Here is a 57,671-nt window from a genome sequence, read left to right as displayed (position 1 = left end):
TATGTGGATATAATGCATAATTTTGAAAAACCATTGAAATATCTCTATCTTTCGGAGAAACATCATTGACTAATCTATCACCAATATATAATTCTCCACCACTTATATCTTCCAATCCTGCAATCATTCTTAAAGTTGTTGATTTACCACACCCTGATGGACCAACTAAAACAACAAATTCCCCTTCATCAATTTTTAAATTCAAATCCTTTACAACGGTTACATTGCCGGGATAAGTTTTTACTATATTTTTAAATAGAATATCAGCCATTAAAAAACCTCCTAAAATAACGCTTAATTGTTAACTTTTTTAGTTTAACGTTAATCTTAACAATATAAATATACCATTCTTTTTTAATTCTTACAAGAATAAAAAAATAAATAAGATTTAATTAATTTTTAATTAAATCTTATTTATTTGAATCCAACTTTCTATTTTTCAAAGTTTAATTTATCTGAATTTGTCACATTCCAAGGGTCTTTTAATTCACTATCAAAGGTAACATTTTTAAATGAACTATTGGTTAAATAATCTATTTTTGCTTCCTTAGTATTATTAAATGATACATTTTCAAAATGAATATCAGTATGACACATATCCTTTAAACCCAACACAAATATTGCATTACTTTTTGCTCCATCCACACTGCAATTAATAATATTAATATTTTTGAATTGTGGCAAATCCTGAGCTGGCTTAAAAGCCCCTGTTGCAGTGCTATTACTATAGTTAGATGTAAATATAAATGGTTCTCCTTCTCCATCAGTAATATTTTTTAATGCTGAGTCTCTAAATATAATATCTTTTGCGCCTCCACCTGTTCCTGGTGATGATTTACAACGTAATCCAGAACCTGTACCATTCATAACATTATCTTCTGCCAAAATATTTTCTATCCAAGCTGCTGTATTACTACCAGCCACAATTGCACCATGCCCACGACCAAAATAGTTATCAAATACCCAAACATCAGTTACAGGCTTACGATTTTTTTCTGCATCTGCACCTTTTCCCGCTGTAAAATTCACACAGTCATCTCCTGTATCAAAAACACAATTTAATACTGTTAATCCTTTGGAATCAAAATCTATTCCATCTGAATTATTGCAATCAAAAGTTTTAATTAGTGCACCATTTAATACCACATTACTACAGCTATTACTTCCAATTGTATGTTGACTTGGATTAACAAATGAAAGTCCATCTCCATAATAAACATTATTTATATTGCTTATTGATATTAAATTAGATCTTCTACTGTAAGCTTCTGTGTCTGAAAGCCCCTTAATTTTCGCTGCTTTATATTGCTTAGCTGCAAGGATACCATTTTCTTCAACCGTTTTTATACTACTTTTTAGTGAATTAGGAAAATTAGTTGTTTTTTCTGGTTCACCTTGTTTCCACCCATTCCCATCTATTACTCCACTACCTACAATTTTTAGATTGGAACTATTACTACCTATAGCATTAATAAGTGCACTACTTTTACCTGTTCCACTTTTTATATAATCTTCTGGATTTTCAGAGCCTAAAAGCTTTCCATCAACTTGAAAAATAATATCACCTTTTAGCCAAATAGCTCCAGATTTAAATACTTTTCCGGCTGGAATTAAAACTTTACCATCTGAAGTACAGGCATCTATAGCTTTTTGAATTGCATTTGTATCTAAAGTTTTTCCATCACCAACAGCTCCATATTTGGTAACATCAAATATCTCTGGTGTTTTTGTTGTAGTTTGAATCACTTGATTACTATCTTGTGATTCCTTGCCATTTTTATCAACCGCCCTAACTGTAAAAGTATATGAAGTATTTGGATTAAGACCAGAAACTACATAATTATGCATACTTATGTTTACTGCTGATTTGTTGCTTGAATCTTTATAGAAATTATCTATAAAGGGTTTAGCTTTTGAATTTTTATTATCATTTGAGTTACCTACAAGTTTTCCATTCATATATATATTGTAATTTTTTATATTGTTATAATTTTCAGGTTTGTGCCAAGCCAAGGTAATACTATTATCATCATAAGCTAAAATTGGAACAGATAAATCTTGCGGTGCTAATACATCAGTTGCTGCTACGCCGTTGTTTTTTGATAAAATTAACCCTATAAATATTACTGCGATTACTCCAAAGACTATTACTGAAGTTATAGCTACCTTCTTTCTCATTACTTGCGCCTCTTTTCATACTTAACTATAAAATAATTCACATGATCTTTTTGTTAACATATTCTAACTAATTGCATTATATCCTGTTAAAATGTCAAACGCATGTCATACCAAACGACGCCTCCATGTGTTGATTCTGAAATTCCTTCATTTTCAAAACCAAATTTTTCGTAATAATGAATCAATTTTTCTTTACAAGTAAGTACCAATCCAGTGCGTCCTTGAGTTTTGGCATCAGCAATAACTCTAGTTATTATTTTTTCTGCACAACCTAACCTACGATATTCTGGTATAGTATTTACACCAAAAATCATTTGCCATTCACCCTTTTCATTATGTAAATTAGCATTTTCAAACATCTCATCACATAATTTTCTCTTATCTGTGACCATTCCATTTACAAAACCAACTAGCTTTCCATCATCCTCTAATAGCCAAAAATGGTTAGGATAAATTGTTAATCTATTCTTGAAATCACTTTCTGAAGCTGCTTCTGCTACTGGGAAACACAATGATTCAACAGCAGTGATTGCTTGTATATCTTCTATGGTTGCAATTCTTATCTCCATTTTCATTAGCTCCTTTTATTTATTAGAATTATTTTTCTTCAACGTTTTTTCTAAATCTGAAATATAAACTGCTTGTTGTTTTTTCAAATATATTCCTACAAAAGGTTTCATAATCCACTTTTTAGTTAACACATTCTCTGTAAAATTTATCTCTGTCCTATTATCATCTATCTTTGAAAATAATCCTACCCAATGACCATGCATATTATTATTATCCATATCAAACTCATAACGCGTCATAGGTTCAAACTTAGTTATTGTAAAAGTTGTAGCATATCCTTCTTTTGTATACTCCACAAATTTTTTTTCTGCTTCCAAAACCTCAATTTTTCTTAAATCACTCCTCCATGAATAATTATCAAGAGAAGTTACTACCTCCCATACAGTTTTTATACCCTCGTTTAAAATTAGTTTTATATTTGCACTTGCCATTTTATCCCACCTTCAATATGACATTTCATTATTATTATAACTTATTTATACCCATAATAATGTAATCATTCAATCATTTTCTGTTTTTAAATTACTAAATTACATTGGTTTTCACATTAAAATACCTTTATAAATAACAATAACAAATATTTTGTTTACCAATTTATCCATGTTAAGCAGATAAAAAAGAGCTAAGAGAAATTTTAAATCCTCTTAACTCTTCTTATATAAATAAATTTATTCTATCTATAATTTTTCACAACCATTAGCTGATTAACAAATTTAAACTTTAAATTTATTTACTTCCACAAGCATTGCATTAGTCATGCTATTAAGCATTTGTGCTGCTGATGCAACCTCTTCCGTTGAAGCATTCATTTCTTCTGAAGACGCTGAAATTTCTTGAGAAGATGCTGAAACTTCAACTGAAATTGAAGATAAACCATCTATTTTATTTAAAATTGTGTTCTTATCTTTTTCTATATTTTCAGCTGATTTTTTAACAACATCAATTTTAGGAATTACTTCATCTACTGCTTCAATTATCTTTTTAAATGATATTACTGAATTTTCTATAACATCAACTTGATTCATCAATTCATTATCCATAGTAACAGAATCTTGGACAATAACGTCTGTATCTTTAGATATTCCACTTATTAACTTACTTATACTTTCAGATGACTCTTTTGATTGTTCTGCAAGTTGTCTGATTTCATCTGCAACTACTGCAAAGCCCTTACCAGATTCACCTGCTCTCGCTGCCTCAATTGCTGCATTTAATGCTAATAAATTTGTTTGATCAGCCACTTCGTTTATCAGATTAGTGATTTCATTTATTTTATTTACATTCCTACCAAGTTCAGTAATCTTACTATAAAATGTTTTGAATGAATTACTTACATTTGTTACTGATTGATTTAATCCATTCATTTCATTACTACTATCCCCCGCCATCACGCTTATCTCTCTAGAATTCGAATCTACAATCTGTATTTCTTTAACCATTCCAGACAACTTCTTGCTAAACTCACTAAGAATTTCTGTTATATATATTAATTCTTCTGATTGATTGCTCGTACCTGTAGCAATTTCAGATATTGCTCCTGTAACATTTTCTGATACATTTGCTATTTCTTCTGAGATAGAAGATAAATTTTCTGACTGTAAGTTAATGTTTGATGAATTATCCTTAACTTGCTTTATCATTATCCCTAACGATTCTTGCATCATTTTCATTGAAGCAGTCATTTCTCCAATTTCATCTTTTTGATTCAAATATTTAATTGGAACTTCCTCAATCAAGTTTCCCTCTGACAATACCTTCAAATGCTTTGAAGTTAATTTAACACCTTTAGATATATTATTTGAAATTAAGTATATAATGCAACCTCCAATTAATATAAATATTATTGAAGATATTGCAACTGAAATCTTCAAACCAGATAATTCTGATAACACTTCAGTTTCTGTTACTATAACACCTACAGACCATTCAGTTCCAGAAACTGGTGCATATCCTACATATTTATCTACTCCACCAAAACTATATTTACCTATTCCTGTCTCACCTGCACCCATTTTAACTTCAATATCTGCTATTGCTTGTAATTTCGGATCTTTTTTTGCTTCATCTATTGGATTATATAAATTGGTAACTTTATCTTTATCAGTACTTGCAATATTTACTCCATCTTTTCTAATCATAAATGCATAGCCAGTTTGTCCAATTTTAAGTTGATTGGTTAATTCACTTAAATAATTTCCATCTCTTGTTTCTATTAAAACACCTACAATTTTATCATTATATTTAACAGGAACTGCATACACAACTACAACTTGTTTATTAGCATCTTTACTTACTATCGGATCTGATACATTATCCTTACCTGCTAATGCATTTTTTAAGTATACTCTGTCTTTAACATTAACAATTGTTCCATCTGGTTTTTTAATGTCTCCATTTGCTTCTACAAATTCTAATCTAATACTTCCAATTCTTTTACCTTCATTTGAAAGAATTGGCATCTTACTTTCTGTTGCTATATTAGGATCACTTATTTCTGGTTTAGCTGCAATAGCCTCCAATGTTTTTAACTGCCCTTCAAGTCTTCCAGAAACATTACTTGCAGTTTGTTCTGCAATTTTAGGCAATGTCTTCCCTAAATTCGATTTTAATGCATTCGATGAATTGATAAATGAAATTATACCTAATCCTATGCATATAATTGCTAACATTAATCCCAAAAACACTATTAATTTTGTTTTAATACTTTTCATAAATTTCCCCCTATCACTATTTAAGTATAAAGTAGTTCTTATAATCATTCTCTTTACTTAATTTTCGTTTTTTATTATTAAAAGTTTATATGTATCATCTATCTTTCTATATAAAATAAAAAAATCGCAGGCGACTGTGGAGCCGTAGATTTTTAATATTAAGTTCCGTATTGTGCTTCGCACTCTTTTTATAGGTGCGCATCTGCCTTTTCGAACGCATGTGAGAAAAATCTGCACCTTAGAAAAAGCAGCTATGCTGCATACGAGAACATTTTATGCAGGCGAATATGATTTATTTTTTTATTCTTTTAAAATATTAAACCTAGTTGATTAGTCTGTTTCAAAAGTTATCCACAGATTCTCCAATAATATAATTTCCTAAAGAATAAAAAAGTGCCCATATAATTATAGGCACCAAAATAAAGCTTAAAATTTGTATAAATACATTTTGGCAACCTGACAATCATAGAAAATTAAATTTTCCTTAGACTCATAGCTTTGCGGCCCTACCTTTCAGTAAGTGTGCTATTAACATTATATTTTTATTATTTTATACTATTATGTAAAATATTAAGAACTGTACGTAAATCAGCAACTCCTATTTGACCAGGTGCTGAAGCTTTTTTGGCAGCTCCAAAAGTTAATGCTGAACCAAATACTTCACCTGCTAAACGGCTTATAACCCCAGTACCTGCCATAGACATTGTAATAATTGGCCCCTCAGCATAATTTTCAACCATTTCATTTGTAGCTGAAAGTAAAACTAACACGTCGTTTTTATTTTGAGGCATTACTGCAATTTTAGGTAAATCAGCTCCTAATTCTTGCATTTTTCTCAAACGTAACACAATTTCTTCTTGAACTGGAGTCTTAAAGAAATCATGATTTGACATTACAACTTTAACTTCAGAATCATGTGCATAAGCAACTATATCTTTAACAATTTCATCTCCTGTAAAAAGTTCTACATCGATTAAGTCAACTAATCTAGTAGCTGCAATTTCTTTGTTCAATTTTGCATAATAATTTGTAGATACTTCTTTTTCTCCACCTTCCTTTTTGCTACGGAATGTGAATAATATTGGTGTATTTGAAAGTAGCTTTCTTAAACTAACAAGTAATTCTTTAACTCTTTCTATGTCTTCTACATTTTCATAATAATCAACACGCCATTCAACAACATCTAAACTGATATCCTTTAAAGCTTCAACTTCTTCAATAAGTTCTTCCTTTGTCCTTCCAACGATTGGAACGCAAATTTTAGGAGTTCCTTCACCAAGTACAACATTTCTAACTTTTACTGTTTTTTTCATAGCTATCCCCCTACTGTTTTAAAAAAATATATTATGAATATTATTGCTTTATTTTTAAATTATGTACAATATTATAATAATTATTAATCTCAGAAATAGCTTCTAATACAACAAACTTTAAAATTGTCATACTAGAAGCTGCATTATTTTTTTAACATACTTTCAATATTATTTGATATTTAAGAATTCTTTCATATGTTCAATAGGCATTTCTTTTCCTGTGAAAAGTTTAAATGCTTCTGCTCCTTGATATAACATCATACCATCACCATTAATCCATTTACAACCTACTTTATCAGCTGTTTCTAATAATTTAGTTACGTGTGGCATATAAACTGTATCTGCTACGAATAAATCAGGACGTAAGTATGTTTCATCTGGAATTACCATTTGACCTTCTAATGGCTTCATACCAACACCTGTAGCATTTACAAAAAGATAACTTGATTCAATTTCACTTCTTAAAGCATCAGTATCAGCTAAGTCAAATAATTTAACTTTACAGTTTGTTTTTTCAGTTAACTTTTTAACTGTTTCTTCTGCTCTTGCCCAGAATTTATCTTTAATATTAAAGATAGATATTTCAGCTACACCATCTAAAGCAGCTTGAACTTGAATTGCTGTTGCAGCACCACCAGCTCCTGCTATAGTCATTTTTTTACCAATCACATCAATACCACTATCTTTTAATGAAGTCATAAATCCAACTCCATCTGTTATATGTCCAGTTAAAACACCATCATCATTTACAACAGTGTTAACTGCACCTGCAAGCTCTGCTGCTGGAGAAATCTTATCTAAATATTTGTGAATAACAGTCTTATTAGGCATTGATACATTAGATCCACGAGCTTTTAATGCCTTTAATCCTTTTACTGCATCTTCTAGTTCATCGTTTCCAACTTCAAAAGCAAGGTATGCATAATCTAGTCCTAAATATGAAAAAGCCTCATTGTGCATTGTTGGTGATTTAGTATGCTTTATTGGCGTTGCAATTAACCCTATTAATGTAGTATATCCTGTAATACGTCTTTCCATTTATCATCTCTCCTTAATATTTAAATAATATATATTTATTAAAATTTTTATTTGTTAATTTTCCTACAATTATATGATATGTCTATTTCTAATAATATTCCAATTAATTCTTCTCTTATTATCAATAGAAATGTTCTATAGATAAATTACTAAAAATCTAGATTGCTAAACATAACCTTAATTAATCTGGAATCACAATACGTTTAGGTTTTCCGATAATAAATATGTATGAAAAAGCACCTAATCCACCCATTGCAGAAACAAAAACCAATGCAGATGCATACGATCCTGTTGCAGCAATTAGATAACCAACTATAGCAGGAGATAAAGCCCCTCCCATATTAGATACAAAATTAAAAACTGAACCACATAATCCTACTAATTGCTTAGGCATTATCTCAGATAATAAGGCCCAAGAAATAGTTGATGCCATACCTTGACCAAAGAAAGCTATGCACATAAATATGATAACAATTGTAATATCATTAGTATAATTAGCAGCCATAATAACAGCAGATAATAGCAAACCGATAATAACTGGAAGTTTACGTGATATTCCTATTCCATATTCTTTAGAAATCATCCAATCTGACCATCTTCCAGCAAACAAAACTCCAGCAATTGCTGCCATATATGGTAAAGCTCCATAAATCCCCATCTTTAACATAGTCATATGTTTTTCAGCAACAAGATAAGATGGAAACCATGTCATGAAAAAGAATAATATAGCAGTATTACAAAATCCACCTATATACATTCCCCATAACTGACGGCTTGTAAAAAGATACTTTACCTGTTTCCAATTAACTTTATTTTTTTCTGCAATAGTATCTGAAAGACCACCGCCTTCTTTAATAAGGTCAATCTCTGCTTGATTAACACCTTTTGATTTACCTGGATCATTGTAGCAAATCAACCAGAAAAATGTGAATATAATTCCAATTAAACCAGTAGCTACAAATATAGATTTCCATCCGAATGTTACTAAAAGCCATGTTAAAATAGGAGTACATAATGCGAGTCCTACATATTCAGCTCCTGTGTAAGCACCAATTGCTAAACCACGTTCCCTAGATGGAAACCATGCAGTAACAATACGGCTATTTGCTGGAAAAGCTGGCGCCTCAAATATTCCAAGTCCAAGACGGCAAGCAATCATACTAGCAAAGTTATAAGTAAGAGACATGGCTCCTGTAAATGCAGACCATCCAAAAAGTGCAATCCCATACACTACTCTTGGTCCTAACCGTTCAAGAAACCAACCACATGGAATTTGCATGCATGTATATGACCAACTCATAGCAGAAAATATTAATCCCATTTTTGCAGCGTCAAATCCCATATCGCTTGATATAAATGGAGCAGCTACTGAAATATTAGCTCTATCTAGATAATTAATAAAAGTTATTATACAAACCAAAAATAATACAAACCATCGTCTTTTTGTAGGTTTTTCTTTTACTCTACTTACATTTGTTTGACTCATCGTTGTCCCTCCAATTTTAATTATATTATAGCATTGTTATATAACTTATTTTATTACATTATTCAGCAATTTTACACAAATATTTTATATATACTCATATTTTCACATTAGGTACATCACAATGATTTACTTTAAACCTTTATGCAGAGATAGTATAAAATTTAACATTCAATATTACATAATAACCATCATATTTACTCCACATTTAAGTAGCTTATATAAATATGATGGTTTTGTATATTTAATTAAATATATTGTTTCAACAAGTTATAGACTTTTTTATAATTTAATTTATTCCTTCTTTTGCATATTGTCTATTTACATACAATGCAAGTACTATACCAACTACTGTAATTATTGCATTAAATAGAAGTACATATTTAGGTCCTTCTACACCACCTGATTTTGAAATGTAACTTGCAGCATTTAAGATAACATAGTTTGCTACACTAGACGCAATCATAACAATAGATGTAATTTTTCCTTTGTTTGTAGGGAACATAGAGTTTGCTGTCGATACAGCTAACTGAAGTACACCACCTGCTGCTGAATATCCAATTACAAATCCACCAATTAGACAAATTCCAGGTGTTTGCACAAAGTATATAATCATTAACATAATTGCAGAAATTGCTGGATAAAGAACAAGTACTCTAACTGGTTTAATAAATTTCTTTACAAGAACTGCTGTTACTAATACAGCAACCATTGATCCTAATGCATAATAAGTTTGAATTTGACTTGGATTAGCTAGACCATATAACTTACCTAATTCTTGATTACAGTTTAACCATAGTTGAAAAGTAGATGTACATGTAAATCCGATACAAATTACTGCTATACTTGTTGCTGTAAATTTCATCTTTTCTGATTTTACTGGTGTATCTTTCTTTGAATCTACATTTCCATTTCTAGGTGGAAATGGTGCAATAGCAATTAAAATACCGTCTATAGCTAATGCTATACCTGTTACAAAGAAAATTGTTGTATACGACATATTGCTTGCAGCAATAAAACCAATTACAAAAGGAAGTAAAAATTGACCTATTGATATTGAGAACTTTGTAAACATATTAGCAACATCACCAGAATTTACAAATATCTCTAAGCATGATGGAGTAACACATGTATCTAAGAATGAGTTAGCAGCACCACCTAATAGAGCAAAAGCATAAGCAACATACATATTTGGTGCGATTGCTATACCAATAAAGTAAGCTACATATAAAACTACACCAATTAATCCTGAAACTTTTCTTCCAAATCTATCAGAAATAGGTCCTGAAAAAGGAAGTGTGATTAAACGTCCAAGTCCTAATGCAGCTATAACTGCAAGTACCATACTTACATCAAAGGTACCATTTGATAACTTATCTGCTCCCCATGCACCTGCAAAATTTTGTTTATATTGTCCTAGTATTGAAACTCCAATACCATGTACGAAATATGTAAAGTATAAAGCTAATGCCGTTGGATAATATTTTTTCATATTCATTTTCTTTTCCCCTTTATTATTTATTTATAATATATAACTAATTAAAATTATTCCGTTCCTTATGTAAACCCTAAATATTACTTGTAGTTTATGTTAATTTTTTAACTTTTTTTTGTAAAACAAATCCTTGTATACCTCTTTTAATAGTTGGGCTGGATTCAAAAATCCAACCCATTAATAATCTTATAACCTATTATGAGGGATACTCATTTTTTATCAGTTATTATTTAAAAAACAATTCATCAACTTCTTTTGCTGGCATTTCAAGCCCAGTATATAATTTAAAAGCTTCTACACCTTGCCATAAAAGCATTCCTATACCTGTCACTATTTTGCAGCCAGCTGCTTCAGCTTCTTCTAAAAGCTTTGTTTTTCTTGGGTTATATATTACATCCGATACAACTAAATCTCTTCTAAAAACCCTTATATCTTTTATTGGAGATTCATTTTCGTTAGGATGCATTCCTACATGTGTAGCATTTACAAGAATATCACTATCTGCAATTTTCTCATTAAGTTTTTTCACATCTTCTAAATCATATAAATTTAAAACACATTCTGAAACTTCTTTTCTAATATTTTCAATAGTTTTCTCAGCTTTTTTATAAAAATCATCTTTTATATTGAAGGTATTAATTTCCTTGGCTCCATCTAAAGCACATTGAACTTGAATTGCTGTTGCAGCACCACCTGCACCTAAAATAGTAATTTTCTTATTCTTTATATCTACTCCATGCTCTTTCAAGTTACGCACGAATCCAACACCATCTGTAATATTTCCAGTTAATTTTCCTCCATCATTTACGATAGTATTAACTGCTCCAACTAGACGTGCTGCTGGAGATAATTCATCCATATATTTAGCAACTTCATTTTTACATGGCATTGTTACGTTTGCGCCTTTTATATTTAATGTTCTAAAAGCTGCAATAGTATCCTTCACTTTTTCTATTGAAATATCAAAAGCTACATACGCCGAATCTATTCCTAACTTTTGAAAACTATAATTATACATAGCTGGAGATCCTGAATGACCTATTGGTGTACCAATTAAACAATATAAAGCTGTTGTTCCTGAAATTCTCTTTTCCATAAATATCCCTCACAATTTAAATATCTTATTGTAAGATATTTTCTTATAACTTCATAGCAATTTCCATTGCTTCTGCTGTAGCATCTAAGGCTCTACGAGCTCTTGCTGCATCACCTATAACATAAGTTTCATTTACAATTTCTTTAACTTTTTCGCTTAATGGATCATAATTGCGTGCTCCCATAGCAAGTACTACTGAATCGAAGCCTTCAAGAGTATGTTCTGACCCATCTTCTAATGTATAAGCAACTCCACCTTCAAAGAATTTTGCAACTTTGGCATTAGTTACGCTTTTAATCTTATATTCTTCGAAATCTTTCATTAAGAATTTGCGGTGTTCAGAAATCACATCTGCTCCAACCTTATCACGAAGCTCAATAACTGTAACATCATGTCCTTGTTCTCCTAAGAAATCAGCTGTTTCACAACCAACCATTCCCCCACCTACTACAAGAACCTTTTCACCACAAGATTGTTTTCCATCAAGAAGATCTACTGCATGTATTAATCCTGATTCATTAATTCCTGGGATTGGAAGTACTAATGGCTTTGCACCAGTTGCAATAATTACTGCATCAGGTTTTTCTGCTTCTAAAATTTCAGTAGTTACTTCTGTATTCATACGAACTTTTACTCCATATTGTTCGCATTTAGCTACATAACTACGTACCATATTTGTAAGATCTCCTTTTCCTGGAGGATAAGCTGCTAAACGCATTTGTCCACCAAGAGTATCTGTTGCCTCAAATAATGTTACATCATGACCTCTTTCAGCTGCTGCCCATCCTGCAAGCATACCTCCAACTCCACCACCTACAACTATTACTTTCTTTTTAGTTTCAGCTGGCTTCAATTCACCTTCATAACCAAGGAATGGATTTACAAGACATTTAACTGGATTTCCTTGATACATATTGCAAACGCAACCCTGTAAACAAGCAATACAAGGATTTAATTGGTCTAACTTACCTTCTTTAGCTTTATTAGGTGTGTGAGGATCAGCTAAACTTTGACGTCCAAATGCTACTAAATCAGCTCGCCCTTCACGAACTAATAATTCTGCATAATGTGGTTCAGTAAAACGCCCAACAATAATAACTGGAATATTAACTGCACGTTTAATTTCTGTAACCAGCTCTGCATTAAATCCTCCATGTAAAACTGTAGGTGCCCACATATATTCATCACGGATATGTACAGCACGTGAAACATGAAGACCGTCAACACCACACTCTTCTAAATAAGCAGCAATTGTTGCACTATCATGAACATCTAATCCACCGTCAACTTCGTCAGAACTGTTTATACGGCAAAGAATTGCCATAGATTCTCCAACTTTTTTACGGATATTTTCAATTATTAAACGTGGTAAACGCATTCTGTTTTCAAAGCAACCACCAAATTCATCTACACGCTTGTTAGTTCTTGGCGAAAGAAAACTATTAACTAGATATCCATGTGCACAGTGAACTTCTACTGCATCAGCCCCTGCTTCCTTAGCACGTACTGCTGCATCCCCATAGAATTCTATAAGTTCATATATTTCTTCTCTAGAAATAGCAATCGGCGTGTTTCTTCCTAAAGATGATGGTATTGCAGAAGCAGCTTTTAATGGATGTCCTGCAACCTTTGCATTTCCTTCTGGTCCAGCATGTTGAAGTTGGATGGATATTTTTGCACCTGCCTCATGACAAGCATCTATAACCTTCTTAAAGCTTTCTACAGTCCTATCTTCAAATAAACATGGTTTACGTGGTCCACCCTTAGCTTTCTTATCTACAACCGTAGCTTCAAAAGTAATTAATCCAAATCCTCCAATAGCACGTTCACGGTAATAAGCTAAAGATTTATCACTTAATGTTCCATCTGTATTTGCAAAATTGTTACCCATTGGTGGCACTACAAAACGATTTGGAACTGTCATTGGACCAATTTTAATTGGCGTAAACATTGACTTAAACTTCATAAAAACAAATCATCCTTTCATTGTTAATCTAATTCACAATTATTTATCTTTTGTTTCCTTTAAAATAAACAATTAAAATTGTATACTTTTATTTTTTAGGAGATACTTCTGGCCAAGCCTTATCCAATACTTTTATAGTATTGTCATATGTGTGTTTAGCTGCTTCTGCAACACCTTTTGCTAAAATAGCATCACTTATTACTTCAACACCTATACATGCTGGTTTTATACCTTTTTCCTTAATCATACGAACAAAACCTTCTGTTACATTTATTCCTGTACCTGGTGCAAGTCTGTCATGCATTGATTCATCTCTTAAGATAGATTTTGCATAAGGTCTTTCATAAACATCATTGATTTGAATAGATACAATCTTATCAGCTGGAATACCTTCTAATAATTTAATATCATTTTCTTGGTTTGCTCTTGCCCAATGCCATGTATCTAAGATAAGTTTAGCATTGTCACAACCAGAAGCTTCAACTACTGCCCATCCCTTTTTAACATCTGGAATACCGCTGTATGGCATAGGTTCTACTCCAATTATATACTTGCCTGCTCTTTGGCATAATTCTTTTAATTTTTGTGCAGTGTGTTCTACACTATAGTTTTCCATTAAACCAATATTTATATGTTGAACTCCAAATAACTCACACATATGGAAACATAACTGTTCTTTATATTTTTGTTCATAAGAACGATTATCTTCTGCCCAAAGTGTAATATATTCAACTTCTGTAACTTTCATATTATATTTTTTAAGAATATCTAGAATATCAGAATCAAATAATCCTTCGTTTAATGCATCCACATATGTTTCAGCACGAAGACCTATTCCTTCATATCCTGCTTCTTTAGCAGCCTTAACTCTTTCCTCAAATTTACATTGATCTCCTAATGTCCATGAGCTAACTGTAAGTGGCGGACATAGTCCTTCCTCATAAGTATTTTTTATAACTTCATTATTCATGGTATTTACTCCTTTCAATTTAAGAACATTGATATCTAAATAACATTGATATCGATTTCTGAACTTTGTCTAAAAACTATTTTCTATAAAACATTAATCATTCTACCGGTAGATTGAAAGTTGAGTCCCATTTATTAATCAATATTATTGGAATCTATATTAATATTATATTATAGGCATATTTAGAAAACAAATTGATAATATCCTAACAATCTATAGATTTTATATATAGGTCATGTTATAATTTCACCATAATACATACATTATGAAAGCGAGGTGCTAAATTGAATTTATATCATTTACGTTATTTTATAACTCTGGCACATTTAGAGCATTATACAAAAGCTGCCGAAAAATTAATGATTACTCAACCAAGCTTAAGTAGTGCTATTTCTTCATTAGAGAAGGAACTTGGAGTTTCACTTTTCGAAAAAGATGGCAGGAATGTGGTATTAACAAAGTGTGGAAAAATGTTCTTTGGTGCTGTACAAGAATCTTTAGAAATTCTCGACTCAAATGTAAACATTTTAAAATCAATTAGCAATGGCGAAGGTATAATTGATTTAGCTTTTCTTAGGACATTAGGAAGTGATTTTGTTCCAGATGTAACTTCAGCTTTTTTACAATCGTACCCTGAAAAAGAAATTAAATTTCACTTTCATACTGGAGTAACTGCTGATATCATTCAAGGACTTAAAGATAGAAAATATGATATTGCATTTTGTTCTAAGATTAAAGAAGAACATACTATTGATTTTATTCCAATTGCCAAACAAGAATTGGTTTTAATAGTTCCCACCAATCATCCACTTGCAAATAAAAATACTATAGATCTAATTGAAACTATTCCATATCCTCAAATTATTTTTACAAAAAAAAGTGGACTTCGACCTATAATAGACGATTTATTCAATCAAATTGGTAAACAGCCAAAAGTTGCCTATGAAGTTGAAGAAGATCAAGTGATAGCAGGATTGGTTTCTAAGAATTTTGGAATTGCTGTTTGTCCCAATATGCCTATGCTAAATTCTATGAATTTGAAAGTTCTTCAAATTGCAAGTCCAAATTGGGAGAGATTTTTTTATTTGGCAGTTATAAAAGATAGGCAATTAACGCCAGTTGTCCAGAAATTTAAAGATTTTGTTGTTGAACACTCAAAAATATAATCATATATACTTAATTTTTATAAAAATCAAAACTATCCCTCTCCTAATTGGTACTACAATATTAACTATTTTGCAGAAGCCAAAATAATAATTAGGACTGGGATAGTTTTATTAAAATCTCAATAAATTTATATATCCTTATCTTCTTTTGCCTATCCTATATTGATTATGAATTTTAATCATTATCTTTACACCATATAGCCCAATATTCATGACACCCTTGTTCTGTTTCATGACATTTCATACAATCACTGATTGTGCTTTTTCCTGAACATTTGGCATACTTATTGACCTCTTTCTTTAAATCTTCTTCGTTTACTTTTTTACTTTTTACTATATTATTTTCCATTTTTATGTCCCCCTTATATTTATATTATTGCTTATTTTTTATCTTAAATTATAAATAATATATCTACTATCTTGTTAACTATAAAATTTTACTTTTCCCATAACCATTCATAACTCCTGCTTTAAATGAAATATTTGATCACTTAAATATCTATATAAATAATTTTTTCTATAAAAAAACGCCCTTTGAAATTTCAAAGGACGATCTAATAATCGTGTTACCACCTAATTTTATCAACAACTCACGCTGAAGAACTCAATAAGTATCTAAAATAAATACTTTACATTTTTAACGGGTGTCACCGGCACCTTCTACTTAGAAAATCAGTTCAAAGGGCAGCTCATAAGATGAATTCAGAAAAACTATTCTACGCACCTCTCATCAACCGGTTGCTTTCTGTGAAGAATTTTATTGTTTTCATACTACTTCTTAGTCATAGCTTTTAAATTAATTTATTTTAATAATATCTTTTTTTAATGTTTTTGTCAATATTATTTATATGATTTTTTCGCTTTATTTATAGATATAATCTATGTATAGTGTAAAATCGCAAAAAACGTTGCTAAATGTGTATTTATAAATTTTCATAAATAAAAACCATGCATTCACTGAGATATAATTTCTCATCGATGCATGGTTTTAGGTTTATGATAGAACTTTCTTGCATTTTTCAGCAGTCCTTTTTCATATCCTATCAATTATATTCTTTTATCTAAAAGCACTCATTACTTCTAGAGTTTTTAATATATTTCTACCTTCTTCAGTACCATTTATTATCCTTCTTGCTCTAAAACTATCTCCAATATTAAGAAGTTTTATATCCTTTTCTTCTGCATACGCCTCAGCCATAGGTAAATCAGATATTTCTGCTCTCATTCCAAGACATACAAATCCATAGTCAAAGTTTATTTCTTCAATACTACCATCAGAATTTTTTACTGTGAACGAACTTTCATTAACAGTTTGAAGTGCAGTTTCTGTAAGTTGCTTAACATTGTTTTCCTTCATCATGTGGTATGCATCAAGTTTTGTGTTAGTGTCAAGATCTTTTCCTATTACAGGAAGCATTTCGATATCTGAAACATCTGCACCCTTTTCAGCAAAAAATTCTACAACATCAAGACCTACTGCTCCACCACCTACAACTACAATTTTCTTTCCTTTGCAGTCTTCTTTATCAAAAGCATCAATATTTTCAATGAAACCAAATGTTGATTTAACTTTTCCGCCTTCTTTATCTACATTTTCCTTCAATCCTGATATTGGAGGAAGAAGTGGCTTTGAGCCTGTAGCATTTATGATAATATCTGGCTTTACTTCATCTAATAATTCTTTTGTAGCTCTTGTATTAAGTTTTATATTCAAATTTAGAAGTTCTTTTGCTCTATTTTCTAAATATTCTACGAAATAGTGAATTTTCTTTTTCGCAGGAATTGTTCCTATCATCCAAGACAATCCACCTAATCTATCCTTTTCTTCAAATAATGTTACATTACATCCAACTTCTGCTGCTGTACATGCTGCTTCTAATCCAGCAGTACCTCCACCTATAACTGCAACATTAATTGATTTCTTTACCTGCTTGTCTTTGTATGCATCTTCAAATAAAAGATCTGGGTTAACTGTACAACGAATTGGTTGTGATTTTGCCAAACGGTGGTCAGCACATCCTATATTACAAGAAATACATCTTCTAAGAAGGTGCTCCTCCCCATTAGCAACTTTATTCGCCCAGTATGGTTCTGCTATCAACCCACGACCCATAGCAACAAGGTCTGCATCTCCCTTTGCTATTACTTCTTCACAAACTTCTGGTGTGCGGAAATTTCCTGAAGTTATTACTGGCTTGTCAAATTTATCTCTTATAGCTTTAGCCATGTAACTTCTCCATCCTTCTGGAAGACTCATCTTATCATGTTGCAAATATAGAGTATCATTTTGTGCTATAGAAACATTGATAAAATCAACTTTTTCTTGTAAGTATTCCATTAATTCAAGGGAATCCTCTAGTGTATTTCCACCTTGAATCATATCATCAGCACTAATTCTAATTGCAATTGGGAATCTAGGACCAACTGCTGCTCTTACCTCATCTATAACCATTTTAGGAAATCTAGCTCTGTTTTCAGCACTTCCACCAAACTCATCTTTTCTGTCATTAAATAAAGGTGAAAGGAACTGACTAAGTAGGTATGAGTGTCCACCATGAATCTCAACTGAGTCAAATCCTGCTAATTGAGCTCTTGCTGCAGACTCTCCATATTTTTTAGCAATAGCTTTCATTTCATCTACTGTTAATGGTCTTGGAATAGTTCCACCTGTTTTTGAGGGAATATTTGATGCTGAAATCGGTTGTTCACCATTCAATCTGGCTGCATAAGCTGATGCTCCTGCATGGTTAAGTTGAATAGACACCTTCGCACCATACGCATGAAGTCTTTCAACCAATGTGTATAGTCCAGGTACATATTGATTATCATCAATTCTACACTGCTTTGTTCCATTTGTTCCCATAGGAAAATCAACACATGCATTCTCTACAATAATAAGCCCTGTGCCACCTTTAGCTCTTAATTCATAGTATTTAATCATCTCTTCTGATACTTCTGCACTAACAGTTGCTAAGTTACTACCAATAGGTGGCATAACTGTTCTGTTCCTTAATGTCATTCCATTAATAGTGATTGGTGACAAAAGATTTGCATATTTATTTTTCATAATTCTCCTCCTATTTATTATGTATAATATTTTTACTTAAATTTATCTATTTCATTGCAAACAATTACAAAACAGTATTTTTATATGAAAAATGTACGAATCCAAAAGATAAACATAGTAATTAGAATACGTTAAAACCTTACTTTTCAAAGATATTTTAGTATTTGTTTAAAATTTAACTTGATTGATTAAATTTTAACTTGTTTATGTAATAGGACTAAACCCTATCCTTATAATCATATTTTAATATTTATCTATTCATTAATCTAATATCTTTTTTTTACATTATTAATAGATTATATCTATTAATAATGGTATACTTAGTTAAATAGTTTTTAAAAAAAGCAATATTAGAAAGGATTGATGCTCTAATGAATTTAAATCATTTGCAATATTTTAGAGTCTTAGCTAAGCTTGAACATTACACTCAGGCCGCTAAAGAATTGTCAATTACTCAACCTAGTTTAAGTCATGCTATTTCAACAATAGAAAACGATTTAGGCACTTATTTGTTTGAGAAGGATGGAAGAAATGTAAAACTGACTAAATATGGCCGCTTTTTTCTTAAATATGTTGATAGTGCTTTAAATGAATTAGAAGTAGGAGAAAAAAAATTGAAGGCCTTGACTAACTCTTCAACTGGTGTAATTGATTTAGGTTTCATATATACCTTAGGAGCATATGTTATGCCAAATATAATTAAAGAATTTTTAGATAATGAAAAATATAAAAATATCTCATTTTCACTTTTTCAAGGCACTACTCGTAATATTATTACTGGATTAAAAAACGAAAAATTTGATTTAGGTTTCTGTTCATTTGTAGAAAATGAACCTGATATAGATTTTGTACCTATTTTAGAAGAACAGCTAGTTTTAATCGTTTCAAAAAATCATGAACTAGCTTCACTTGATAGCATTGACTTAATAGATTTAGCTAACTATCCTTTTGTATACTTCAATAAAGAAAGTGGAATACGCCCTCTTATTGATAGTTTATTTAGTAAAGTTAATATTACACCTAAAATTATATGTGAAGTTGAAGAAGACAGTGCGGTTTTAGGATTGGTTGCCGTTGACTATGGTATTGCTATTATTCCTAATATATCTTTAATAAAAAATTTCGATGTAAAAATCATACATATAAGCAATCCTATTGTTAAAAGATATATTTATCTTGCTTCTATGAAGAACAAATATATTTCTCCATCTGCAAATCAATTTCGTAACTATATCCTCAAGAATTTAAGTGAAACTTTATAAAATCATTAGCTAACCACCAAAAGTGATTTTATGATATATTTCCTTTCATATACATGCGTATAGAAGTCTAACTACGACACAGGCTTCTTTTCCAGCCTCAGTTGAGCAAACAGGCTTGGCAAATACAAAAAGATTGGCTGATTATATGCCAATCTTTTTATAAATACACTTTTATAACATTTTATAAATCTTTATAATTACTCTAACATTTCCATCCTCATTTAGCCATTCCATCTTTTTGCGGTATAACACTGTATCCCAAATTGATCAAAAACTTTTGTCACATGATGATTTACAATATCCTCTATAGTTTTAGGATTATTATAAAATGCTGGCATTGGTGGCATTATTCTAACTCCAAGTCTTGATAGTTTAAGCATATTTTCCAAATGTATTGCACTTAATGGAGTTTCTCTTGGACATAAAATTAATTTTCTTCCTTCTTTCAACATTACTCCAGCAGTTCTTGAAATTAAATTATCATCATATCCATTAGCTATTGAACTAAGTGTCTTCATGCTACAAGGCAAAATTATCATTCCATCTGTAATAAACGATCCACTAGAAATCTTTGCTCCAAGATTTCTGCTATCATAAATAAAATCTGATAATTCTTGTAAATAATCTAATGAATAATCTGTTTCTATTTCCAAGTTTTTTATAGCCCATTCACTCATAATGAGATGGGTATTTACATTTTCTATTTGTTTTAATGCTTCAAGGAGCTTAACCCCATAAATTGTTCCTGTTGCACCTGTAATCCCAACTACTAACTCCATATTTCACCTCAATTTAAAGCTGTTTTAATCTATCCCACAGCTATATTATCATTTGTCTGCAAAAATCCATTACACCAGTTATTTCAGTTTTATTAACTTATCTATATGTATACTATAACATATAACAAAGTTTTCAGAAAAATTTTTTCTTAGTATTTCAGCTGACATCTCTATAATGCAAAAGTTATTTATTTGTTTCTGCCTTAAATAATTCTGGCGCAAAACGAGCTGGATCTACATCTTTAAATTTTGCTCTTTGGAATTTATCTTTAAGTGCATATGGCACAGTGCAATCAAAGATTGTCTTACAAGAAATTCCTTTATCTTTAATTGATGCACTATATTCTGGATCTTGTGAAGGATCTAGTGGATGACAACGTACTCCCGGAATAAATATTGTATCAACATCACCTTGGTAACGTGTATTTAAAGCCCACATTACATCATTACTATCAAACGGATCAACATCTTCATCAACTATAATTATATGTTTAAGTTCAGAAAATGCTGAAAATGCTAATAATGCGGCTTGTCTTTGACGACCTTCATCACTTGGCTGACTTTTCTTAAATTGCAAAATCGCCATATATTTTCCGCCACCTGATGAATGTGCATACACATTTAACAGCCTACCAGGCATGGCTTTTTCTACCATTTGAAGTATGCTTGCTTCTGTTGGAATACCTGCCATACTAACATGTTCTTCGCTTGGTCCAATGCAAGTTTGCATTATTGGATTTATACGATGAGTAACAGCTTTTACTTTTATTACTGGTATTTCAGCACAAGCCGGGCCTGTATAACCAGGAAATTCTGGCATAGCTTTTCCTGTATTTGAGTTTTGATCTTCTCTAATACGCACATTTGGAATTAATTCACCTTCTATAACATATTCAGCATTTGCAATTGCTCTTTCATCAATTGTTAAACACTGAGTTAATTCAACAGCTTTATTTCTAATAGCTCCAGCAATGCTTAATTCATTAAAACCAATTGGTGTTGTCGGAGGTTCAAAGCAAGCTGCAATTTCTATTGCAGGATCAACTCCTATACTAATAGAAATTGGTAATGGCTTCCCTAACTTTTCAGCTTTTTCACGAAACACACCCAAATGACGAGCCCCTGGAGTAAAGAACATGGACATTTCATCTTTGCTTTGTAAACATAGGCGATGTATTGTAATATCTGAATCACCATTTTCAGGGTCTGATGCATAGCACATACCCAAGGTTATATATGGACCTGCATCCTCTTCTGTATTAGTCGGTGCAGGAACTAATTTTCTAATATCAAAACCTGGTTCATCTGCATAATGAACTACCTCTTGACATTTAGGTTTTTCCTTTATAACTATTGGTTGAATTGGATGCTTAACTGCTTCATTTAAAAGAAACCCTAGACGTTCTGGTTTTGAATCAAGCATTAAACCAACTCTTTCTCTGCTAGCCAAAAGACCGATAAGAACTCTTGCATCTTCATGCCCCTTAACATTATTAAATATCATTGCCGGTCCAATTCTTGTTGGTCGCATTACCGTACCACCTGCACCTATATAGCGATAAACACCTGATATTTCAGCATTAGGATCTGCTTGTTCACTAGTCTCAATTAATTGTCCTGGAACTTCTTTTAGACGTTCCAATGCAGAACGTAAATCTGTTATTTTTGATTCTTCAGTTGACATTTTAGACTCCTCCTTCCTTAAATGCACCAATTTCAAAATTAATTTTCTGATCAAAACTTAGAGTTTTAATCAGAATTTATATATAGTTGCAATATGATTATACTTCCCTGTATAAATTTACATCTCCTTTACTTACTCGTAAATCAGCAAATAAAGGAACTATTCTTTTAAAATGCTCAGTTTTATTATGTAAATCAATCGCATTTTGATCTTCCCAATCTTCTATAAACGTAATTATAGATGGATTATTTATATCTTGAAACAACCCATATGAAATACATCCTTGTTCTTGCTTACTCTTTTCAATTAATTCTTTTGCTAATTGAATATATTCTTCTCTCTTGTCATCTTTAACTACACTTTGTGCTACTATTCTTATCATATTATTCCCTCTTTCTAACTTATTAAAATTATTATATATATTCCAATTAACAATTAACAGTGATTGATGAAATCCTTTCAAGACTTCTAAAACCACATGAAGAATTTTAAAATCACTATTAATTATTGTGTTGTTATTTAGAAAGTATATAATACCTTACTTATAATTTTACAGCAAAATCACAAATAAAATCTAATAACTAATTACATTAAAATCTATAGATTTTAACCATATAAAATAGCATCACTTATAATTAAAATTTAATCATAAGTGATGCTACTCAATTCAAAACACTCTATCTTTTCAATTTTTCTACTTATAACAAATTATTATCCAAAAAGTCCAAAGTTACTTTGCCTTCCTAATTCTACTATAACTTTTCACGTCTTTTTGTAGATTTTATAAATAATTCTTTTAATGACTCTATATCATTATCTTTAATTGCATATTTTATTTTGTCTAACTCATTTTCAAAGTTTTGTATACTCATAAGTAAATTTTCTTTATTTCCCAAGAAAAGTTCACTCCATAAATCTTCATTAATGTTAGCTATTCTAGTTAAATCTCTATAACTATCACCAATAAAACTTCCAGTATCTCTTCCTTCCACATCACTATTCACTAATGCAACTGCTAATGCATGTGGTAATTGACTTGTAAATCCTATCATTTCATCATGATATTCTGGATTTATCCTTCTAACTCTCTTAAAACCTATTTCATATGCTAAATCTTCTATAAGTTTAAGATTTTCTTCTTTATTTCTATCTACTGGAGTTAAAATATAGTTTGCACCTTTAAATACTTCGCTAGTAGCAAAATCTATTCCTTTCTTTTCTCTTCCTGCCATTGGATGTCCAAAAACAAAGTCAATATTACTTGGTAAAATTTCTACTATATGGCCAATGAACATCTTCTTTATTCCAGTGGCATCTGTTATTACTGCGCCATCTTTAAAATTGTCTTTGTTATCATTAATAAACTTTTTAACTAACCTTGGATATAAAGACATAATTATTAAATCAGCATCTTTAACTATTTCTTCTCCGCTAGTAAATCCTTCTTTAATTAATCCTAATTTTTTAGCTTTTACTAATGTTTCCTCATTAGTGTCTATTCCATAAACATCATTGTATCCTGCTTCTTTTAAAGCCATAGTAAAGGAACCACCAATTACGCCAAGACCAACAACTACAATTTTCATATTTAGCCCCCCAGAAAATTTAAATTTCTTTTCCTTCCATATTTGCTACAACTTTAACTTTATCCATCAATTTATCGAATTGATCTGGTGTAAGAGATTGTTGCCCATCGCTTAATGCATTTTCAGGATCATTATGAACTTCTATCATAAGTCCATCACTTCCAGCTATAACTGCTGCCTTTGCCATAGGTTCTACTAAATAAGCATATCCTCCTGCATGGCTTGGATCAATAATAATAGGTAAATGTGATAATCTTTTAATTACTGGAATAGCCTGTAAATCCAAAGTATTTCTAGTAATTGTTTCAAAAGTTCTAACTCCTCTTTCACAAAGAATTACATTTTCATTACCACCTGCCATAATATATTCTGCCGACATTAACCATTCTTCTATAGTAGCTGATAAACCTCTCTTTAATAAAATTGGTTTATTAGTTTTTCCAATTTGCTTTAATAAATCAAAGTTTTGCATATTTCTTGCACCAATTTGAATAACATCAACATTTTCAACAAAAGTATCTATATAATCAGTTGACATAAGTTCTGTAACTATTGGAAGTCCTGTTTCTTGTTTTGCTGTTTTTAATAGTTTTAATCCTTCAAGTTCTAAGCCTTGAAAACTATATGGAGAAGTTCTTGGTTTAAAAGCTCCTCCTCTTAAGAAGTTTGCTCCTGCAGCTTTTACTCTTTTAGCTACTTCAACAATTTGTTCTTCACTTTCAACAGAGCATGGCCCTGCCATTACTCCTAAACGACTCCCTCCAATTACTGAACCCTTAATATCAATAACTGTATCTTCCGGTTTAAATCTTCTATTTGCCTTCTTGAAAGGTTCTTGAACCTTCATAACTCTATCTACCCCTTTAAGTACTTGCATCTTCTTTGGATCTATTATAGAAGTATCTCCTACAACACCTATAATATAGTATGTGTCTCCTTTAGAAAGATTAACTTCTAATCCCTTTCCTTCAATTATTTCTTTAATTTTTCTAATTTCCTCTTCGCTTGCTTTTGGTTTCATTATAATTATCATTTTTTGTTTCCTCCTATACTACTAAAAAACTATTTTTTCTTCTAAATCTACTATCCTACTAATCTACTACATAATATTAATTCAAATTTACATATAATTTCAATATTTGTTGTAATACTTTTCTTTATAGGTCAATAGAAACTTAATCATTTATACTTACATTTTCATTATTGTCTATTACTTCTTTAATTTTATCAATTACCACTCTAATATCACTATCATTTTTAACTATTTCTTCAGCATATTCATTGTAAAGTGAATATCTTTCATCATATAGTTTTAATAACTTCTCTTTTCCATCTTTAAGAAGTGGTCTAAACGAAACATCTACATCTCCTAGAATATTTTCAACAGGCCTATCAATAAAAATAATTAACCCTTCCTTATTTAAAGTATCTATATTAGCTTTTCTTTTTATAACTCCACCTCCTGTAGAAATTAATACATTACTGTATCCAGCTAATTCTTTGCAGGTTTCTGATTCAATATCTCTAAAAAATTCTTCACCATTTTCAAAAAGTTGTATGGTTGTTTTTCCTGTTTTCTCTACAATGTATTCATCCATGTCAAAGAATTTTATATTTAATTCTTCAGCTAACATTTTTCCAAGTGTCGTTTTCCCGCTACCTGGCATACCAATTATAACTATTTTGTTTTTCATATCTAACCTTCCTCCTAATTATTTAAATTATTTATTAATATAAGAACATAGTTCTTTACATTACATTGAATCTATGGATATATTTATCATCTTTCCTCTGCCTCAATTGCTTAATAAATTGAACTTAAAATTATTTAAAATACAATTCATTAACTTCATCTGCAGGCATTTCTAATCCAGTATATAATTTAAAAGCTTCTGCCCCTTGCCATAACAGCATACCTATACCAGGAACTATTGTACATCCAGCTGCCTCAGCATCCTCTAAAAGCTTCGTTTTCCTTGGATTATAAACAACATCAGCTACAACTAATTCCTTTGTGAAAACATTTGTATCTTTTATTGGAGATTCTTCTTCATTTGGATGCATTCCCACACGTGTTGCATTAACTAAAATATCACTAGCTGCAATTTGCTCATTAAGTTTTTGTGTATCCTCTAAATCACATAAGTTTACAACACATTCAGGCACTTCTTTTTTTATATTTTCAATAGTTTTCTCAGCCTTTTGATAAAAAGCATCCTTTATGTTAAAAATATTAATTTCTTTAGCACCATCTAGTGCACATTGAACTACGATGGCTGTTGCAGCGCCACCAGCACCTAAAACAGTAATTATTTTACCTTTTATATCTACTCCATGTTCCTTTAAATTACGTACAAATCCAACACCATCTGTTATATGACCAGTTAATTTTCCACTTTCATTAATAATAGCATTCACTGCTCCAATAATACGAGCTGCTGGAGATAATTCATCCATATACTTAACAACTTCACTTTTACATGGCATAGTTACATTTGCACCTCTTATATTCAAAGTTTTAAAGGCTGCAATAGCATCAGATGCTTTTTCTTCTGAAATGTCAAAAGCTACATAGGCAGAATCTATACCCAATTTTTGAAAACTGTAGTTGTACATAGCTGGCGATCCAGAATGATCTACTGGTGATCCTATCAAGCAATATAATGCTGTAGATCCAGAAATTCTTTTTTCCATAATACTCCTCCTAAAATAATTAATTAATATTTGTTTCATAAGCTCCTAACATTTTAAAATAAGGACTATTTTGTTTAATTAATGTTAGTGCTTTTGTTACCTCATCTGAATATAGATTTCCTTCAAAATCTACATATAAGAAATACTTCCACGGACCATGTTTCATAGGTCGTGACTCTATCTTTATCATATTTATATTATTTTCTGCAAAATGACGCAATAATTTATATAAGGTTCCAGCTTCATCATCAAGAGAAAATACCACGCTTACTTTATCTGCTTTTGGATTTCTTTCAAGTTCTTTACCAATAACTATGAATCTAGTAAAATTTTCTGATTGATTATTTATATTTTCTTTTATTATTTCTAAATCATATATGTTAGCTACTCTTTTACTTGCAATTGCTGCTTTCCTTTTGTCTTTTAATTCATTAACTAACTTAGCACTATTAGCTGTACTATGATAAGGTATCAATTCCCAATCCCTATAAGACTTTAAGAATTCTGTGCTTTGACTAAATCCCTGCGGATGTGAATACACTTCACTTATAGTTTCTAACGTTGTTCCCTTTATTCCAACTAAATTTTGATTTATTCTTATACAAACTTCTCCAAGTATATAGAAACCATATTTATACAACAAGTCATAAACATCTGAAATAGCACCTGTTGAAGAATTTTCTATTGGTACAACACCATACTTAATCTCATCTTTTTTAACTGCAGCAAAAACATTTTCAAATTCATCATAAGCCTTTGCCTCTTCATTATTGCCAAAATATTTGAACATTGCTTCTTCTGTAAAAGATCCACTTACTCCATAGTATCCAATTCCTACACCATTTCTACTTTTGTTAATTTTAAGTTCTTCACATTCAGAACCATTATACTTTGTTTTTTCCTGTTCAAACCCCTTAGCAATTTCCATAATATTTATGAAAAATTTCCTTGCTCCTTCTTCATAAGCTTTATCCTTAAGATACCCTAGATTTTTTTCAATTACTTGTTTTTCTCTACTTTCATCTAATACTGGCAAATTGTTCTTCTTCTTATATTCACCAACTTTAAGTACTACATCCATTCTCTTTTCAAATAATTCTGTAATTTTTTTATCTATTTCATCAATTGTATCTCTATAATCATCTAACTCTGACATTTCACCTACTCCTCACAACTCATAACTAATTTAAAGTTCCTAATTACATAAAAGTTCCGTATTGCGTAATTGTTCCGTATTGCAGCACAGCTGCTCTTTTATAGGTGTAACTTTTAACTGATTAAAAGGTCAAGTATTCCTATTGCTGTAACTGCTTCAATAACTGGAACAGCTCTTTGTACTATGCACGGATCATGTCTTCCTTCTATTACAAGTTCTGCTTCCTTTTGTTCTGAAATATCTATTGTTCGCTGAATTTTTGATATTGATGCTGTTGGTTTTATTCCAACTTTAAATAGTATTGGCATTCCATTAGTTATTCCACCAGTAATACCACCATTATTATTTGTATAAGTTTTAACTTCACCATTGTCATAATAATATTCATCATTACATTCTGAACCACGAAACTTACTCATTTCAAAGCCTTTTCCAAATTCTATTCCTTTAACTGCAGGCACAGAAAACATTAAATGAGCTAATGTTGATTCAACTGAATCAAAAAACGGATTTCCAATCCCAGCTTTTATGCCAAGAATGGTACATTCAATTGTTCCTCCAGTAGAATCTTGTTCTTTTTTTGCTTCTAAAATTAACTTTCTCATTTCTTCTTCTTTTTCTGGTACTAAAAGAGGTAATTCTTTTAGCTTTAAATTGGCTAATAATTCCTTATCTACTTTCACATCATAAAAGCTTTTATCTTCAATATTTCCTATGCTTTTCACATGAGCTCCTATATTAATTCCTTTATCTTGTAAAACTTGTTTACATATAGCTCCTGCAAATACTAGGGGTGCAGTAATTCTTCCTGAGAAATGCCCTCCACCTCTGTAATCATTGAAACCTTTATATCTTATGAATCCAGGATAATCAGCATGCCCTGGTCTCATTAAATCTTTAAGTTTCCCATAATCTCTTGAATGCATATCTGCATTTCTAATTACTGCACAAAGAGGAGTTCCAGTAGTTTTTCCTTCAAAAAATCCACTTAGTATTTCTGGCTGATCTGCTTCTTTTCTTGCAGTAGACAAATTGCTTTTTCCTGGTGCACGTCTAGCCATTTCCTTCATAACTTCTTCCATATTTATTTCCACACCAGGTGGAAGTCCATCGATTGTAATTCCAATTCCGACTCCATGCGATTCACCAAATATCGAAACCTTTAATTTATTTCCCCACATTCCACTCATCAAATACACCTCCTAAATTTTTATAATCATCCCAAAACTGAGGATATGACTTAGAAACACATTCATAATCTCTAAGTATTACAGGTTCTTTACATATAGTAGCTGCTATAGCTATAGTCATAGCTATTCTATGATCCTTATGACTCCAAACTTCAGCTCCACCTTTTAACTCTTTCACACCTTCAATTATTAATCCATCTTCTTTTTCAGTAATCTTTGCCCCTAACTTATTAAGTTCAGAAGTTACAGCAGCTAATCTATCGCATTCTTTTATTCTAAGTCTTCCAGCATTTATTATTTCTGTTTTTCCTGATCCTAAAGCTGCTACTAAAGAAACTACTGGAATTATATCTGGACATTGAGATCCATCAATAATAGTTGCTTTTAATTTTCCCTCAGCAGTTGTTCCAATAATTCCATTATTTTTATTGCTTATGGTAACTCCCATTCTTGTTAAAATATCAATTACTTCTTTATCACCTTGAAGAGAATCTAATTTTAAATCATTAAGGATTACTTCATTAGAAAGTGCATCTGCACAAAAGAAAAATGCTGCTTGAGAATAGTCGCCTTCAACTCTATAATCTCTACTCTTATATGTTTGATTTCCTCTAATTATAAATTCTTCATAATTATTATTAATAATTTCTATACCAAAATCTTTCATTGCACTTAAAGTTAAATCAATATACCCCTTTGATTCCATTTCTGTTGTTATTATTATTTTTGAATCTCCTTCTAATAATGGAAGGGTAAATAACAAGCCTGTTATAAATTGAGAACTAATATTTCCTTTAACTTTAAATTCTCCTGACTTAAGTTTACCTTCTGTTTTTAAATCTAATATATCTTCTTTAAAAGAATATTTTATATTTTGCTCATTAAATATGTTGTAATAGGTATCCAAAGGTCTTTTTCCTAAATTACCTCTACCAACAAATCTATTAACACCATCAAATAAAGCTGCTATTGGCACTAAAAATCTTAAAGTTGAACCCGATTCATTACAATCAATTATTCTTTCTTTTTTTACTTTATTAGCTTCAATATTTTCAGTACTTTTGATACCACAAACTTCAAGATGATCATCTTTTTTTGCTATTTTTGCACCTAATGCCGACATAGCTTCAATAGTAGCTATAATGTCATCTGAATAATCTATGTTAGTAACCTTACTAATCCCATTTCCTAAAGCTGCACATATTACAGCTCTATGCGCCATACTTTTCGATGGAGGTATTTTTACCTCACCCTTTAATTTAGTTGGAATAATTTTAAAAGTTCCCATTATACGCCCCCGTTTTATCAGTTTTGAGTTATGAGTTAAAAGTTTTGAGTTTCGAAAAATTCTACGTTGGTTTTTTCTAGGTATGATTCTCCTATTTCTTTTAATAGCACTACTTTTAAGACATTATCTATATTTTTTTTATCTAAAGCTATAGTATCAAGAATTGCTGAACTATCGGCTATTTCTACTTCATATGGAAGAATATATTGTTCTAATATTTCTTTTATTTCTTTACTTACACCTTTAGCTGTAAGTTTTTTCTTTTCTGCTATCTTACTTATCTCATACATTCCTATTGCAACTGCTTCTCCATGAGTAAACTTTTTAAAGTTGTAATAAGTTTCAATAGCATGGCCTAAGGTATGACCAAAATTTAGTAACATTCTTTCCCCAGTATCTTTTTCATCGTTTTCCACAACACATTTTTTTATAAAGCAACATTTGTGGATAATCATTTCTATATTGTGCATAACTTCTTCTTTATTTTTTAAACCTTTCAAAAAGTAAAAGAAATCCTTATCTTTTATGCATCCATACTTTATGACTTCAGCCATCCCATCTCTAAAAAATCTTTCACTTAAAGTTTCTAAAACTTCTGGATCAATTAAAACTAACTTTGGATGATAAAAACTTCCTACTAAATTTTTACCTCTTTCTAAATCTACAGCAACTTTTCCACCTACACTGCTATCAACTTGAGCAAGTAATGATGTTGGCATTTGAACAAAACTAACACCTCTTAAGAAAGTGGCTGCTACAAATCCACCAAGATCCCCAATTACTCCACCACCAAGCGTAATTATCAAATCACTCCTTGTAAGCTTAAAATCCAGAAGTTCATTGTATACAACTGGAAGTGTGTTAAAGGCTTTAGTTTCTTCTCCTGGCTCTAGAGCCATCAATTTCACTTCATAGCCTGACTTAATTAGCGATTCTTTAACTCTGTCTCCATAGTGATAATTTACATTCTTATCGGTTAATATAAATATTTTTTTCCCTTGATAAATTTTGTTAATTTCTGAGCCTGTCTTATCAATTAATCCCTTTTGAATAATAATTGGATAACTTCTTTCACCAAGTTCGACAATCAAATCTTCCATCTCATTTTGCCCCCTATATTTTGAATTAATTTTAAAAAAAATGGGACTCATATATAATGAGTCCCATAAAATATCAATAAAATTTGATATTAAAAACTTATATAAACATTAAAAACTCATTAAAAAGATATTTTCAGTTTTTTTGCAAAATAAATAGCCAGCGCTAAAATAAAAGCCCCAGAACATAAAATAAAAAAAGCTATAAAATTTTTGCATAACTGATTTCACAATATCCTTTTTCATGGTTTTCTCCTTTACTAAAATATCAATTCTTTTTACGAATATTAGTATAAATTTGATTTTTAAAATTTGTCTTTTTATTATTATAACAAACTATGAACAATTGTCAATCTCCATTAACTATTTACTATATTTTTCGTCAATAAAATATACATTTGTCAATTTAACTAGACAATATTGATAAAAGGTTAAAAACACGCTTTATTTTTTCTCATTTTATCAAAATCTCAAAAAATGATATTATATTTCTTTTCTATAAAAACTTGCATACTTTAATTATTCTATCACAGAGCAAGGGAATATCTCATAAAGATCTCCCTTCCTACTATTACTTCATATTCAATTCAGCCATTGCATGAACAAATGGTGAATTCCAATAAATGTCTACTTCATTAGTTGAATAGCTTTCTGAATTATCTAAATAACATTTAGCAGGAGCTTTATCCTTCAAAAGATTTTTTGCAAGTGGATCTTCTAAATTTTTATTTGAACCACCTGCAATCATACCTTGTACTGCTGCTCCTTGTGCCGTTGATGGTCTATGATGCGGATGTTTCATAGAATTTGAACCATAACCTGTAACATAAGACATACCTAATGAGTTTTTGCCCAAACAATAGTTAATATGTTCTTTTGCATATTCTAAATATTCTTTATTAGGCATAATTTTATATGCTTCTGCAAGCAATACGGCATTATTGATTACCTGCATATTACTACCCCAATAATAATCTGTTCCATTAGGGACATTGTAATTATCATTTTTATCTAAAGCCACAATGTTTTGAGCTTCATTTATAATATAATTTTTAAGTAAATTCAAAGGAACTACCTAAGCTATCTGTTTCAATTCTATATGTACCTGGTGTATTAACTGAAGAGAAATCACCAAAACAATCTGTTTCTTTAGCTGCCTTATCATAAGCAAGTCCAGTAATTTCCCCTTCGTAAACTACCTCTTTTGTCGCAGTAGAAACAACTCTGAATTTATGATCTTTAGTTTCTGCTCTAAATACAATCTTTTTCTTATCATCTGGTTTGTACCCTACTTGATTTATAACTTGTGATCATGCCTGCGCATATAACTACGGCTGACATTGATGCAATTATTTTCTTTGATTTCATAACTAACTTCCCCATAATATAATATATAGCTTAATATTCTCATAATTTGGGATATATATAAATACTACTTTCTTGTAATCTACAAAATCAATCATTAAATGCAATTATTTTATGTATTTAACTAATTTCTCTCTTTTACTCGCAAAAATATGCATTTTAAGATAAAAATTTCAACAAACTTTCCTATAACATAAATAATAAAAAATGTAGGTACATGCAATAAAGTAAGTATTACACTAAAAAATATATAGGAATAATACATATTGAAATATATAAGGACTATATCATATCTGATACAGTCCATTAAAATGTTGATTTTATTAATAATTGATAACTTTTAACTTATGGTTTCCAACCGTCATTTCCTGATAAAATATTAGCCTTTGTATACTTAGACGCTTCATTGCTAGTAATAGCTTTTGACCAGGATACTCTCTTAGATCTATTAGCACCAGTACCTTTGCATCCATATTCCTCTAAAAGAGCAGTATTATTTACATTATTGTTCATCTTTAGCCAACCTGCTGAGTTAACTGGTGCATTTAGATTACAATTTATATATGATACGTGACAGTAGTCCCCATAAGTTCTTCCAAGATAAACTGTTGAAGGTGTTTTCCAACGAGGATTAGTTTTGAATGTGTAATTAACATCTTCATTAGCGGTTAAAGTGCAATTTAAAAATACATATCCAAATTTCTGACCTTTAGGAGTGTTAGCAGCTGTATACATCCCCCCATCTCTTATATCATTTAATGTACAATTCTCAAATAATGCAGTAGCACCTCCCCAAATAAAGTCAACGCTACCTTGTATAAAACAATTCTTAAAATAAGCTCTAGATTTATTTGCACCATAGGTATATACACATAAGGTATCTTGCCCACTATAAAAATTACAATTAGTGAAAGTAATTCTATCTCCATAAGTATAAATACAAGATGCTTGAACATCTTTACCAGTATCCTTTAAATGACTGTTTTCAAAAGTAATATTTTCTGCATTAAAGTCATTTGCAGCAACAGTTAAAGCTGCACAATCTGCTGAGTTATAAGTACCACCAGTAGGTTTAGGATCTCCATTTGCAACATTATAGGTAAGTATTGTATTATTTTTACTTTCACCGATTATAGTTATAGAAGATCTTGAAATGGTAAGTTGTTCTTTATAAACACCATTTTTAACGTATATGGTTTTTCTCGTAGATCCACTATTGGAACGTATCAAATAGTTATAAGCATCTGTGATTGTTTTAAAATTTCCACTACCATCTTTAGCAACAACAACATCATAATTTGTTGCTGCATTAGCAGCAGCTTTGCTATTAGTTGCTGCAAAAGTAATTTGTTTTGATCCAATAACCGTTCCAATAATTACAAAGCCTAACATAAACGCTGCAATTGATTTATTTAATCTACTTTTTTTCATAATATGTCCCCCCATATAATGCTAGTTATAACTTAATATTCTCATAATTTTGAACATATATATAGATTAATTTCTTTAATCCTACAAAATCAATCGTTAAATGCAATTATTTTATGGATTTAATTAATTTCTCTCTTTTACTCGCAAAAATGTGCATTTTAAGATAAAAATTTTAACGAAATTTCTTATAACATAAATAATAAAAAAAATCTATGTACATACAATAGAATAAGGTATGCTAAAAAATAGGGAGGAAATATGAATGATAAATCGAAAATTTTTTTCTGTTTTAATAATATTTATAATACTTTTTTTAATAAGCTGCACCACTAAAAAAACAAGTCAAACTGATAATGTAGAACAAATTCAAAACGAAGCTTCTGCTGAATCAACCAATACTAAACTTAATACAGACTTTAATACCTTTAATGGTTTTGATATGATTCAAGATAATGTTAAATTTATAATTAATGGAAAAACTTTAACACTCAAACTTCCAATTTATTTAGATAAAAACAGACATTACATATGCTTAAATGAATTTATCGAACAGTTAAATGGAAAAATTAGTAAAATCAATAATTTATTACGTATTGAGATTGATAACAAATTTTATTTAATTGATTTATCTCAAAATACAGTTAAATTTCTAAACAACGAATTTACATTGAAGAAAAAATTATTAAATGATGAAAATATATATTATATAAGTTTTTTTGATTTTTCTCATATATTTAACCTCTATACTAGGTGGGATAAAAATAATAAGATAATAAATTGTAAAATAAATGGTTTCGATAACACAAAACCTGCTCCATATAAATCCAAAATAAATCAAATAGGCCTTATTCGTTTTGAAGATGTAGGTTTATCTTCCCAACCTTATTCTAAAGATTATTTTGAAAAGCTCCGTATAATGGCAAATTATATGTATCAAAAAAATATTCCTTACCACATTGCATGGATTCCAAGATACGTTATTCCTAACCAAGGAATTGATAATGATCCATTAACCAAAAATAATTTTGAAATGGCTGAAATGGTGTATAGCTTAGATTATTTTTCTTCTCATAATGGAATAATAGGGCTTCACGGATACACTCATCAACTTGGTAACACAGAATCTGGTTTAGGTTTTGAATTTGGAAAATATGATCCTTCTGTAAAAAATTTTGAAGAAAAAATCCAAAAAGCTATTAACACCGCTTCATATTTAGATGTACCAATAGGTTTCTTTGAAGCACCACATTATGAAATTACGCCAACACAAAATAAAATAGCAGAAAAGTATTTTAAAATATTATACTATCCATTTAATGATTTTGGTCAAAATAAAGCTGATTTAACAAAGCCCCAACTTAGTCCATATAATAAAACTTCTTACTATATTTCAACTCCGCTTGACTATATTCCTATTGGTAAAGAAGAACTTACTTTAAATAAAATAGATAAAAATAATAATAAAGCTATAATGGGAAGTGTATTTTTTCATCCACTTTTAGAAAATGATTATATCACTTTAGCAGAAGATAAAAATTCTGCTCCAACTTTTACATATATTGAAAATTCAAATTTAAAAAAATTAATAACTATCTTAGAGAAAAAAGGATATAAGTTCATTAAAGTAACAAATCTTTAAAAAGAAAATTTTTTATAGAATATGCACCTGCTAAAATTGGTCACAAAACAAGTTGAGGCACATATCCTGTTTAAAATAATATTATCTTCATTGCAGTTCTCAAATCATTAGTTTATTAATGAAAATAGCAAATTGATTATAAAATTGGAGATACCAACCTTATTAGGGATTCTTTAATTTTAAGTGAAATACTTCTGTTATTATAAACTTCCTTTGTTATTTCTTCTGACTCGTCAATATCTCTGAAGAATTGATTTTCCCCATCTATAGCAATCCTATTATCAAAAATAAATGCATTTACTTCAAAATTAAGCTTAAAACTTCTAATATCAAAATTAGCAGTTCCTATACTCATTACTGTACCATCAGCAATTATTGTTTTTGCATGAATAAATCCATTTTGGTAACTATACACCTTTATTCCCGCTTCTAAAAGTTCACCTACATAAGAACTTGCAGCCCACTGCATGAAAAAATGATCTGGTTTACCAGGTATTATTATTCTTACATCTACTCCTGATAATGCAGATATTTTCAAAGACTCCAATATAGGTGTATCTAAAACTAAATATGGAGTTTCTAGATATAAGCTCTTTTTTGCATTATTTATTAATTTTAAATAAGCATTTCTTATGTATTCTTCTTTATGATCTGGCCCACTTGTTACAATCTGTATTCCTACATCACCAAAATCTTTTGGAAATTCTTTTTCATATTTGTTGTAATTACTAATTTCTTCTTTTGAAGCATGACACCAATCAAGCAAAAACCGTTCATTTAAATCACTAACAGCTTCACCTTGAATTCTTACATGAGTATCTCTCCAAAAACCAATATTTTTATCTTTATTTATGTATTCTTCTCCAACATTATATCCACCAACATATCCATATCTACCATCAATTACTACTATCTTTCTATGGTTTCTATAGTTTATACGAGTATTTATATGAGGCAAAATTCCTGGGAAAAATAATGCATATTTTCCTTTAGCCTTCAAATAATTTTTAAGAACCTTTTTAGTTAACATACGAGACCCCATGCTGTCAACTAAAAGCCTAACCTCTACTCCACTCTTAGCTTTCTTCGCAAGTTCTTCAAGGATAGTCTTCCCAAGTGAGTCTGCTTTAAAAATGTAATACTCTATATGAATATATTTTTTAGCTTTTCTGATGTCTTGTATTAATTGTTTAAACTTATCTTCACCATTTATGAAAACTCTCACCTTATTATTCGTTGTGTAATTTGCTCCTGAATGATTGAAATTTAACTTTCTTAAATCTATAAACTTTTCTCCACCATCATGTACATGATAGGTTGATTCATAGGTATCAAGTAAATTTTTTCTTTTATTTTCATCTATTCTTATTTTTTTCTTGAAAATCTTTTGCCTGCTTAAATTTTGACCAAGTAAAATATAAATCCAAAATCCAATGCCTGGCAAAATCATTACTATTAAAAGCCATGCCCATGTTGTAGTCGGATCTTTTCTTTCTAAAAAAATAAGTGAAAATGCAAATATTATATTTAATATTAAAATTATAGTTATTAAGACTAAAATTATATCCATATATATCACTTTCTTCCCCTTTTAAAACTCTCTGTACCAATTATATTATATTTATATTTCAATTATCAATGTTCACTTATCAATTGTCAATTAATGACGAAGTCTCTATTAAATAGAATTCTTGACTTTTGTAGAAATTTTAATATATAATGTTATTAAAATTTTATATTATGCTATGAATAGGAGTATTAGTAATAGATATATCTTTAAGAGAGCTGTTGTTAGGTGTAAAACAGTGTTATATTATTATGAACTTGCCTATGAGCTTACTTGTTCGAAGCAAGTACGGTAAAACCGTTAAAATATTAAGTGAGAAGAATTAACTTTGTTTTTCTTCTAATTAAGAGTGGTACCACGGAAATTATGCTTTCGTCTCTTTGCATAGAGACGAAAGCTTTTTTTGCAGTTAACAGTTAATAATTTGTAGTTTTCAGTTATGGGACAAAATCCACTGGACTTTGAATAATTTATAATTTTTTTATCCTAAATTGTTATTTTGCAACTTTAACTGCTAACTGATTAAATCAGCATCTTGCTGGTTAAAATTATATTATATAAGACACAATCAAATAAATTTCTAGCAGTTATTCAGCTAACACTTTACAAATTGTAGAAATCATGTAATGATTCATCCTTCAACTGTAAATTGTGCACTGTAAACTGATTCAAAGGGGAGGCTACATAATGTCAAATTACGGAACTAAAATCGATGCCAAATGGCAAAAAATATGGGAAGAAAATGAAACTTATAAGTTTAATACTGAAAATTTAGATAAGAAGCTTTACACTCTTGAAATGTTTTCTTATCCATCAGGTGCTCAATTACATGCTGGGCACTGGTTTAACTATGGTCCAACAGATTCATGGGCAAGACTTAAGAGGATGCAAGGATATAACGTATTCCAACCAATGGGCTTTGATGCTTTTGGCTTACCTGCTGAAAACTATGCTATAAAAACAGGAATCCATCCTCAAGATTCTACTTTAAAAAATATTGAAACAATGGAAAAACAATTGAAATCTATGGGCGCAATGTTCAACTGGGAAAATGAAGTTGTTACTTGTCTTCCTGATTACTATAAATGGACTCAATGGTTATTCTTGAAGCTTTATGAAAAAGGGTTAGCTTATAGAAAAAAGGCTCCAGTAAATTGGTGTCCATCTTGCAACACAGTTTTAGCTAACGAACAAGTTGTCGATGGTGCTTGTGAAAGATGTAGCACTGAAGTTACAAAGAAAGACCTTACTCAATGGTTCTTTAAAATAACTGATTATGGCGATGAATTACTTGATAAACTAGATGATTTAGATTGGCCAGAAAAAACTAAATCTATGCAAAAGCACTGGATTGGAAGATCTTATGGTGCACAAGTTACTTTCAAAGTTAAAGATTCTGATTTAAAATTTGATGTCTTTACAACAAGAGTTGATACTTTAAATGGTGTTACTTATGTAGTTTTAGCACCTGAAAATAAATTAGTTGATAAACTAACTCTTCCAGAATATAAGGCTGCTGTTGAAGAATATAAAGAAGCTGCTGCTAAACAATCTGAAATTGAACGACAATCGAATACAAAAGAAAAGACTGGTGTATTCACGGGAGCTTATGCTATAAATCCTATTAACGGAAAAGTAGTTCCTATTTGGATTTCTGATTATGTATTAGCTACTTACGGTACTGGATGCGTTATGGCAGTTCCTGCTCATGATGAAAGGGACTTTGCTTTTGCAACTAAATTTAATTTGCCAATAGAAAGAGTTATAACTGATAAAGATAACACTGACCCAGAACTTCCTTATTGTGAATATGGAGTACTTGTTAACTCTGGTAAATTTGATGGTTTAACTACTGAGGAAGCTAAAAAGAAAATAGTTGAAGATTTAGAAAAAGATGAATTAGGGCAAATGAAGATAAACTTCAGATTAAGAGACTGGTTAGTTTCAAGACAAAGATATTGGGGTGCTCCAATTCCAATTATATATTGTGAGACCTGCGGAATAGTTCCTGTTCCTGAAAAAGATCTTCCAGTAGAACTTCCTTATAATGTTGAATTCACTCCAGATGGTAAATCACCACTTGGAAAATCTGAAGAATTCGTAAATACAACTTGTCCTTGTTGCGGTAAGCCTGCTAAGAGAGAAGCTGACACTTTAGATACTTTTGTATGTTCTTCATGGTATTATTTAAGATATGCAGATAATAAAAATGCAGATGCACCTTTTGATCCAGAAAAAATCAACAAGATTCTTCCTGTAGATAAATATGTTGGTGGACCAGAACATGCCTGCATGCACTTATTATATGCGAGATTTATAACAAAAGCTTTAAGAGACATGGGATACCTAAACTTTGACGAACCATTCTTAAGCTTAACTCACCAAGGCTTAATTTTAGGACCAGATGGACTTAAAATGAGTAAATCAAAAGGAAATACAATTTCCCCAGATGACTACATTAAAGAATATGGTGCTGACGTATTTAGAATGTATCTAATGTTTGGCTTTGGATATACTGAAGGTGGGGCTTGGAGCGACGATGGTATTAAATCTGTAGGCAAATTTGTAGATAGAATTGAAAGGATACTTGATACTTGTAGAGCTATAATAGATTCAAATGAAAATGTTAAAGATTCCATAGATTCAGCTGAAAAAGAATTGAACTTCTGGAAGCATACTGCAATTAGAGGTGTTACTGAAGATGGAGATAAAATGCAATTTAACACTGCAATAGCAAGACTTATGGAACTTACTAATGCACTAAACAAATATACTCAAGAAAATGTTAAGAATGCAAATTTCTTAAAAGCAACTATAACTGATTTCGTAAAATTACTTGCACCATTTGCTCCCCACTTCGCTGAAGAACAATGGAGCTTACTTGGAAATGCTTCAACAATCTTTAATGAGAGCTTCCCTGAATTTGATCCTTCAGCTTTAGTTAAAGATGAAGTTGAAATTGCTATACAAATTAATGGTAAGATAAAATCAAAAATCATGGTAGCTTCAAACTTAGATGAAGAAGGTATTAAAGCCGCTTCTTTAGAAAATGAAACTATTAAAGAAAATACTGAAGGTAAAAATATTGTTAAAGTTATTGTAATTAAAGGAAGACTTGTTAATATAGTTGTAAAATAAAAAAGTGGCCTCAAGGCCACTTTTTTCATGTCTAACATCTTCCTAAGCATAAGTATTAATTATGTTACCACTTTCCTCATCGGAAACTTGTGTTGTTGCATTTGCATTTGCATTAGTATTTACCTTTACATTTTTTTCACCAGTTGGTTTTTCTGGTGGCTTTGATGGTGGTGCTGCTTTACTTGTGTTGCTAGATTTTTTTTGTTCAATTTGTGATTCAATGTTTTGAATTTGTGATTGAATTTGTTTAGCCTTTGATTGCTTTGTTTTCTCATCATCATTACTTGATTGAATTTCTTGTAGTTGCTTCTCTAAACTTTCTTTTTGTTTTTCAAGAGCACTTGTATCACTACTTGTGCTACTTGTAGAAGTATATGATGTACTTGTCATTGACGATATTGATGAAATACTCATTATATTCCTCCCTCATATAATTATGAATTTATTAAAAACTTTTAAAGCTCATTGTTGCTTCAAAAGCACTGTTAATAGCATCTTCTTGATCTTGAGTTATTGTTCCTGCTGTTACCAAAATATCTAATGGATTTGTTTTTGTACTTGTACTTGATTTATCTGCATCTCTTGATGAATCTAATGCGCTTTTAACTGCATCTGCTTGATCCTGTGTTATTGTTCCCGCTGATATTAGGCCACTTAATGGATTTGTTTTATTAGTTGTCTCTTGATTATTTCTTGCCTCATGTGATTTCATTAATTCTTCAAAAACACTTTCAATTGCATCCTCTTGGGCTTGAGTTATTGTCCCTGCTGTTACCAAACTATCCAATGGATTTGTTTTTGTACTTGTACTGGTTGTACTTGAACTTGATTTATCTGCATCCCTTACTGCATCTAATGTACTTTTAATTGAATCTGCTTGATCTTGGGTTATTGTTCCTGCAGTTATTAAGCTTTCTAAAGGGTTTTGAGATTTAGTTATATTGCTGTAGGTTCCTGAAGTTTGAATTTCTCTTCCCCTAGATTGAAAAACACTTTGAACAGCATTTGCTTGATCTTGAGTTATTGTTCCTGCTTCAACTAAGCTGCTCAATGGATTATTATTTGACAAGCTTTGTGTAGCATTCCCCATTGCTTGCATACCTTGTTGACTTATTGAAACCAAATCATTTTCTTCTTGTCTTTTTTGCTGCTCTACCTTATATTGTTGTAAAGCTCTTGCTGCTTGTATCCTTCTCTCAAGATACACTTCCATACTGTTTTGATTACTACTTATTGTGTTCATTATAATTCTCTCCTTTAACCTGCTTCCCTGCATATATTTTCTCCTATACTTATTTAATCGACATGTATTTCTTAAAATCTAACGTAGTGCTGTGGCAACTTTGTGGCAATTTTGTGGCAAAAGAGTTATAAGTAAAATTTAAAATAGCATTCGTATTTACATATGATAAAATATATTTTGAGGTGAATTAATTTCATGGATAAAAAATTAATATATATTGCTGACGATGAAATCAATATTTGTAATATAATAAGATCTTTTCTACTTAAAGAAGGCTTTGATGTTGAAATATTTACAAATGGACGTGATATCCTTGAAGCATTTAATAGAAGACAAGCTGATATGCTCATAATAGATATTATGATGCCTGAAATAGATGGATATGCTCTTTGTTCTTTAATAAGACTTAAAAGTTGTGTCCCAATAATAATTGTATCAGCCAAAGATACTGAATCTGATAAAATTACTGGTCTTAAACTTGGTGGAGATGATTATCTAACTAAACCTTTTAGTCCCTTGGAACTTATTGCTAGAATGAATAGTATTTTCAGACGAATAGACTTGGACAAAGCTCCTATCCCAAATAATCAAATTATAAAATTATTAGATTTATTAATAAATCTTGATACAAAAAAAGCTGAAGTTAATGGTTCCCCTTTAGCACTTACAGTAATGGAATTATCACTTCTTAATTATCTTATTCAAAACAAAAATAGAGCTGTCAGTAGAACTGAGCTTCTAGATAAAATATGGGGATTTGATAACAAAGTGGAAACTCGTGCTACAGATGATATGATAAAAAGAATAAGAAAAAAACTTACTGCTGCAAATTCGAAACTTAAAATACAAACTATTTGGGGGTTTGGTTTTTCAATACAAGATAATGACTAACACTCAAAAAACTATTAATACATAATAAGGACGGATATTATGAAGAGAGATACTATAAAATGGAGAATTTTTAAATATAATATTATTATTATTATTATGCTAATTACATTTACCACGATAATTTTCAATGTAGCTGTTCGTATATACATAGAAAAAAATCTTGTTACACAATTAGATAAAATAGCCTCAAATGCTGAAATTACAGCGCTTAAACATGGTCCTGATTTTTTTAAGCAAACACCTCCACCACCTCCTAATGATTCACAAGATATAAATCCATTTCCTCAAAATACTAAGCCTGATGAATTACCCCTTACTGATTCACAAGGTACTAATGAACTTTTTAGATATTATTTCATGTTAGATCATTCACTTAAAGAACCACTAACTTTACTAAATGCAGACTTCATTTTAATTGATCAAAATGAAAATAGAATTACTCCTTTTCCTGACAGATATATTTCTGATGATTTTATGAAACAGTTAAAAAACAAACTTGACAATTCAAAGAAACTTGAGCAAGAAGATTATTTAAATTTTCATGTAGCTAGCACTGAATACATAGCTATTATTAAATCTGTATCTGATAAAAATTCCTTTGGACTAGGCTGGATAATAATATATTCAAATGTTGAAAAAATAAATCAATTACAGATAGGCATAAATTTAATTCTTTCTCTTATTCTTATTTTCTGTGCATTAGTTACTGTTACTTTTTCGTCACGTATATCAAAAAAAATTTGTACACCATTTGATAATCTAAATGAATATATCCGTGCTATATCAGAAAGAAATTTCGGTAATAAAATCGAAATGCCTGTTTATGAAGAATTACATGAATTTATAAATAATATTAATATTATGTCTGAAAAACTTGAAACCTATGACAAAGCACAAAAGACTTTTTTGCAAAATGTGTCTCACGAATTTAGAACACCACTTATGTCTATACAAAGTTATACTGAAGGTATTAAATATGGTGTTATTGATAGTGATAATGCTGTAGAAATTATATTATCAGAAATAAAACGTATGACAAGACTAGTAGAAGATTTACTATATTTATCACGCCTTGATGCAATTGAAGAAAATTATAATTATGCAAATATAAACTTTAATGAATTAATAAATAAATGTATAGAACGTATGAGTTGGTTGGCTAAAAAAAATAATATTACAATTAGAAGTAATTTACTCCCTAAACTTATTGAAATTAATGGCGATGAAGAGAAACTTTTGAGAGCAATTGATAATATTATTAGTAATTGTATAAGATATGCCAAAAGCACTGTTACTATTGAATTTAATCTTATATGTGATGATAAAGTTCAACTTATATTATATGATGACGGACCAGGTTTTATGGATATAGACCTTTCTAATATATTCGATAGATTTTATAAAGGAGAAAAGGGACATTTTGGACTAGGATTATCTATTAGTAAAAATATTATTGAAAAATTGAATGGAAGTATCAAAGCAGAAAATTCACTTACTGGTGCAAAGTTTATAATAGAGCTACCCAATCTACATAAAAATTAAACTTTTATAACAATTTTATGAAAAACCATAAAATTTTTGTTAAAAATATTAAGAGAGAGTTCACTCCTACTTTTCCATGCTACAACCTTAGATTGGCAAGTTAAAATAGAATGAGCTCTCTTAAACTGTATCAAAGCTTTATGAATTTAATATTTCTTTAAACTGAAAAAGTATTCCTTTTACTTTTTCTTCATCTAATGGTTTGTAAGTTTCAATATATCTTGAAGCATCAAGAGCCTCATAAGCCCTTTTACTCATAGCTACCCAATTTTCAGGTATATATACCCATATTATATCTTCATATTTACAGCTTAATAAAAAATGTTCTAATCCATAAAACGCATATTCTTCAATTTCATGTATTTTATTGAAATCAATATAATCTTTAACTACCTCTGATGTTAATTGATCTTTGTGAGCATCTACATAAAAAAAATCAAAAATTTCTCTTGAAGCATTTAGTGCACTATCTCTAATTATTTTTATTTTTTCATTTTCTTCGAAGTTTTGATAATACAATTCAATTAACTCTTCATTATCCTCATATACAATAACTTTTTCTACCTTTGTTTTTTTTGCGATTTCTTGAACTACATATCCAATACCAAGACCAACTATTCCAACTTTCCCATAAGAAAAAGATATTGCATTATACGAACTTTCTATTTCTCTAGGGGATAATTTCATTAAACAAGTATTATTTCTATATAATTGTATTATGTCTATATCATAATCATCGCTATTTTCATACATATATCCTTGCAAATCTTGCTTATTCATAGTGTTTTTAACTATTTTATAGTCACCACAAGTTCCTGGATTAACTAGATTATTATATTTTTTCATCTCTTGGAACACAAAATTTTTATTATATGGTTTCATAGTTAATTCCCCTTCTTGAAATGTTTAACGTAACTTTATTTATTATAACATATATTTCCATTTTTGTATAATAACACATTCAGATTTACTTTGGATTATATATTACTAAACCATAACATAATATCACATTTTTAACCAAAACTTAAATGGAAATATAAACTTTTTATTTTTATATATGTATGTTATACTTACGTTAATGATTTAATATCATTTTAATATTATATAAAGTAGGTGTTTGAATGAAAAATGTTACTATAAGCCAAGAAGCTTATGATGAATTTAAAGCTTTTTTGGACGAAAATAAAATAACTGATTTTAATATTAGAATTAATTTTGCTGGCTTTGCATGTAGTGGCCCAGTTTTTAACATATCTGTTTCAAAAGCAAGCGATGATGATGAGATTGAAAAAATTAATGATATCTCATTCATCTACGAAAAAAGCTTAATAGAACAGTTTGGAGGCTTCATAATCCTTTCTTCTGATGAAAATGAAGGCCGTGGATTAAGTCTAAAACCTGTTATTGAGCCTGAAGGTGGATGTGGTGGTTCTTGTAGTGGTTGCCACTAAAACTAAAATAAATATACTAAATTCTAAGAATGATGTATTCATATATACATCATTCTTATTTTCTTACTTAGCTATATCAGCTGCTTCTACTTTCCACTGCAAATTTATATAATCATCACTAATTTTATATACTCCATCCAGAATATCTATCCAATAATATTCATTAATCACCTTTTTTTCCTTTTCTTCTCCAGTAATGTTATTTAAAGTTTTATTATTAAATTCATTGAAATAATTACTAATTTTTGATGAAATGTCATACATAAATTTAAAAGATATTAAATCATCATCTTTTAATACTAACTTATTTGCTTGATTTTTCATTTCCTTGTTTAAAAGAGATAATGTATATTCCTTAATTTTTCCATGTATTTCATTTTCCATCACTTTATCAGTTTTTATATTTTTAGTAAAAAAAGGAATTGCATTTTGAGAGTAAGATCCATATTGCTGCCATAATTCCATTATATCACTTGACATTGCATCATAATTTTTATAAAGCTTTAATAAATCTTCATTTTTTATGCTGCTTTGTTCAATACTTTTAGCTAAAATATCCAGATTCATTTCATTTTTTTGCTTAAAATCTTCTATTTCAATATAAGATTGCTGTCCTATTTTATACTTATAGTTATTTAATTTAACCATTGAATATATATTAACTATTACACTTATTATAAGAAATATAGATAGTAACATTATATAATCCATACTTTTAAGTTTTCTAGCCAAGAACATCCCTCCTATATTAATATTTATTTTAACATATAAGCTGGCCTTTGCATATCATTACTATGCATTTATCTCGCCCAATCATGTATAACTTCGTTAACCATCTTTAATCCAATGTTTCCTTCGACGACTTCTTTTTCTCCAGCATTTATTCTTTTTATCTCTCCATATGAATTTTCCAAAGATAATTCTTCGCTTCCAGATAGAACCCATATTATCTTTTTACTCACGGGCTTTACTCCTAATTTTTTTTCACCAACTCCATCTGTAAAGTAAATTAATACAGATTCTCTTAGATTATTATCTCTAATATACTCAAATACTGGTGTAAATTCTGTTGAACCATTATCTTTAGCTCTCTTGTGTATGTCTCTTTCACTTTTTATCTCATATATATTTCTAATTTCATTATCACACTCAATAATTGTAATTTTATTATTAGTGCTTGCAGTTATTGTTAGTATTTCTATTAATATTTTATGCATATCCTCTTCATTCATACTTGCACTTATATCTATAGCTACAATTAGTTCAGCCTCAGTCTTAGGTAGTCGACCTCTTAAATCTAATCTCTCTGGCTGTCTTCTATCTCTTCTTGTTATTGTCTTCTTATAGCCAGATTTTACAGTTGGCAAGATGTTTTTAAGAACAGTTTGCCATGGTATTTCGGCTTTTTCTTTGTATGCTAAAATTATTTTTCCGATTCCTTCAGGAGTTCCTTCTGTATAAGCACTTATGGCTGTCTTTTTAGTTAAATTTCTGATGTCTTCTTCGCTTACTTGAATTTCTTCCCATAAATCATGCGCCTTAGACATATCTAGTTCATACTTACTTTCTTCATCATTTTTTATATTAGTTTTTTTAATTCTTGATTTAATTGCCTTATAAAGTTCTTCTGCATATTCTTCAGCACTTCGGTTTTCTTGTAAAAATAAATTATGTTCCAAGCTGATTGCTTCAAGTTTATTACTATAACTAGGCATATCTTTAATGAATTGATTAATTGAAATATCTAATGCAATATTAATTATTTCTTTGCTAAATCTATTTTTTAATTTTTTTTCTCTCTCAAAATGAGAATTCATTATATGATAAATCTCATGCTTAAATAATGCAGCCATTTCATTTTTACTGCAATTTAGAAACAAAATAGGATTAAAGTACATATAAAAATTATCACGCTCAGGAATAGTAGCTATAGGCACTGTTATTTTTATGTTTATATTTCGTCTTATTCTAAGCATAAATTGTCCAAAAAAAGCATCTTGACTTTGCAATAAATATAGTACAACTTCTTCAACTAATTCAAAAAATCTTCTCCTATAATTATCACTAGCTAATCCTTCTCTATCTAACGAATATGCTTCTTTTAAAAGTTGTTCCCTTTTTTCTTCAAACACCATTCTACTATCCCTCCTATCCTCATTTTTTTATTCTTTAATACTAAATTTCTATATATCAATATTTCAATTAAATATATTAAAAAATGAATCCAAAAATTCTTCTGTCTCCAATAATTGTTTATATACAGTCTTAGAATAATCCCTTTTAATTTCTTTCATTATTCCTAATCTTAGATCTCTAGGATATAAATTAAGAAATTCTGAAAATAACTTTAAATTTTTTTCTATATTGTGAACTTCTAAATATTTCAATGAATTTTTTACTACTATATATAATCTTGAATGACTTTCTTTTTCTATTCTGTCTTTTAATTCAAAGTTTAAAACTTCATTATTAAATATATCTTCTACACTTATCAATGGTTTTTTTAAATTAGTTAGAAAACTACTAAAATCATTTCCAATATCTATTCCTACATTTCCCTTTACAACATTAAAAAATGTATCAAAAGAATATTTCTCCTTATTTCTTAAATAAATATTATAAGCCTTAGATACTCTCTCCCAGCTTCTTGGGGTAGCTTTTATTGTTTCTTCAGAATCTGGAGTATGTAAGTATTCTGGAAAAGTAGATAAAAATTCTATAATATGTTCATGTATATTACCATTATCACTCATTCCCCAGTTAATCCACTCCTTGATATCAGAATCAAGTCTTACCCAAACAAATCTATCCTCCTGAGCTGGATCCATATCTACGACATCATATCTACTATTATAAAATCCCTCATTTTTATTAGAAGGATTCATTGCTGCTATTACCTTAACTTTATCACTTAATATATATCCATTGATTTCTCTATTTAAAATTAAATTCATAAGTTCCTGTGCTACCGCATGATCACATCTATTTAGCTCATCTATAAATAAAATGACATTACGTTTTTCATCATCTTTTAAAACTTTTTGAATTTCCTGTAATTTATTATGGGTTGCATAAATAGTTACCCCATTCTCAACTATAGGTAATCCTCCTATTTCTCCTTCTTTCAACAAATTTGCATCTATTGTAACAAGGTAATCTCCATTATCTTTAGCAATCTGCTTAACTAAAGAAGTTTTCCCTACTCCGCTTTCCCCTATTATTAAAGGTACATCATTTGCTGCAACAATTAAATCTACTGTATTTAAACACTCTGAATATTTCAATTTTTCACCTCTATCACAATGTAGAATTCATAATAGCTAGAGTTCTATATAGACAATTATAAATTCTACAATATTGTTCATCTCAAATATATACTAAATTGATAATTTGTAATCCACTAATAATTTTCTAGCCATTTTGCTTCCGTACTCTCTGACAAAATTAATCTTATCCATTTCCAAAATCTCTAATTCTAAAAAGTCTTCAATGTATTTTTTATCAATATCCTTATCTTTAATCTTTTCTTTAAGAACTTCTACAACTAGCTCTACATCAATACTTTCATAAATATATTTTACTACATTTATGTTCTCACTAATAAAAATTTTTATTTCATCTAAATCATAATTAGAAATGTAATTAATTGCTTCTCCATTTTGTTTTATAGCTTTAACTTTTGCCTTTAAACTAGGATTTTTTATATATCTAATTGCCGCATAATAGTTATCTATTGCTGAAAGCTGAACTTTTTCTGAAGGATTTTCTATATATTTAATCGAATCATAATCTTTGGAAACTGCCATAATTTGCAATTCTTCACTTGGATCATTTACATATTGTATGGCCCACCCCTTTGTCCTAACTGCTTCTGCTATAATATCATTACTAGGATTCTTTATAAGTTCCAAAGCATTCCATAAACTTCTAACACACATAATACCAATTTCATTATCAACATCATTGATATACTTTATTGCTAAAGGAGTACTCTTAATAGCTTGTTTTTGAACTTCCTTACTAGGATTCTTTATATATCTGATGTTATTTCCATTAATTTTTACTATGAGTAATTCCATTTCTTCATCTACATTCTCTAATTCCGTAATATATTCAGGATTCGTTTTTAACTTCAATAACACTTGTTCTTTATCCATTTCGATCACCTTTTCATTTTATCAATTGCAATGTTCAACTATCAATGATTAATTTTATATGATCACTCATCATTGACAATTTAACATTAAGTATTTATCTTTAATCTCTATATTTTTCTATTTCTCTTTTAACAGAAAAAAGTAAACTATTTAATTCCCAAACTTCACCATCTTCAATTAATTTATTTAATATTTTTTGAAATCTTGACGCTTCTGCTTCTTTACCTAATGAAATTAGTGTAAGCAATGAATTCATTATATTAGAAATTAAATTTGATTTAACTTCAAATAATTTTTGAGCATCTTTAATTTCATCTTTAATTTCTAACATTTCTTCATCTAATCTAAATGCCGCATCCGCAGAACTTTTAAGCTTTTTCTTCAATTCTTCTGGTATATGCTGCTTATACTTATAATTTAAAGAATGTTCGATAGTAGCCCAAAAATTCATTGCCAATGTCCTAATTTGAAATTCTGCTAATATTTCTACTAATCCCTCCGCCATATTTACAGGATATTTAATAATCATATGATAGCTTCTATAGCCACTTTCCTTCACATTTCTTATATAATCTTTTTCATAAAGAATTTGCATATCTTTACGACCTCTTAATATTTCTACGACAGTATCTATATCGTCAACAAATTGACACATTATTCTTATACCTGCGATATCTTCAAGCTCATACCTAATTCTATCTATTGGTATTTCAAATTTGTTTGCCTTTTCTAACATACTTGATACTTCTTTAACTCTTCCAGTTACAAATTCTATAGGTGAATATTCATTTTTTCTTCTATATTCTTTTCTAATTGATTTTAATTTTACTTTTAATTCATCAACTGCTTGCTCATAAGGCATCAAAAAAACCTTCCAATCGTTCATTGCCATTAGTCTCACCCTTTAATAATATGATTTCTCAATATTGTCCTTCTATATTATATCAAAAAGTTTAAATTAAGTGTTAATAATCTAAATAAACATCAAAAAATTAACATAACCTCTTTATCAATTATTTTAATATGATATAATTTATCTATAATAAAATTATAAATCAATGTAGTTTTAATGAGGGGACAAAAAAATGAACGACACTAACATACTAAATCATTTATTTGATAAAAATATAATTTGTCCAGTTTGTGATGCACATTTTAAGGCTAAAACTGTAAAATCTAAATCACCAAGAATTTCTTCTAGAGATTCAGATTTTTTTATACGGTATTCACCAGTTGTAAATCCGTATTTTTACGATGTTTTAATTTGCAATTCTTGTGGTTATGCTGCTATGAGATCAGACTTTGATAATATTAAAACTCACAAGAAGGAACTAGTCTTTAGCAATGTAACTCCAAAATGGAAACCTAGAGTATATCCTGATATTTTGGATGAAAAATTAGCAATTGAGCGTTATAAATTAGCCCTATTAAACGCTGTACTACTTGATCTACAAGATAGTACAAAAGCTATGCTTTCATTAAAAATAGCTTGGATGTATAGATTACTAAATGATAGTAATCAAGAGAAAACATTTTTAACTCAGGCCCTTGATGGGTTTAATGATGCATATTCAAAAGAACTTTTTCCTATCTATGGTTTACAAAGAGATGCTTTTATGTACATGCTTGGTGAATTGAATAGAAAATTAGGAAATACTCAAAATGCATTATTATGGTATTCAAAAACCATTGTCAGCGTAAATTCATCTAATAGAATTAAAGAATTAGCACGTATTGGGAAAGACTTAATAAAAAATGAAAATATTTAAAACTTTTTTTACTTACAAGGGGGAAATATGTCATGAAAATTTTTAAAAATAGTACTACTAATACTTCTAACATTTCTGAACCTTCAAAAAATGAAATCAGTAACAATACTGATATAATTACAAAAGATTTAAGTAATGAATTAGGTGATTTAAAAGCAAAAGCTGATGTAATAAATGATTCTCTTAAAAGTATTTCATCTACCGCATCGTCATTAATATCTTCTGCAGACTCTCAAAACAGAGAATTGCTAAATACACAAAATACATTAAACAGCTTTAGTTCAAATATGGAAAATTTAGCAATTGATATTACAAATGTTCATATCAAGGTATTAGATACAGATAAGTTAGCTGATACTGGATTAGATACAATCGGAAATTTAGATACATCATTAACAGACCTTGAAGAAGCATTCACAGTATCTACTTCAACTGTAAATGCCTTAGTATCAAAATTAGAATCCGTAAACATTATAACTGACTCTATAAGTCAAATAGCAAGTCAAACTAACCTTTTATCACTTAATGCAGCTATTGAAGCTGCTAGAGCTGGTGAAGCTGGTAAAGGTTTCTCTGTTGTAGCAGGTGAAGTTAGAAAACTAGCTGAAAATTCAAAACTTGCAGTACAAAGTATAACTAGTATATTAGACGAAATTAAGGTAGATATTTTAAAAGCTTCTAATGCAATGAACTCTGGTAATTCTGCTTTGACTACTCAACATAATTCTTTACAAGACGCAAAAAGCAGTTTTTCAGAAATAAAAACATCAATTGAAGAAGCAACTGATGAAATCACTACCTGCATCGAACATTTAACAACAGCTTCCATGGAAAAAGACACTGTTATTTCAACTGTTGATAATATTATCAACACTTTCCAAGAAAGTGAAAGCTTATCTAAGGAAATTGCTTCACATGTTCGCACGCAACAAAATGCTATCGAGGATTTAAATAATTCGGTAAAAAAATTATTATAATGTAAAAAATGAGATATATCACAAACTATTGTGATATATCTCATTTTTATTATTTTAGTAATAACTTATCATTTTTAATAATTAGTACATATATATTAAACACTTGAACTTATAACTTTATAGTATTCTTTTAGGATTAAAATCAAGGTAATCTGCTGATGATAATATATATTCCACACCATCAAAATATCCATCTAATACTTTTCCTAGTAATATAGGGCCATGAAGGTGTCCATATATAACTTTTTTAACTTTATATTCCTTAATTATTTTTGTAAATTCGGATTCTTCAAATTTATCATTTACTGGAGGATAATGAAGCATAACTATTATATTTTCGTATCCATTTTTTTTAGCAGCATCTAGAGAAATCTTCAATCTTATTTGCTCTCTATTGTATATTTTTTCGTCCTTTTCACTGTATTTATCTCCGCTAGGACAAACCCACCCTCTAGTACCACATATAGCATAATCCTCATAGATATAATAATTATTTTGAATAAATTTAGTATTTTCATACATATTATTTAATTTTGAAATACTTCCCCACCAATAATCATGGTTCCCTTTACTTATGATTTTTTTACCAGGCAATTCATTTATCCAATCTAAATCATATTTACTATCTTGCTCTTTCAATGACCAAGATATATCTCCTGCAATAAGTACCATATCTCTTTCTGTAACTTTATCAATCCAATTTTCTTTTATTTTTTTGCAATGATCTTTCCACTTATCACCAAATATATCCATTGGTTTTTCAACATTAAACCCTAGGTGTAAGTCTGAAATGGTATAAAGTGCCACTTAATCCTCACCTTTCTGTCATCTTGAGCATATATAAAGCAAACTCTTATAAGCCCTTCTTATCTCTTCTTATCCAAATCTGTAATAAATGCTATTACATGTGCCACTGCTTCATATAATTCTGTTGGAATTTCATCTCCAATATCAACGTTGCATAATAAATCAGTCAGTTCTTTATTATACACTATCGGAACTTCATTATCTTTTGCAGTTTCTAGTATTTTATCAGCTATATGCCCCATTCCTGCTGCTGTTACTATTGGAGCGTCACTATTAAATTCATATTTTAATGCTGCTGCCTTTTTCCTCTGATTCATTTTTGTACACTCCCACCTAATTATTCAATCAATTCTGTAATGCACAATTAAAGATGAATCAACTCGACTTTATTAGCCATTTATATTTGGAGAATCTTTTATTGTACATGTATAGTAGCTTATTACAAACTTTAAAGTGTCAAGAATTAATATATACTAATTATACCTTAATATCAATAGCAGAAATAGTTAAATCATTAAAGAAATTTCTGCAGTTAACTAAATCTACAAGTTTTTCTTTGGTCGATACATGAATATTCACAAATAATCCAAGTGTAGACAACCCATCAGCCAATTTATATTTATTATTATTTATAACAGACGTAAATTCATTTTCACATTTTAAATTAACATCGATTTTATTATTTCTAATAGTTAAATATCCATCTACATCCCCTAAATGTGCAGTTTTAACACTTACAATCATTTTTGCATTAGTAGAATCAATTTTTTTGCCATCTTTTCTGTTATCTTTTATTATTAATTTGCATGGATATTCTTGAAAATTAGCAGTTATAGGCACATTCACATAATAATATTCATCACTAACCGAATTAAATACTTTGATGTCACTGATATTTGCTTTTAATAAATTCATTACCTTCTCATATCCATCTTGTTTTAATTCTGTTTTGTCGATTAAATCCTTAACTATGTCTCTTACGTTATTAATCTTATCCTTCATTTCAGATATTATTCCATCTTTACCATTTGAATTACTTTTTAACAAAAACTCCTGATTGTTTAATTTACTTACTACATCTTTCATTGCATTATTTTCTACTTCTTTTGGTTGAATAGTATTTTGTATATTTCCTTGGTTGTCATCTTTTCTATTTACTAATTCAGTAATTTTCTTATACTCATCATCTGTTAACTTTACTTCTCTACCCTCAATATTACTTAATAAATTTTCTAATTTTGATTTATTAGTTGATTCAATAAGTTTTTCAGCTTGAGTCTTAGGTGTATCATCTGCAATAATATTATCTCCAATTGTATCTTTAATTAATTTTACTATTTCCTTATCATCCAACTTTTCTAATAATGATGTAGGAATATTGCTTTTTTCTGTATTAAGATTGACATTTTCATTTCCAGCTCTTTTTTGAATTAAATCTAATTCACTATCTTCACTTCCTGTTAATGTTCTTAAAACATCTAATACATTTATTTTTTTAGTTAACGGATCATTTTCATTGTAAATTTTTGATGCAAATGCTGTATGAGAATCTACCGTACTTCTAACTACTTCAGAGCCTTTATCAAATAATTTACCATTTATAAAAGATTCATTAATCTTATTTTCTTTTGTTTTACCTGAAAACTCTAAGGAATTCAATGAATTGCTAATTCTCTTAAGAATTTGTTCAATTGTAGCATCTCCTTTAAATACCTTATTAAAACTATTTATATTTTCTTCTGAAAAATCCAAGTTATTTTCTATAAAAGTAAGTATATCCCCAGAAGACATTTTTTTAAATTCGTCAAAAAACTTAGTTAGCATTTCCTTAACAGCTTGCCCCTCAGAACTATCAACAGCTATTCCTTTACTTTGTAGGTATGTTTTAATAAACGAATCTATTTCTTTAGGATTGGCATTAACTTTTTCATTAAATTGAATTAAGCCTTTTATTTCATTTATATTCTCTCTAGTTAAAGATATATTATGTTTAACCATGTTTTTCAAAATATCAATATCATCTTTTGAAAGTCCTTCTTTCTCAATAACTTCTTGGAAGTTCTCGTCTCCACTTACTTCATCATCTACAGTATCTTGTACCAATTTTAATTTTAATTTCCCATTTTCAAAGCCATCTACTTGAAACTTTACTAATTTTAAATCGTCTAAATCAACATTTCCATTAAGCTCTGCAATAAATTGCCATCCATCTGATAATCTTATTGTTATGTCTTTTCCGTTTCCTTTATCAACAACTCTTCCTGTAAAACGCTCTCCTACTTCAAAAGTTAGTTTGCTAGAAATTTTCTTAGTATTTGTATTATATCCATTATTTATATTCCAAATTCCTGGCATATCTTTTTCTCCCCTACTAATTATTACTTCCACTTTATTCTATTATAATTATCGTACGAAAAAAGCACAAATTAACTACGTTTAAAAGTTAATCTTATTGAATATTTATATAAATTTATATTTTATGTATTTAGTTATAAGACATATTCTCATTATATATGTTACAATTGTCAATCTTCAATTATTTAAAACACTTTTGCTTATTTTTAAATTTTAATTGTATTGTAACATACATAACTCCTATCATTAGTCTATTTATAATCTTTTGCTTCTTCTTCCCCATCTAGTACTCTAGTTACTCCTTCAGCTAATGCAAGCATTTCATCTTCTCCTGGGTAGATTACTATAGGTGCTATAAATCTTACCTTTTCACTAATAAAATTTACGATAGGTTTTCCATAAGCCATACCACCAGTTAAAATAATGGCATCTACCTTTCCATTAAGAACTACTGCAGCTGCACCTATATCTTTAGCAACTTGATATCCCATAGCATCGTGAACTAGCTTTGCTTTTTCATCTCCATCTAATGCAGCATTTTCTACGATTCTTGCATCATTTGTATTAAGATAAGCTACAAAGCCACCTTTACCTGTTATTTTCTTTAGTATTTCTTCTAGCGTATATCTGCCACTAAAACACATTCTAGCTAAATCGCCAGCTGGAACACCTCCACTTCTTTCTGGTGAAAATGCTCCTTCACCATCAAGAGCATTATTTACATCAATTATTCTTCCTCTTTTATGTGCTCCTACTGAAACTCCTCCACCCATATGCGCCACAATAACATTAATATCTTCATAATTCAAACCAGATTCCTTTGCATATTTTTTAGCTACTGCCTTTTGATTTAGTGCATGAAAAATACTTTTTCTTGGCAACTCTGGAATGCCTGATAATCTTGCTATATCATCCATTTCATCAACAACTACTGGATCAACTATAAATGCAGTTTTCCCAATAGAATTTGCAATTTCATTTGCTATAATAGCACCAAGATTAGATGCATGCTCGCCTCTTATACTTTCTTTTAAATCCTTTAACATATTTTCATTTACTCTATATGTTCCACTCAAAATTGGCTTTAAAAGCCCTCCTCTACCTACTATCGCATCTAAATTCTGTATATCTATTTTGTTATTTTCTAATGTTTTTAATATTACTTCTGTTCTAAAGTTTTGTTGATCAAAAATATGTTCAAACTTTCCAATTTCTTCTGCAGAATGTCTTAATGTTTCTCCAAAAATCTCTCTTCCACCATTATACACAGATATTTTTGTTGATGTAGATCCTGGATTTATTATCAATAATTTATAACTCACATATTTTCCTCCTTTAAATTTTATATTATAAATATTCCCATATGTATATATAATTAAACATTTCAAAATTAAAAAGCATATTATATTGTAAGAGAAATTTGATATATACAATTTCCAATCCTTTGAAATAAAAAAGGCTACGCCAACAAAATTGGTTGAAGTTGTCAACTAAAAGTAGACAGAAAAAAGGCATGTTTAACCAAACCCTTGTTCAATCTTAAATTGAAC

At 29.7% G+C, this 57,671-nt stretch carries 50 protein-coding genes, 1 riboswitch and 2 other annotated features (1 of these 53 running past the window's edge); of the genes, 9 read left to right on the top strand and 41 right to left on the bottom strand.

Features of this window, described 5'->3' with window-relative positions; translation table 11 throughout:
- From ugpC to L3B98_RS21880, 12 genes are all read right to left on the bottom strand, one after another.
- Nucleotides 1-271, bottom strand: the beginning of a protein-coding gene (gene ugpC / locus L3B98_RS21935) for a sn-glycerol-3-phosphate ABC transporter ATP-binding protein UgpC (RefSeq protein ID WP_238918255.1). Its footprint begins 842 nt before the window's first position; the window shows 271 of its 1,113 coding nt (coding positions 1-271); it begins with the start codon at nt 269-271; its stop codon lies off the left edge, out of view.
- Between the two features lie 161 nt (nt 272-432).
- Nucleotides 433-2,178: a glycoside hydrolase family 28 protein gene (locus tag L3B98_RS21930; RefSeq protein WP_015395336.1), complete on the bottom strand. Its 1,746-nt coding sequence runs from the start codon at nt 2,176-2,178 to the stop codon at nt 433-435.
- 86 nt (nt 2,179-2,264) lie between these two features.
- Complete coding sequence (locus L3B98_RS21925; RefSeq protein ID WP_015395337.1) at nt 2,265-2,747, bottom strand: N-acetyltransferase; 483 nt, start codon at nt 2,745-2,747, stop codon at nt 2,265-2,267.
- A gap of 15 nt (nt 2,748-2,762) precedes the next feature.
- On the bottom strand, nt 2,763-3,179 hold the full coding sequence (locus L3B98_RS21920) for an SRPBCC family protein (protein ID WP_238918254.1): 417 nt from the start codon (nt 3,177-3,179) through the stop codon (nt 2,763-2,765).
- 282 nt (nt 3,180-3,461) lie between these two features.
- Complete coding sequence (locus tag L3B98_RS21915; protein WP_015395339.1) at nt 3,462-5,459, bottom strand: methyl-accepting chemotaxis protein; 1,998 nt, start codon at nt 5,457-5,459, stop codon at nt 3,462-3,464.
- Nucleotides 5,460-5,906: 447 nt separating this feature from the next.
- A riboswitch (cyclic di-GMP riboswitch) is annotated at nt 5,907-5,996 on the bottom strand.
- A gap of 8 nt (nt 5,997-6,004) precedes the next feature.
- Nucleotides 6,005-6,772, bottom strand: coding sequence for a type I 3-dehydroquinate dehydratase (gene aroD / locus L3B98_RS21910; RefSeq protein WP_015395340.1), 768 nt, complete (start codon nt 6,770-6,772; stop codon nt 6,005-6,007).
- 168 nt (nt 6,773-6,940) lie between these two features.
- Nucleotides 6,941-7,810, bottom strand: coding sequence for a shikimate dehydrogenase (locus L3B98_RS21905; RefSeq protein ID WP_015395341.1), 870 nt, complete (start codon nt 7,808-7,810; stop codon nt 6,941-6,943).
- A gap of 181 nt (nt 7,811-7,991) precedes the next feature.
- The gene (locus tag L3B98_RS21900; RefSeq protein ID WP_015395342.1) at nt 7,992-9,296 is read right to left on the bottom strand and encodes an MFS transporter; all 1,305 of its coding nucleotides are present in this window, start codon (nt 9,294-9,296) and stop codon (nt 7,992-7,994) included.
- A gap of 286 nt (nt 9,297-9,582) precedes the next feature.
- Nucleotides 9,583-10,791: an MFS transporter gene (locus L3B98_RS21895; RefSeq protein ID WP_015395343.1), complete on the bottom strand. Its 1,209-nt coding sequence runs from the start codon at nt 10,789-10,791 to the stop codon at nt 9,583-9,585.
- Between the two features lie 223 nt (nt 10,792-11,014).
- Nucleotides 11,015-11,884, bottom strand: a complete 870-nt coding sequence (aroE, locus tag L3B98_RS21890; RefSeq protein ID WP_015395344.1) for a shikimate dehydrogenase — start codon at nt 11,882-11,884, stop codon at nt 11,015-11,017.
- Nucleotides 11,885-11,927: 43 nt separating this feature from the next.
- Nucleotides 11,928-13,850, bottom strand: a complete 1,923-nt coding sequence (locus tag L3B98_RS21885) for an FAD-dependent oxidoreductase (protein ID WP_238918253.1) — start codon at nt 13,848-13,850, stop codon at nt 11,928-11,930.
- An 88-nt stretch (nt 13,851-13,938) separates the two neighbouring features.
- Nucleotides 13,939-14,820 (bottom strand): sugar phosphate isomerase/epimerase family protein, encoded by an 882-nt coding sequence (locus tag L3B98_RS21880; RefSeq protein WP_238918252.1) that lies wholly within the window; start codon nt 14,818-14,820, stop codon nt 13,939-13,941.
- Nucleotides 14,821-15,104: 284 nt separating this feature from the next.
- Between L3B98_RS21880 and L3B98_RS21875 the strand changes: the two genes are divergently transcribed.
- On the top strand, nt 15,105-15,986 hold the full coding sequence (locus L3B98_RS21875) for a LysR family transcriptional regulator (RefSeq protein WP_015395347.1): 882 nt from the start codon (nt 15,105-15,107) through the stop codon (nt 15,984-15,986).
- Nucleotides 15,987-16,161: 175 nt separating this feature from the next.
- Here L3B98_RS21875 and L3B98_RS21870 read toward each other — a convergent pair whose 3' ends face one another.
- Nucleotides 16,162-16,335 carry a hypothetical protein gene (locus tag L3B98_RS21870; RefSeq protein ID WP_015395348.1) on the bottom strand — a complete coding sequence of 58 codons (174 nt, stop codon included), beginning with the start codon at nt 16,333-16,335 and terminating at the stop codon, nt 16,162-16,164.
- A gap of 193 nt (nt 16,336-16,528) precedes the next feature.
- Nucleotides 16,529-16,781 (bottom strand) — a binding site (T-box leader).
- A gap of 262 nt (nt 16,782-17,043) precedes the next feature.
- Complete coding sequence (locus tag L3B98_RS21865; RefSeq protein ID WP_238918251.1) at nt 17,044-19,053, bottom strand: FAD-dependent oxidoreductase; 2,010 nt, start codon at nt 19,051-19,053, stop codon at nt 17,044-17,046.
- Between the two features lie 371 nt (nt 19,054-19,424).
- Between L3B98_RS21865 and L3B98_RS21860 the strand changes: the two genes are divergently transcribed.
- The gene (locus L3B98_RS21860; protein ID WP_015395350.1) at nt 19,425-20,315 is read left to right on the top strand and encodes a LysR family transcriptional regulator; all 891 of its coding nucleotides are present in this window, start codon (nt 19,425-19,427) and stop codon (nt 20,313-20,315) included.
- A 221-nt stretch (nt 20,316-20,536) separates the two neighbouring features.
- Here the strand turns inward: L3B98_RS21860 and L3B98_RS21855 are convergent, their stop codons facing one another.
- From L3B98_RS21855 to L3B98_RS21790, 14 genes are all read right to left on the bottom strand, one after another.
- A complete protein-coding gene (locus L3B98_RS21855; RefSeq protein ID WP_238918250.1) occupies nt 20,537-21,094 on the bottom strand; it encodes a UbiX family flavin prenyltransferase in 558 nt (185 codons plus the stop codon).
- Nucleotides 21,095-21,278: 184 nt separating this feature from the next.
- Nucleotides 21,279-22,778, bottom strand: a complete 1,500-nt coding sequence (locus L3B98_RS21850) for a UbiD family decarboxylase (protein ID WP_238918249.1) — start codon at nt 22,776-22,778, stop codon at nt 21,279-21,281.
- Nucleotides 22,779-22,875: 97 nt separating this feature from the next.
- Complete coding sequence (locus tag L3B98_RS21845) at nt 22,876-23,160, bottom strand: putative quinol monooxygenase (RefSeq protein WP_015395353.1); 285 nt, start codon at nt 23,158-23,160, stop codon at nt 22,876-22,878.
- Nucleotides 23,161-23,530: 370 nt separating this feature from the next.
- Nucleotides 23,531-24,364 (bottom strand): prephenate dehydrogenase, encoded by an 834-nt coding sequence (locus L3B98_RS21840; protein ID WP_238918248.1) that lies wholly within the window; start codon nt 24,362-24,364, stop codon nt 23,531-23,533.
- A 19-nt stretch (nt 24,365-24,383) separates the two neighbouring features.
- Nucleotides 24,384-25,397, bottom strand: a complete 1,014-nt coding sequence (aroF, locus tag L3B98_RS21835) for a 3-deoxy-7-phosphoheptulonate synthase (RefSeq protein WP_015395355.1) — start codon at nt 25,395-25,397, stop codon at nt 24,384-24,386.
- Between the two features lie 142 nt (nt 25,398-25,539).
- Entirely contained in the window at nt 25,540-26,058 is a 519-nt protein-coding gene (locus L3B98_RS21830; RefSeq protein WP_077366356.1) for a shikimate kinase, read from the bottom strand.
- 130 nt (nt 26,059-26,188) lie between these two features.
- The gene (locus tag L3B98_RS21825; RefSeq protein ID WP_238918247.1) at nt 26,189-27,058 is read right to left on the bottom strand and encodes a shikimate dehydrogenase; all 870 of its coding nucleotides are present in this window, start codon (nt 27,056-27,058) and stop codon (nt 26,189-26,191) included.
- Between the two features lie 19 nt (nt 27,059-27,077).
- On the bottom strand, nt 27,078-28,214 hold the full coding sequence (pheA, locus tag L3B98_RS21820) for a prephenate dehydratase (protein ID WP_238918246.1): 1,137 nt from the start codon (nt 28,212-28,214) through the stop codon (nt 27,078-27,080).
- Nucleotides 28,215-28,327: 113 nt separating this feature from the next.
- On the bottom strand, nt 28,328-29,404 hold the full coding sequence (gene aroC / locus L3B98_RS21815) for a chorismate synthase (RefSeq protein WP_238918245.1): 1,077 nt from the start codon (nt 29,402-29,404) through the stop codon (nt 28,328-28,330).
- Complete coding sequence (gene aroA / locus L3B98_RS21810) at nt 29,382-30,692, bottom strand: 3-phosphoshikimate 1-carboxyvinyltransferase (protein ID WP_238918244.1); 1,311 nt, start codon at nt 30,690-30,692, stop codon at nt 29,382-29,384. Before aroA ends, aroC begins: the two co-directional genes overlap by 23 nt.
- 35 nt (nt 30,693-30,727) lie before the next feature.
- Nucleotides 30,728-31,792: a 3-dehydroquinate synthase gene (aroB, locus tag L3B98_RS21805; RefSeq protein WP_238918243.1), complete on the bottom strand. Its 1,065-nt coding sequence runs from the start codon at nt 31,790-31,792 to the stop codon at nt 30,728-30,730.
- Between the two features lie 568 nt (nt 31,793-32,360).
- On the bottom strand, nt 32,361-32,855 hold the full coding sequence (locus tag L3B98_RS21800) for a glycoside hydrolase family 9 protein (RefSeq protein WP_015395362.1): 495 nt from the start codon (nt 32,853-32,855) through the stop codon (nt 32,361-32,363).
- Nucleotides 32,842-33,051, bottom strand: coding sequence for a cellulase N-terminal Ig-like domain-containing protein (locus L3B98_RS21795; protein ID WP_238918286.1), 210 nt, complete (start codon nt 33,049-33,051; stop codon nt 32,842-32,844). Before L3B98_RS21795 ends, L3B98_RS21800 begins: the two co-directional genes overlap by 14 nt.
- A 448-nt stretch (nt 33,052-33,499) precedes the next feature.
- Nucleotides 33,500-34,585: a pectinesterase family protein gene (locus L3B98_RS21790; RefSeq protein ID WP_238918242.1), complete on the bottom strand. Its 1,086-nt coding sequence runs from the start codon at nt 34,583-34,585 to the stop codon at nt 33,500-33,502.
- Between the two features lie 262 nt (nt 34,586-34,847).
- On the opposite strand from L3B98_RS21790, the gene L3B98_RS21785 reads away from it, so the two are divergent.
- Complete coding sequence (locus L3B98_RS21785) at nt 34,848-36,224, top strand: DUF2334 domain-containing protein (protein WP_238918241.1); 1,377 nt, start codon at nt 34,848-34,850, stop codon at nt 36,222-36,224.
- A 136-nt stretch (nt 36,225-36,360) separates the two neighbouring features.
- Here L3B98_RS21785 and cls read toward each other — a convergent pair whose 3' ends face one another.
- Nucleotides 36,361-37,794 (bottom strand): cardiolipin synthase, encoded by a 1,434-nt coding sequence (gene cls / locus L3B98_RS21780; RefSeq protein WP_238918240.1) that lies wholly within the window; start codon nt 37,792-37,794, stop codon nt 36,361-36,363.
- Nucleotides 37,795-37,960: 166 nt separating this feature from the next.
- Nucleotides 37,961-38,174, top strand: a binding site (T-box leader).
- Nucleotides 38,175-38,478: 304 nt separating this feature from the next.
- Between cls and leuS the strand changes: the two genes are divergently transcribed.
- Complete coding sequence (gene leuS, locus L3B98_RS21775) at nt 38,479-40,929, top strand: leucine--tRNA ligase (protein ID WP_238918239.1); 2,451 nt, start codon at nt 38,479-38,481, stop codon at nt 40,927-40,929.
- A 42-nt stretch (nt 40,930-40,971) separates the two neighbouring features.
- On the opposite strand, the gene L3B98_RS21770 is transcribed toward leuS, so the two are convergent.
- Nucleotides 40,972-41,343, bottom strand: a complete 372-nt coding sequence (locus L3B98_RS21770) for a FlxA-like family protein (RefSeq protein WP_238918238.1) — start codon at nt 41,341-41,343, stop codon at nt 40,972-40,974.
- Nucleotides 41,344-41,374: 31 nt separating this feature from the next.
- Nucleotides 41,375-42,172 (bottom strand): hypothetical protein, encoded by a 798-nt coding sequence (locus L3B98_RS21765; protein ID WP_238918237.1) that lies wholly within the window; start codon nt 42,170-42,172, stop codon nt 41,375-41,377.
- Nucleotides 42,173-42,367: 195 nt separating this feature from the next.
- Here L3B98_RS21765 and L3B98_RS21760 point away from each other — a divergent pair, with 195 nt between their 5' ends.
- Together L3B98_RS21760 and L3B98_RS21755 are read left to right on the top strand one after the other, a co-directional pair.
- On the top strand, nt 42,368-43,063 hold the full coding sequence (locus L3B98_RS21760) for a response regulator transcription factor (protein WP_238918236.1): 696 nt from the start codon (nt 42,368-42,370) through the stop codon (nt 43,061-43,063).
- Between the two features lie 39 nt (nt 43,064-43,102).
- Nucleotides 43,103-44,605 carry a HAMP domain-containing sensor histidine kinase gene (locus L3B98_RS21755; protein WP_238918235.1) on the top strand — a complete coding sequence of 501 codons (1,503 nt, stop codon included), beginning with the start codon at nt 43,103-43,105 and terminating at the stop codon, nt 44,603-44,605.
- Between the two features lie 138 nt (nt 44,606-44,743).
- On the opposite strand, the gene L3B98_RS21750 is transcribed toward L3B98_RS21755, so the two are convergent.
- A complete protein-coding gene (locus L3B98_RS21750; RefSeq protein WP_238918234.1) occupies nt 44,744-45,487 on the bottom strand; it encodes a hypothetical protein in 744 nt (247 codons plus the stop codon).
- A 239-nt stretch (nt 45,488-45,726) separates the two neighbouring features.
- Here L3B98_RS21750 and L3B98_RS21745 point away from each other — a divergent pair, with 239 nt between their 5' ends.
- Complete coding sequence (locus L3B98_RS21745; RefSeq protein ID WP_015395373.1) at nt 45,727-46,056, top strand: HesB-like protein; 330 nt, start codon at nt 45,727-45,729, stop codon at nt 46,054-46,056.
- 63 nt (nt 46,057-46,119) lie between these two features.
- Here the strand turns inward: L3B98_RS21745 and L3B98_RS21740 are convergent, their stop codons facing one another.
- From L3B98_RS21740 to L3B98_RS21720, 5 genes are all read right to left on the bottom strand, one after another.
- A complete protein-coding gene (locus tag L3B98_RS21740) occupies nt 46,120-46,788 on the bottom strand; it encodes a hypothetical protein (RefSeq protein ID WP_238918233.1) in 669 nt (222 codons plus the stop codon).
- Nucleotides 46,789-46,856: 68 nt separating this feature from the next.
- Nucleotides 46,857-48,191, bottom strand: coding sequence for a VWA-like domain-containing protein (locus L3B98_RS21735; RefSeq protein ID WP_238918232.1), 1,335 nt, complete (start codon nt 48,189-48,191; stop codon nt 46,857-46,859).
- Between the two features lie 63 nt (nt 48,192-48,254).
- Nucleotides 48,255-49,340 (bottom strand): AAA family ATPase, encoded by a 1,086-nt coding sequence (locus L3B98_RS21730; RefSeq protein ID WP_238918231.1) that lies wholly within the window; start codon nt 49,338-49,340, stop codon nt 48,255-48,257.
- Between the two features lie 93 nt (nt 49,341-49,433).
- Complete coding sequence (locus L3B98_RS21725) at nt 49,434-50,213, bottom strand: hypothetical protein (protein ID WP_238918230.1); 780 nt, start codon at nt 50,211-50,213, stop codon at nt 49,434-49,436.
- A 100-nt stretch (nt 50,214-50,313) separates the two neighbouring features.
- Complete coding sequence (locus L3B98_RS21720) at nt 50,314-51,105, bottom strand: GTP pyrophosphokinase family protein (RefSeq protein ID WP_015395378.1); 792 nt, start codon at nt 51,103-51,105, stop codon at nt 50,314-50,316.
- A gap of 193 nt (nt 51,106-51,298) precedes the next feature.
- Between L3B98_RS21720 and L3B98_RS21715 the strand changes: the two genes are divergently transcribed.
- On the top strand, nt 51,299-51,982 hold the full coding sequence (locus tag L3B98_RS21715) for a DUF2225 domain-containing protein (protein WP_015395379.1): 684 nt from the start codon (nt 51,299-51,301) through the stop codon (nt 51,980-51,982).
- Between the two features lie 32 nt (nt 51,983-52,014).
- Nucleotides 52,015-52,959, top strand: coding sequence for a methyl-accepting chemotaxis protein (locus tag L3B98_RS21710; RefSeq protein ID WP_238918229.1), 945 nt, complete (start codon nt 52,015-52,017; stop codon nt 52,957-52,959).
- Between the two features lie 117 nt (nt 52,960-53,076).
- Here L3B98_RS21710 and L3B98_RS21705 read toward each other — a convergent pair whose 3' ends face one another.
- The 4 genes from L3B98_RS21705 to buk form a co-directional block, all read right to left on the bottom strand.
- The gene (locus L3B98_RS21705; protein ID WP_015395381.1) at nt 53,077-53,766 is read right to left on the bottom strand and encodes a metallophosphoesterase; all 690 of its coding nucleotides are present in this window, start codon (nt 53,764-53,766) and stop codon (nt 53,077-53,079) included.
- A gap of 59 nt (nt 53,767-53,825) precedes the next feature.
- A complete protein-coding gene (locus L3B98_RS21700; protein ID WP_015395382.1) occupies nt 53,826-54,083 on the bottom strand; it encodes an EscU/YscU/HrcU family type III secretion system export apparatus switch protein in 258 nt (85 codons plus the stop codon).
- A 160-nt stretch (nt 54,084-54,243) separates the two neighbouring features.
- Nucleotides 54,244-56,121, bottom strand: a complete 1,878-nt coding sequence (locus L3B98_RS21695; RefSeq protein ID WP_238918228.1) for a flagellar hook-length control protein FliK — start codon at nt 56,119-56,121, stop codon at nt 54,244-54,246.
- A 251-nt stretch (nt 56,122-56,372) separates the two neighbouring features.
- On the bottom strand, nt 56,373-57,443 hold the full coding sequence (buk, locus tag L3B98_RS21690) for a butyrate kinase (RefSeq protein ID WP_015395384.1): 1,071 nt from the start codon (nt 57,441-57,443) through the stop codon (nt 56,373-56,375).
- Nucleotides 57,444-57,671: the final 228 nt, after the last annotated feature.

This window comes from Clostridium sp. YIM B02555 (assembly GCF_022320955.1).
GTDB lineage: Bacteria > Bacillota > Clostridia > Clostridiales > Clostridiaceae > Clostridium > Clostridium saccharoperbutylacetonicum.
This window is presented reverse-complemented; position numbering and strand designations above follow the sequence as displayed.

Coding starts and splice junctions, on each gene's coding strand:
- L3B98_RS21900 (WP_015395342.1), bottom strand. CDS start 9,296: ATGAGTCAAACAAATGTAAGTAGAGTAAAAGAAAAACCTACAAAAAGA.
- aroF (WP_015395355.1), bottom strand. CDS start 25,397: ATGATAATTATAATGAAACCAAAAGCAAGCGAAGAGGAAATTAGAAAA.
- L3B98_RS21770 (WP_238918238.1), bottom strand. CDS start 41,343: ATGAGTATTTCATCAATATCGTCAATGACAAGTACATCATATACTTCT.
- L3B98_RS21695 (WP_238918228.1), bottom strand. CDS start 56,121: ATGCCAGGAATTTGGAATATAAATAATGGATATAATACAAATACTAAG.
- L3B98_RS21785 (WP_238918241.1), top strand. CDS start 34,848: ATGATAAATCGAAAATTTTTTTCTGTTTTAATAATATTTATAATACTT.
- L3B98_RS21725 (WP_238918230.1), bottom strand. CDS start 50,213: ATGGATAAAGAACAAGTGTTATTGAAGTTAAAAACGAATCCTGAATAT.
- aroA (WP_238918244.1), bottom strand. CDS start 30,692: ATGGGAACTTTTAAAATTATTCCAACTAAATTAAAGGGTGAGGTAAAA.
- aroD (WP_015395340.1), bottom strand. CDS start 6,772: ATGAAAAAAACAGTAAAAGTTAGAAATGTTGTACTTGGTGAAGGAACT.
- L3B98_RS21915 (WP_015395339.1), bottom strand. CDS start 5,459: ATGAAAAGTATTAAAACAAAATTAATAGTGTTTTTGGGATTAATGTTA.
- aroE (WP_015395344.1), bottom strand. CDS start 11,884: ATGGAAAAGAGAATTTCAGGAACAACAGCTTTATATTGTTTAATTGGT.
- L3B98_RS21895 (WP_015395343.1), bottom strand. CDS start 10,791: ATGAATATGAAAAAATATTATCCAACGGCATTAGCTTTATACTTTACA.
- L3B98_RS21760 (WP_238918236.1), top strand. CDS start 42,368: ATGGATAAAAAATTAATATATATTGCTGACGATGAAATCAATATTTGT.
- L3B98_RS21735 (WP_238918232.1), bottom strand. CDS start 48,191: ATGGTGTTTGAAGAAAAAAGGGAACAACTTTTAAAAGAAGCATATTCG.
- L3B98_RS21845 (WP_015395353.1), bottom strand. CDS start 23,160: ATGATAAGAATAGTAGCACAAAGTGTAGTTAAAGATGACAAGAGAGAA.
- L3B98_RS21700 (WP_015395382.1), bottom strand. CDS start 54,083: ATGAATCAGAGGAAAAAGGCAGCAGCATTAAAATATGAATTTAATAGT.
- L3B98_RS21905 (WP_015395341.1), bottom strand. CDS start 7,810: ATGGAAAGACGTATTACAGGATATACTACATTAATAGGGTTAATTGCA.
- L3B98_RS21860 (WP_015395350.1), top strand. CDS start 19,425: ATGAATTTAAATCATTTGCAATATTTTAGAGTCTTAGCTAAGCTTGAA.
- L3B98_RS21755 (WP_238918235.1), top strand. CDS start 43,103: ATGAAGAGAGATACTATAAAATGGAGAATTTTTAAATATAATATTATT.
- L3B98_RS21825 (WP_238918247.1), bottom strand. CDS start 27,058: ATGGAAAAAAGAATTTCTGGATCTACAGCATTATATTGCTTGATAGGA.
- L3B98_RS21750 (WP_238918234.1), bottom strand. CDS start 45,487: ATGAAACCATATAATAAAAATTTTGTGTTCCAAGAGATGAAAAAATAT.
- aroC (WP_238918245.1), bottom strand. CDS start 29,404: ATGAGTGGAATGTGGGGAAATAAATTAAAGGTTTCGATATTTGGTGAA.
- L3B98_RS21865 (WP_238918251.1), bottom strand. CDS start 19,053: ATGAAAAATAAATATGCAAATCTTTTGTCACCAATCACTATTAATGGA.
- L3B98_RS21850 (WP_238918249.1), bottom strand. CDS start 22,778: ATGTCAACTGAAGAATCAAAAATAACAGATTTACGTTCTGCATTGGAA.
- leuS (WP_238918239.1), top strand. CDS start 38,479: ATGTCAAATTACGGAACTAAAATCGATGCCAAATGGCAAAAAATATGG.
- L3B98_RS21830 (WP_077366356.1), bottom strand. CDS start 26,058: ATGAAAAACAAAATAGTTATAATTGGTATGCCAGGTAGCGGGAAAACG.
- L3B98_RS21720 (WP_015395378.1), bottom strand. CDS start 51,105: ATGGCAATGAACGATTGGAAGGTTTTTTTGATGCCTTATGAGCAAGCA.
- L3B98_RS21880 (WP_238918252.1), bottom strand. CDS start 14,820: ATGAATAATGAAGTTATAAAAAATACTTATGAGGAAGGACTATGTCCG.
- L3B98_RS21930 (WP_015395336.1), bottom strand. CDS start 2,178: ATGAGAAAGAAGGTAGCTATAACTTCAGTAATAGTCTTTGGAGTAATC.
- aroB (WP_238918243.1), bottom strand. CDS start 31,792: ATGGAAGATTTGATTGTCGAACTTGGTGAAAGAAGTTATCCAATTATT.
- cls (WP_238918240.1), bottom strand. CDS start 37,794: ATGGATATAATTTTAGTCTTAATAACTATAATTTTAATATTAAATATA.
- L3B98_RS21885 (WP_238918253.1), bottom strand. CDS start 13,850: ATGAAGTTTAAGTCAATGTTTACGCCAATTAAAATTGGTCCAATGACA.
- L3B98_RS21920 (WP_238918254.1), bottom strand. CDS start 3,179: ATGGCAAGTGCAAATATAAAACTAATTTTAAACGAGGGTATAAAAACT.
- L3B98_RS21745 (WP_015395373.1), top strand. CDS start 45,727: ATGAAAAATGTTACTATAAGCCAAGAAGCTTATGATGAATTTAAAGCT.
- L3B98_RS21790 (WP_238918242.1), bottom strand. CDS start 34,585: ATGAAAAAAAGTAGATTAAATAAATCAATTGCAGCGTTTATGTTAGGC.
- L3B98_RS21840 (WP_238918248.1), bottom strand. CDS start 24,364: ATGAAAATTGTAGTTGTTGGTCTTGGCGTAATTGGTGGTTCCTTTACT.
- L3B98_RS21710 (WP_238918229.1), top strand. CDS start 52,015: ATGAAAATTTTTAAAAATAGTACTACTAATACTTCTAACATTTCTGAA.
- L3B98_RS21870 (WP_015395348.1), bottom strand. CDS start 16,335: ATGGAAAATAATATAGTAAAAAGTAAAAAAGTAAACGAAGAAGATTTA.
- L3B98_RS21715 (WP_015395379.1), top strand. CDS start 51,299: ATGAACGACACTAACATACTAAATCATTTATTTGATAAAAATATAATT.
- L3B98_RS21855 (WP_238918250.1), bottom strand. CDS start 21,094: ATGGAGTTAGTAGTTGGGATTACAGGTGCAACAGGAACAATTTATGGG.
- L3B98_RS21925 (WP_015395337.1), bottom strand. CDS start 2,747: ATGGAGATAAGAATTGCAACCATAGAAGATATACAAGCAATCACTGCT.
- pheA (WP_238918246.1), bottom strand. CDS start 28,214: ATGTCAGAGTTAGATGATTATAGAGATACAATTGATGAAATAGATAAA.
- L3B98_RS21765 (WP_238918237.1), bottom strand. CDS start 42,172: ATGAACACAATAAGTAGTAATCAAAACAGTATGGAAGTGTATCTTGAG.